This is a genomic window from Streptomyces sp. DF42, assembly GCF_058267695.1.
In genome coordinates this window covers 2164479-2219487 of sequence record NZ_CM177859.1, presented here as the reverse complement: position 1 = coordinate 2219487, position 55009 = coordinate 2164479, and the positions used below count along the sequence as shown (strand labels likewise).

Below are 55009 nucleotides of genomic sequence, written 5' to 3'. Positions count from 1 at the left end.
GAGAGCATCTCGGGGCTGGTCCTGGACTCCCCGGTCCTCAGCTGGGCCACGACACTGCGCGCCCTCGCCTCGGCCCGCCGCACGCCGGGCGCGCTGCTGCCGCTCGCCGTGCGGGCCGCCCAGGGGCGCACGGGCATGGAACGCGATCGCACCGCCGGGGCCGCACAGCTCACCGTCCCGACGCTGATCTTCCACGGCCCCGACGACACACTGGCCCCCTGGGAGCACTCCCGCCGGCTCGCGCACGCCCACCCCAACCTGATCGCCCTGCGCACCGTGGCGAAGGCCGGGCACGGTGCGATGTGGAACGCCGACCCGAAGGCCTACGAAGAGGCGTTGCGCCGCTTCCTGACCCCGCTGATGTGACCCCGCCGAGGTGACCCTCCGCCAGGCCCGGTCGCAGTGGAGCTGAACAACAAGCGCGATTCCGTTTAAGGCCGTACCACTGGCCGGTTCTCGGCCCCGAGCCGCTCGCCGGCCCCGTCCGTTGGCCAGTCCCGTAGCCCGCCGTGACATTCCGTTTGGGTTTTCGGACCGTCAACCGGAAGACTGCACCCGTGACGTCCCGTATCCCGCGCGACTCCAGGCTTCGACTCGTCCGCCCGCGACCCCTGGCCGCCGCCCCCTCAGCTGTGAACCAGCGGCGCCCGCGCCGCGCCGCGCCCCGCCCTCCGGAGGGCACACCGGCGCCCGCGGAGCTGGCCAGAATGGCGCGCTCCGGTCTGGCCGCCGCGGCCCGCGTCGCCCGCTGGGCGGACGCCGCGTTCGGCCCGGGCGGCGACAGCGCGACAGCCGACGGCAAGGCCACCCTCGCCGAGGCGACCGCGGAACGGGCCTCCCGCGACCTGGGCCTGACAGCGGCTCAGGTCCGTGCCGACTGGGACACCGCCCGTCTCGCAGGCCTCGTCGAGGTGCACGGCGACAGCGCCCGCCCCGGTTGGCGGCTGCGTGCCTGGGACCGCGACGACAGCGCCGTACTGCGCGGCTGGGTCGCCCTGTTCGACGCCTGGTCGCTTGCTCACGCCGAGCCGGCGGAGCACGAGCCCGCGGCCGTCGCCGAGGTCGTCTCGGCCATGCCTCAGGTGCTCTCCTTCCTCCAGCTGTCCGCCGGGCCCGTCCCGGTCGACCAGCTTCTGGACCTGCTGGAGCAGCGGGTCACCGAACTGCGCACCGAGCGCTGCGAGATCCCCTACGGGCCGCAGCCCGACTCCCTGCAGCAGCCGCAGGCCCTCGACACCCCGCTCGCGCCCCTCCTCGACTGGGCCCTGCACGCCCTCGGCTCCGTCGGCGCCCTCACCTACGGCGACGGACAGGCCACGCTCACCCCGCTCGGCAGCTGGGCGGTCTGGGTCAAGCTGGAGCAGATCTGCGTCGCCGCGCAGAGCCCCGCCGGGAACATCGAGCAGGCCGCCGAGGACATGCTCCGCGGCTGCGCCCAGCTCCGCCCCAACGCGGCCCGCGCCGAGTACCGCGCCTGGCTCGCCGCCCGGCCCGTCGGCAGCGCCGTCAGCGAACTCATCGACGCGGCCCGCGGCGACGACGCCCTGCTGCGCGGCCTCGCCTTCGAGGCACTGCGCGTGGTCGGCGCCCCCGCCGAGCCCGACGTCAGAGCCGTGGCCGACGAGCCCACGCTGCGGCCCTACGCCTTGCTGTGGCTCGCCGAGCACGACGGCGTCGACCCCGAGGACGCCCACGAGGTCCTCACCCGGCAGGAGGCCACCTGGCTGTGGGTCGACACCGCGGCCGCCGTCGCCGACCACGGCGAGTCCCCGATGCTCGTACGGCACCTGGAGTCCGCCGTGCAGCCGACGGTCCCCATGCTCCTGGACGAGGTGCGCGCCGTCGGCCACCCCCGCACCGTGCAGGTCCTGGTCGCACTCGCCGCGGCGCACCCGGACCCCGCCCTGGCGAAGGCCGTGCGCCGCGCCGCCTTCCAGGTGCACACCGGCGGCAATTAGGAGCCGTCGGCGGGCATCCGGGGCGCGTACGCGCCAAAGCTCCGGATGGTGCCCTCGGCGTCCCGGGCCAGGCAGCTCCGCGAGCCGTGGCCCTGGCCCGTCGGGGGCGTCAGGGTCTCCACGGACGCCGACCCGCTCCACCCAGCCGTCGACGAGCGCGTCCTCCTGACGCGCTTCGAGCAGGCGCCGGCCCGTGGGGAGCCGGGACAGCAGGCGCAGGGCGAGGTTCTCGGCCCCGCTGAACTCTCCGCCGACGCCGCGCGCCGGGGGAGTGTGCGTCGACGGCGTCCACGACGACGTACACCCCGCTCGGGCCCGCGCCCTTCCTCGCCGAGCGAGTCGAAGACGCCGCCGCGGCCCTTGGAACCGACCGTCACCGCGCCGCTGCCCTGTGCCGGCTCGGCGCGCGTCACCGAGCCGTCCTCGCCCTCGGACACCGAGATACGGAGATCTCGGCCCGCGGCCGCCCACCGGCGCCGGCGAAGAGCCGAACGGGGGACGCGCCCGCCCACCCCGCCGTGTCATGTCGCCACACCCCGGCCGCCGCCCCCGCGCATGGCTACGCTCTGCGCCGGATCCGAGGGTGATGGGCGCGGAAGGGGGCACGGTGGGCGATCTGCCGGTCAAGACGACGAGGGCGCGCCGCGCCACCCCGGAGACCGGTGAACTCCCGGGCGCCCGCCGCGTGACCCGCCGCCTCGTCGCCACCCTGGTCCTCCTCCTGGCGGTGCCCGTCCTGGCCGCCGTCCACGAGTCCCGCCCCGCCCCCTACGGAGACCACTTCACCGCCGACGCGCGCTACACACGCGACGGCCGCCGTCCGCTCGCCGTGCTCCTCGCGCGCGGGGACACCATCACGCTCTGGGACGACGGACTGGTCACCGCCGCCGACGGCGCCACCGTCCGCTGGCACCGAGCCCTCCCCGCGAGCGCCGACTGGCTGCCCGCCCAGGGCGGCACCGGCGTCCTGCGCCCCCTCGGCCGTGGAATCCTCGCCGTCGTCACCCCGCCCCGCATCGCCGCCTACCGCATCGCCGACGGCGACCTGCGCTGGGTCGTGCCCGCGCGCGGTGGGTGCGCCTTCGCACCCGAGCGTGCCGTACGTCACGCCGCCGGAGCGCTGCTCGTCGCCCAGCCCTGCCCGGAATCGGCGTGGACGTCCCAGCTCATCGCCGTGGACGACCTGGGCCGGATCACCCCGCACCGTGCGCCTCTCGGCAACGGCCTCCCGGACGGGCGGCCCGAACACCCGAGCACAGAAAAAGTGGTTGCACAGCCCCGTTAGACTTGGCCCATGGCCATTCTCCTCGCGCATTAGACGGCGGGAACGTCCTCAGTCGCCCACCCGTCACCCCAGTCTGCCCTGGAGCCTGTCCGTGATCTCCGCCTCCGGTATCGAGCTGCGCGCCGGTGCCCGCGTCCTCATCGAGTCCGCCTCTTTCCGTATCGCCAAGGGCGACCGCATCGGACTCGTCGGCCGTAACGGCGCCGGCAAGACCACCCTCACCAAGGTCCTCGCCGGCGACGGCATCCCCGCCGGAGGCACGGTCACCCGCTCCGGCGAGGTCGGCTACCTCCCGCAGGACCCGCGCACCGGCGACCTCGACATCCTCGCCCGCGACCGCGTCCTGTCCGCGCGCGGTCTCGACGTACTGCTTCGCAAGATGCGCGAGAACGAACAGCGGATCGCCAACGGCCAGGGCGCCACCCGCGAGAAGGCGCTCAAGCAGTACGAGCGCAACGAGACCGAGTTCCTCACCAAGGGCGGGTACGCCGCCGAGGCCGAGGCCGCCACCATCGCCGCCGCCCTCAACCTGCCCGACCGGGTGCTCGGCCAGCCGCTGCACACGCTCTCCGGCGGTCAGCGCCGCCGTATCGAACTGGCCCGCATCCTCTTCTCGGACGCGGACACCCTGCTGCTCGACGAGCCGACCAACCACCTCGACGCGGACTCGATCGTCTGGCTGCGCGACTACCTGAAGACCTACCGCGGCGGATTCATCGTCATCTCCCACGACGTCGACCTGGTCGAGACGGTCGTCAACAAGGTGTTCTACCTGGACGCCAACCGCGCCCAGATCGACATCTACAACATGGGCTGGAAGCTCTACCAGCAGCAGCGCGAGGCCGACGAGAAGCGCCGCAAGCGGGAGCGGGCCAACGCCGAGAAGAAGGCCGCCGCACTCCATTCGCAGGCCGACAAGATGCGCGCCAAGGCCACCAAGACGGTCGCCGCGCAGAACATGGCCCGGCGCGCGGACAAGCTGCTCTCCGGCCTGGAGGCGGTGCGCCAGAGCGACAAGGTCGCCAAGCTGCGCTTCCCCGAGCCCGCGCCGTGCGGAAAGACGCCCCTGACCGCCGAGGGCCTGTCGAAGTCGTACGGCTCGCTGGAGATCTTCACCGACGTCGACCTGGCCATCGACAAGGGTTCCCGCGTCGTCATCCTCGGCCTGAACGGCGCCGGCAAGACCACCCTGCTCAGGCTCCTCGGCGGCGTCGAGACACCCGACACCGGCGAGGTCGTCGAGGGCCACGGCCTCAAGCTCGGCTACTACGCGCAGGAGCACGAGACCCTCGACCCGGAGCGCACGGTCCTGGAGAACATGCGGTCCGCCGCCCCCGACCTGGACCTCGTCGAGGTGCGCAAGACGCTCGGCTCGTTCCTGTTCTCCGGCGACGACGTCGACAAGCCGGCCGGTGTCCTCTCCGGCGGCGAGAAGACCCGCCTGGCCCTGGCGACCCTGGTGGTCTCCTCCGCGAACGTCCTGCTGCTGGACGAGCCGACCAACAACCTCGACCCCGCCAGCCGCGAGGAGATCCTCGGCGCCCTGCGCACCTACAAGGGCGCGGTCGTCCTCGTCACCCACGACGAGGGCGCCGTCGAGGCGCTGCAGCCGGAGCGGATCATCCTGCTGCCGGACGGTGTCGAGGACCTGTGGGGCGCCGACTACGCGGACCTCGTCGCCCTCGCCTGAGAGCCGGCACTGCGTGATCGACAGCGTGATCCACGGCGTATGGATCATTCGGCCGATCCGTGATCCATCATCTGTGTGAGATCTCCTCGTACCGAGGTGTGTCCTACATCGAATTCCCGGCCGAGCCCTTTATCGACAAGGGCTCGGCCGTTGTACGTCTCTGACCTGCTGCTTCGCGAAATAACCCGTTCGGCGGTACGAACGCCCATGGGGAGAATCACAGATTCCGCTTGTGGGGATGCGCTCCTGTCGTCAAAACCCTGTCTCACGGACCTTGCCGAATGGGTGGCCATGAACGCCCGGAGGGGTGATCATGAGGGGACCAGAGCGCACTTCCCACGAGGAGGCACGGGTGGCCGAGACTCTGAAGAAGGGCAGCCGGGTAACCGGCGCCGCGCGCGACAAGCTCGCGGCAGACCTGAAGAAGAAGTACGACTCCGGTGCGAGCATTCGGGCGCTGGCCGAGGAAACCGGCCGCTCGTATGGCTTCGTGCACCGGATGCTCAGCGAGTCGGGCGTCACGCTCCGTGGGCGTGGCGGGGCGACGCGGGGCAAGAAGGCCGCCTCGTCCTGATCTCGGGAGGCTCATCGGCTTCGATGGTGGCCACCCGGTCGGTCGGCAGATCGGCCGGGTGGTTACTGTGCAGTCACTTAGCTTCGCTCTGCTGACCGCACTCATCGGAGGCATTCCATGGCTTCGCCTGCCCAGGACCTCGGTCCGCTGCTCGACAAGGACGGCGTACGGCTCACCGTCGACGACGCGATCGCCACGGTGACGCTGGACAACCCGACCAAGCGCAACGCGCAGAGCCCCGGCATGTGGCGTGCGCTCGCCGAAGCCGGGCGGGTCCTGCCGGGGTCGGTCCGTGTCGTCGTGCTGCGCGCCGAGGGGCAGTCGTTCTCCGCCGGGCTCGACCGGCGCATGTTCACGCCCGAGGGAATCGAGGGCGAGCCGACGTTCGTCGACATCGCGCGCAGCAGCGACGGCGAACTCGACGCGATCATCGCCGAGTTCCAGGCCGGATTCACCTGGTGGCGGCGCAGTGACCTCGTGTCCATCGCCGCCGTGCAGGGGCATGCCATCGGCGCCGGCTTCCAGCTGGCACTCGCCTGCGACCTGCGCGTGGTCGCCGACGACGTGCAGTTCGCCATGCGCGAGACCAGCCTCGGACTCGTACCCGACCTGACCGGCACGCATCCGCTCGTCGGACTGGTGGGCTACGCCCGCGCACTGGAGATCTGCGCGACCGGCCGCTTCGTCCTGGCCGAGGAGGCCGTCAGCACCGGCCTCGCCAACCTCGCGGTACCCGCCGAACAGCTTGAGGGCGCCGTGCACGACCTGGTGTCGGCTGTCCTGGCGGCACCCCGGGACGCGGTGATCGAGACCAAGGCACTGCTGCGCGGGGCGCAGGGCCGGGACTACGACGCCCAGCGCGCCGCCGAGCGGGCCGCGCAGGCACGGCGACTGCGGGACCTGGCCGGCCTGGGCGAGTGAGCCGACCCGGCGAGTGGGCCGACCGCACGGACGTCGCCACGACCGCTCGCCCACGGCAGTGAGCAGCGCACGGCTCTGATCAGCCCACGGCTGTGATCAGTACCGCCACCGTCAGGTGATCCGCCGGCGACGCGGAGACCGCCGCGCGCACCTCCCGGGCCACGTCCACGGCCCGGTGGCCCGCGTCCACCGCCAGCTCCACGCGCGCGTGGCGGTGCGGCAGCGCGCCCTCCTCGTGCCGCTCCTCGATGTGCACGGACCGGCCGAGGCCGCCCGTCAGACGGGCGACCCCCGGGACGGCGAGGGCGGCAGCCGCGGCGCGGCCCTCGTCGCCCGTCCCGGACCCGGCGGCGGGCGGTGGCTCCGGCGGCCGCACCGGCACGGCCTCCGGGTCCTCGTCCAGCAGCGCCGTGACCCGCAGGTCCACCTCCGCCACCACCAGGCCGAGCAGCCCGGTCGCCGCGGCCGTCAGCGTTGTACGCAGCAGGGTCGCCGTCGTCGGCAGTGGCTGCGCGGCCGTCGCCGCGAAGTCCGCCGTCAGCCGCAGCGGTCCGGGCGGCAGGGCGCTCGGCGGGGGCGGTACGGCGGGGTCGGCTGCGGAGTCCGGGTCGGCGAGCGCGATCCGTAGCCCGTCCAGCCGTACCCAGCGCAACTCCCCGGCCGCGCGCCTGAGCACCGCCTCGGCCGCCGTCTCCGAGATCCACGCGCCCTCGCGCGGTCCACCCAGGGGCAGGAGTCTGCCCAGGCCCAGTTGATGCCGTACCTGTTGCGCCCACCGTTCCGCCGTCATTCCTCCAGCCTGCCGCATCCCCGGCGCGCGGTGGCGCAACCCCACTTACCGTGGTGAAAGGAGGACGAATCGAAGGGACGTACGGCGATGACCGACATGACGGAGCAGAACCGGACGAGGAGCCCTGGAGAAGCGGGCGAGGCCCCGGACAGCCCAACGCTGCGGAAGTCGGCGCGGCGCGGCGGGGGAGACCCGGCCACCCGGGGACGTACGACGATCGCCGACGGGGTCGTGGAGAAGATCGCCGGACTGGCCGCGCGCGACGTGGTCGGCGTGCACGCCCTCGGCAGCGGGATCAGCCGCACCTTCGGCGCCGTGCGCGACCGGGTGCCGGGCGGGTCGAAGTCCGTGACACGCGGCGTGAAGGCCGAGGTCGGCGAGGTGCAGACGGCGCTCGACCTGGAGATCGTCGTCGACTACGGCGTCTCGATCTCCGACGTCGCCCATGACGTGCGCGAGAACGTCATCGCGGCGGTGGAGCGGATGGCCGGCCTCGAGGTCGTGGAGGTCAACATCGCGGTCAGTGATGTGAAGCTGCCGGAGGAAGAGGACGAGGAGCCGGAGACGCGGCTCCAGTGACATCGACATCCCGGAGACCGGACAACCGCACCGCTGAGGGGAGTGCACGATGAGCATGGCCGTGGTCGGCATGATCGCCGGAATGGCGCTGGGCTTCGCCGGGTACTTCGGCGGCTTCGGGGCCTTTGTGCTGGTGGCCGCCCTGGGTGGCATCGGTTTCGTCGTCGGCCGGTTCCTGGAGGGGGACCTGGAACTCGGCGACTTCTTCCGTACGCGTGACGACCGCCGGCGGTGACACCAGTGAGCGAGGGTGCCGCTGAGCCTCGCAGACGCCCGGCCACCGTCGCGCCGGGCGAACGCGGTGCCACCAGGATCGCCGACCGGGTGGTCTCGAAGGTCGCCGCTCAGGCCGCCCGCGAAATGCTCGCCGGCCAGTCCGGGGACACCACGCCCGCGCAGGCCGCCGTCGTGGTCCACCATGGCGCCGCCCATGTCCGCCTGCACGTCGAGCTCGACTACCCCTGCGACATCGGTGCGCGGTGCGCGGAGGTGCGTCGGCATGTCGCTTCGCGGGTAGGCGCGTTGGTGGGCATGGAGGTGCCGGAGGTCGCCGTTCACGTGGAGCGGCTGCATCTGACCCCGGCACACGGCGCGGCACAGGGGAGGACGCGATGAGCGAGCCCCAGGGCTTTGAGGGCACCACACAACGACTGCCGGTCATCGAGAAGGCGCCCGGAGGCGACCTGGACCACGCACCACCGCCCCCGCCGGCGGCCGACGACGCACGCGAGGGACGCTTCTGGTCCGCGCGCCGCATCCCCGCGGGCATCGTCGCGGTCCTGGTCCTGGCGGTCGCGGGCATCTTCCTCTACGACGTCGCAGCCGTGCGCGCCGGCCGGCCCGCGATGAGCTGGCGCCGCGAACTCGCCCGGCAGCTGGCCGAGCGCCCCCTCGACGACACCTGGGTGCTCGTCGGCGCGGGCGTCGCCGCGGTCCTCGGCCTCTGGCTGATCGTGCTCGCCGCCACGCCGGGCCTGCGCGGCGTCCTGCCGATGCGGCGCCCCGACACCGACGTACACGCCGGTCTGTACCGGGAGGCGGCCGCGCTGGTGCTGCGCGACCGTGCCATGGAGGTCGCCGGTGTGCAGTCGGTACGGGTGCGGGTGCGCCGGTCCCGGGCCGACGTCTTCGCCGTCTCGCACTTCCGCGAACCGGACGACGTGCGCGCCGACCTGGACACCGCGCTCGCGGAGGCGGTCGACGGCCTGGGGCTGTCCCGGCCCCCCGCGCTGTCGGTGCACGTACGGCGTCCCGGACGGAAGAGGTGAGGGCGATGCTCAGGACCGTCAACCGCGTGCTGATCGGGATCGTCGGGCTGGTGCTGCTCCTGCTGGGCGGCTCCGTACTGGCCGTGGGACTCGGCCTGAAGCCCCCCTCCTGGTGGATCCACGACGGGCGGCACGACGTGCTGCTCAGCGACGCCGAGCGCACCCGCTGGCGGGACGCCGGCTGGTGGTGGCCCACCGTCATCGCCGTGCTGGCCGTCCTGGTCCTGCTGGGCCTGTGGTGGCTGACCTCGGTCCTGCGCCGGCGGCGCCTCGCCGAGGTCATGGTCGACACCGGCGACGGCGAGGGGGCGCTGCTGCGGGGCCGGGCCCTGGAGGGCGTACTGGCGGGCGAGGCGGGCGAGCTGGACGGCGTGGCGCACGCCCACGCCCGGCTGACCGGCAACCGCGACGCCCCGAAGGCGCGCGTACAACTCCACCTGGAACCGCACGTGGACCCGGTAGCCGCCCTGCACCACCTCACGGACCAGGCCCTGATGCACGCACGCAATTCGGCGGGCCTCGCGGCCCTTCCCGCGGAGGTGCGGCTGAAGGGCGTCAAGCACCGTGCGGAAAGGGTGAGTTGACCGGGCCGGGCGTCAGAACCCGTGCCGCATGCCGCCGTCGACCGGCACCATGATGCCCGTCAGATAGGAAGCGGCCGGCGACAACAGGAAGGCGGCCGTCCTCCCGAACTCCTCCGGCAGCCCGTAGCGGCGCAGCGGGATACGGGACTCATGGGCCGCCCGTGTGGCCTCGGGGTCGGCGGACAGGCCGTCCAGCTCGCGCACCCGGTCCGTGTCGATACGGGCCGGCAGCAGCCCGACGACCCGGATCCCCCGCGGTCCCAGCTCGTCCGAGATCGATTTGGCGAACCCGGCCAGGCCCGGCCGCAGCCCGTTCGAGATGGTCAGTCCCGGAATCGGCTCGTGCACCGACCCGGACAGCACGAACCCGATCACACCCCCGGCCTCGAGCTCCGCGGCCGCCGCCCGCGCGAGCCGGACCGCTCCAAGGAACACCGACTCGAACGCCGACTGCCACTGCTCGTCCGTGTTGTCCGCGACGAACCCGGGTGCGGGCCCGCCCACGCTGATGAGGATGCCGTCGAAGTCGCCGAACCGCTGCCGCGCCGCCTCGACGAGCCGCGCGGCCGCGTCGGTGTCCGCGTTGTCGACGGCCACTCCGGCCGCGTTCGGTCCCAGCGCGGCCGCCGCGTCGGCGACCCGCTTCTCGTCCCGCCCTGTGATGACCACCTTCGCGCCGTCCGCGACGAGTTCGCGCGCGGCGGCGTGGCCGAGGCCGCGCGTGGCCCCGGTGACGACGTACACCCGGTCCTTCAGTCCAAGATCCATGGCTCTTATCCTGCCTCGTCGTCCCCGTACAGGGCGAGGGCGGTGTGCACCAGACCGACGTGACTGAAGGCCTGCGGGAAGTTGCCGAGCAGACGGTCGTCCACGGGGTCGTACTCCTCGGACAGCAGGCCCACGTCGTTGGCGAGCCCCAGCAGCCGTTCGAACAGGTCCCGCGCCTCCTGCTTCCGGCCCGTCCTGTGCAGTCCGACCGCGAGCCAGAACGAGCAGACCAGGAAGGTGCCCTCCTCGCCGGGCAGCCCGTCGATCGTCGTCTCGTCGGTGCTGTAGCGGCGCAGGAAGCCGCCGTGGCCCAGGTCTTCGCGGATGGCGTCGATGGTGCCGACCACGCGTGGGTCGTCGGGCGGCAGGAAGCCGACGCGCCCGATGAGAAGGAGCGCGGCGTCCAGTTCGCGCGAGCCGTAGTACTGCGTGAAGGTGTTCCGCTCGCGGTCGAAGCCCTTCTCGCACACCTCGCGGTGGACCTCGTCGCGCAGCGCGCGCCAGCCGTCGAGATCCCCCTCAAGGCGCGGATTCTCCTCCAGCGCCCTTACGGCACGGTCCGCGGCCACCCACACCATGACCTTGGAGTGGACGAAGTGACGCCGGCCGCCGCGTACCTCCCACAGCCCCTCGTCGGGCTGCCGCCACTCGGACTGCAGCCACTGCATCAGCGCGGCCTGGATCGACCACATGTGCGGTTTGGTGGACAGGCCCGAACTCCGGGACAGCGACAGCGAGTCCATGACCTCGCCGTACACGTCCAGCTGCAGCTGGTTGACGGCCCCGTTGCCGATGCGTACGGGTGTCGACCCGGCGAAGCCGGACAGCCACGGCAGCTCGAACTCGGGCAGCCGACGCTCGCCCGCCAGGCCGTACATGATCTGCAGGTCGGCCGGATCACCCGCGACCGCGCGCAGCAGCCAGTCCCGCCAGGCCTCGGCCTCCTCGTGGTAACCACAGGTCAGCAGTGCGTCCAGGGTGAACGTGGAGTCGCGCAGCCAGCAGTAGCGGTAGTCCCAGTTGCGCACCCCGCCCAGCGCCTCCGGCAGGGACGTGGTGGTGGCGGCGACGATGCCGCCGGTCGGCCGGTAGGTGAGCGCCTTGAGAGTGATCAGGGAGCGCACCACGGCGTCCCGGTGGGGACCGTGGTAGCGGCACTGGGACGCCCATGCCTGCCAGTCCGCGACGCTGGCGCGCAGCGCCTCGTACGGGTCGATCTGCGGCGGACGCTGCCGGTAGGAGGGGTGCCAGGTGAGGACGAACGCGACCTTCTCGCCCTCCTCGACGGTGAACTCCGAGTGCGTGGCGAGGCCCTCGCCCCAGGTGTGCACCGAGGGGTCGCTGCGCAGCCAGACCGAGTCCGGTCCGGCGACGGCCACGCGGTGCTCGCCGGATCTGCGCACCCACGGCACGATCGACCCGTAGTCGAAGCGCAGGCGCAGCGTGCTGCGGACGGTCACCCTGCCGCGCAGGCCCTCGATGACGCGCACGAGATCGGGGGCGCGTTCGCGCTGCGGCATCAGGTCGGTCACGCGCACCGCGCCCTCGTCCGTCTCCCACTCGGTGTCCAGGACGAGGGTGTCGGGGCGGTAGGCCCGGCGGGTGCAGGGACCGTCGGCGCCCTTGGGGGCGATGCGCCAGTGGCCGTTGTCCTCGTCGCCGAGCAGCCGGGCGAAGCAGGCCGCCGAGTCGAAGCGCGGCAGGCAGAGCCAGTCGACGGAGCCGTCCCGGCCGACCAGGGCCGCGGTCTGTTCGTCGCCGATGAGGGCGTAATCCTCGATGCGTGGGTGCACGGAGTTGCGGGTTCCCGGTGCGGCCGTGGGGCAATCAGGGGTGAGGCCGGGGGAGTGAGGGGTGGCTCACCGCGGTCGTCGAGAAGATCACGCCCGGGTGCGAAGGTGTCTGGTTGAGCACCCACAGGCCGATCAGCGTGGCCAGGGCGAAGACCACGGCGATCAGGACGGCGAGGACGAGCCGGCGCCGGCGTTCGCGGCGCAGCCACTCGCCGCGTGCCGTGCGGTAGGCGTCGGGGGCGGCCTGCACCTCGTCGGCGAGCGCGGCGAGGGCCTCGCTGAGTTCTCGCTCCGTGCGGCTGGGACCGGTGTCGTTCATCGCCGGGCCTCCATCGCCTGGGTCAGAGCGGCGATGCCGCGTGCCGTGTGGGTCTTCACCGAACCGGAGGAGATTCCCATCGCGGCGGCGATCTCGCTCTCCTTCAGCCCGAGCCAGTGTCGCAGCACGAGCGCCTCGCGCTGCCGGGCCGGGAGTTGCTGCAGCGCGTCGATCAGCACCCGCTGGTCGTCGCGGAGCAGCGCCGTGCTCTCGGCGGAGGCGACGGCCTCGTCCGGGAGAACGGGCGGATTCTCCACGTGCTTGCGGGCGACCTGGAGATGTCGTATCCGCATCCGGGTCAGATTGCACACCGTGGAGCGCAGATACGCCTCCGCCGCCTCGACGTCCCGCAACCGCCGCCACTTGCGGTAGATCTGGTAGTACGCCTCGGCCACCACGTTCTCCGGGTCGTCCGCGCCGAGCAGCACCGCCAGGCGCAGCATCGAGGAGTAGTGCAGCTCGAAGAGCCGGGCGAGCGTGGCCTCGCGCTCCAGGTCGGCCGGGTCGGCCGGCGCGGGCGCGAGGGGCTCGCCCGGCAGCTCCACATGGGGCTCCGGTGCGGGGGTCGGATGTCTGCGTCTCACGGTCGGTTCGCTCCGGTCTCCGGGCGCCGCCTGACGGTCAGGCGGGACGGCAGGTCGGTCAGGTCGGCGCCGCGCGGGACGCCGAGACGTTCGAGGACGGCGGTGGCGGCCACCGCGACGGTCAGGTTGAGGAGCAGGGCGGCGAGGCCGGCGTAGATCTCCAGCGGTCCGGAACCGAGCGGCACGATGGACGAGAACCCCTCGCGTACGACCAGGTAGGTCCCGGCCGCCATGCCCGCGCCCCACCCGGCGAGCAGTGCCCGCGGATGCAGCCGTCCGGTGAACAGGCCGATCGCCACGGCCGGGAAGATCTGCAGGATCCAGACCCCGCCGAGCAGTTGGAGGTTGATCGCGTCCTGGTCGCGCAGCCCGAACACGAAGGCCACCGCCCCCACCTTCGCGGTGAGCGAGACGGCCTTGGCGATCCGCACCTGCCGTTTGGGGGTGGCCGTCGGATGCACGTACTCGACGTACACATTGCGTACGAAGCTCGTGGCGGCCGCTATCGACATCACCGCCGCCGGGACCAGCGCCCCCACGGTGATCGCGCCGAACACCAGCCCGGCCAGCGGCCCGGGCATCAGCCGGTCCACCAGCATCGGTACGGCGGCCTCGGCGCCGCCCTTCGGTGCGCGCACGCCCGCCGCGAGGGCCGCGATGCCGAGGAAGCCGAAGAGGGCGAGCAGCCCCGTCCAGGCGGGCAGGGCCACGGACACCTTGCGCAGGGTGCGCGGCCCGTCGGCGGCGAACCCGGCCGTCAGCACGTGCGGGTACATCAGCAGGGCGAGCGCGGAGCCGAGGGCGAGGGTGGCGTAGGCGGGCTGCTGGGCGGGGGAGAGGAGCAGCGCCGGTCCGCCGAGCCGTCGCGCGGCGCCGTCGAAGACGGGCCGCGGGCCGCCGAGCCGCTCCAGGACCAGCCACGTCACCGCGGTGAGCGAGACGAAGACGGCGACCGCCTTGAGCGCGGAGATGACCGTCGGTGCCCGCAGCCCGTGGCGGTACGTGGCCACCGCGAGCCCCGCGAACAGCGCCACCATCACCAGGTCCCCGGTCGCGCCCCGCGGGTACACGCCCCCGGCCGTCAACACCGCCCGTATGCCGAGCAGTTGGAGCGCCAGATACGGCATGGTCGCGAGGATCCCGGTCAGCGCGACCACCAGGGCCAGCGACGGGGAGCCGTAGCGTCCGCGCACGAAGTCGGCGGCGGTGACATAGCCGTGCTCGCGGGCCACGGTCCACAGGCGGCTCAGCAGCACGAAGGCGATCGGGCAGACGATCACCGTGTACGGCACGGCGAAGAAGGCGGGCGCGCCGTTGCCGTACGCGAGTCCCGGTACGGCGGTGAAGGTGTACGCGGTGAAGATCGTGCCGCCGAGCAGGAACCAGGTCCACACCGGTCCCAGACTGCGGTCGGCCAGCGCCCAGCCCTCCAGTGAGGGCAGCCGGTCGCTCGGGTGCAGACGGCGTGCGGTGACGGCGAGCAGCGACGCTCCGCCGATCACGGCGAGGAACGTCGCGGTCATGGCGCCATCGGCCATGGGTCACCGTCCTTGGTGTGTGCCCTCGCGGGAGAGTTGCGCGGGCGACCGGAACGGATGACACGGAACCGGCGGGAAATTTCCCGGAAATTCGCTGTCAACCGGTCTCGGGGGGTGGGCAACTCTTGCACAGACCGACAGCGAGCGGGAGAGGAGCGCAGGTCATGGCACGGACCGGTCATCACCGGCTGCGACGCGTCGCGATCGCCGTACTGCTCCTCGCGCCCGCGGCAGGCCTGCTGTGGGTCCCCTGGTACGCCGGCGCGGAGCCGCGGCTGGCGGGGACGCCGTTCTTCTACTGGTACCAGCTCGCCTGGGTGCCGGGGTGCGGCCTCTGCCTGCTCGCCGCGTACGCGCTGACGGACCGACATCGCCGCAGCTGATCCCAGCGCACTTCCCATCACACCGTCGAGGTGAGGAACCGCCATGCCCGCATCCGCCCTTCAGGCGCCCGAAAAGCGTGAAAAGTCGCGCATATCACCGCGGTCGGTCCTGCTGTGGGCCACCGTCTCCCTGCTCAGCGCGGTCGCCTGGGGCGTCCTCGCCCTGGCCCGGGGCGAGAAGATCTCCGCGGTCTGGCTGGTGGTCGCCGCCCTCGGCTCGTACGCCATCGCCTACCGCTTCTACTCCCGCTTCATCGTCCGCCGCGTACTGAAGCCGGACGACCGCCGGGCCACCCCCGCCGAACGCCTGGAGGACGGCGTCGACTTCCACCCCACCGACCGCCGGGTGCTGCTCGGCCACCACTTCGCCGCGATCGCCGGCGCCGGACCGCTGGTGGGTCCCGTCCTCGCCGCCCAGATGGGATATCTGCCGGGCACGCTCTGGATCGTGGCCGGGGTGATCTTCGCCGGGGCGGTTCAGGACATGGTGGTGCTGTTCCTGTCGATGCGGCGGGACGGCAAGTCGCTCGGGCAGATGGCGCGTGACGAGATCGGCCGGGCGGGCGGGGCGGCGGCGTTGATCGCGGTCTTCGCGATCATGATCATCCTGCTGGGTGTGCTGGCCCTGGTCGTCGTCAACGCCCTCGCGCACTCCCCGTGGGGCACCTTCTCCGTCGCCATGACCATCCCCATCGCCCTGTTCATGGGCTTCTGGCTGCACCGGATCCGCCCGGGCCGGGTCGTCGAGACCAGCTTCATCGGCGTGGCGCTGCTCCTGCTGGCGATCATCGGCGGCAGCTGGATCCAGGACTCCTCACTGGCCTCCGCCTTCACCCTCGGCCCGACGACCCTCGTCTTCTGCCTGATCGGCTACGGCTTCGTCGCCTCCGTGCTCCCGGTGTGGATGCTCCTGGCTCCGCGCGACTACCTCTCGACCTTCATGAAGATCGGCACCATCGCGCTGCTCGCGGTCGGCGTGGTCGTGGCCGCTCCGGTCCTGCACGCGGACGCGGTCAGCAAGTTCGCGAGCTCGGGCGCGGGCCCGGTCTTCGCCGGCTCCCTCTTCCCCTTCCTGTTCATCACCATCGCGTGCGGCGCCCTGTCCGGCTTCCACGCCCTGGTCTCCTCGGGCACGACCCCGAAGCTGATCCAGAAGGAGTCGCAGGTCCGGATGATCGGCTACGGCGCCATGCTGATGGAGTCGTTCGTCGCGATCATGGCGCTGATCGCCGCGGCTGCTCTGGAGCCGGGCCTGTACTACGCGATGAACGCACCCGCCGGACTCCTCGGTACGACGGCGGAGTCGGCGTCCCACGCGGTGGCGGGCCTCGGCTTCACCATCACGCCCGACCAGCTCACCCACGTGGCCGGCGCGGTGGAGGAGCAGACCCTGATCGCCCGCTCCGGCGGCGCCCCGACCCTCGCGGTCGGCATGTCGGAGATCTTCTCCGGCATCTTCGGCGGCACCGCGATGAAGGCCTTCTGGTACCACTTCGCGATCATGTTCGAGGCACTGTTCATCCTGACCACCGTCGACGCGGGCACCCGGGTCGGGCGCTTCATGCTCCAGGACATGCTCGGCAACGTGTGGAAGCCGATGGGCCGGGTCAACTGGAAGCCGGGCATCTGGCTGTGCAGCGGCCTGGTCGTCGCGGCCTGGGGCTACTTCCTCTACAGCGGCGCCACCGACCCACTGGGCGGAATCAACCAGCTCTTCCCGCTCTTCGGCATCGCGAACCAGCTCCTGGCCGCCGTCGCCCTCACGGTCTGCACGACGGTCCTGATCAAGTCCGGGCGGCTGCGCTGGGCCTGGGTCACCGGGATCCCGCTCGCCTGGGTCACCGCGGTCACCTTCACCGCGGGCTGGCAGAAGATCTTCTCCGACGACCCCAAGATCGGTTTCTTCGCCCAGCGCACCAAGTACGCCGACGGCATCGACGCGAAGGAGGTCCTGCCGCCCGCCAAGACGCTCGACGACATGCACACCGTGGTCACCAACTCCACCGTCGACGGTGTGCTGATCGCCCTGTTCCTGCTGCTGGTCGCGGTCGTGATCGTGAACGCGGCGGTGGTGTGCGTACGTGCGGTGCGCAGTCCCGTGGCGCTTCCGACGGCCGAGGCGCCGTACGTCGAATCCCGTATCGACCTGCCCGAGCAGACCGGCGAACCGCTGGTGGGGGCCCGGACGTGAACGCCCGGCAGTGGGTGCGGACGGTGGGCTGGTACCTGCGGGAGCTGACCGGGGAGGCCGAGTACGACCGGTACTGCGAGCGCCACCGGCGCCACCACCCGCTCGCACCGGTCCCGACCCGCCGCGAGTACCAGGTGCTGCGCACGCTGCACCGGGAGAGCCATCCGCAGGGCCGCTGCTGCTGACCCGGCCCGACCCGCCGGACAGATCCCCGGGGCGGGCGCCCGACCGGCGCGCCCGCCCCTCGGGCAAGCGACCCAGGAGTCAGGGAAACAGGACCGATGTTCAGACGCCGCCCAGCCCTGCTGATCCGCCCCGAACTCGACGACGACGCGCTGCGTTCGACCCTGGACGAACTCCGCCCCGGCCGGCAGCTCCACGGTCTCGGCGCGGGGCGCACACGTCCGGTCTGGGAGCCGGTCGCCGACCTGCTGGGGGACACGGGGCGGGACTGGGACCGCCGGGTGCACCGGGTCTCCGTGCTGGCGCGGAACCTGCCGCCCCTGGTCTCCGAGCGGTGGTCCGCCGACCGGCCCGGCGACGGGGACGCCCTGGTGCTGGGGGCGTGGGCGCGGTCGGTCCGGGCCGTGACCGAGGGACGGGGCGCCGCCCGGGAGGCCGAGCGGGCGTGTCTGCGGGCGGCCGAGTGCTGCCCCGAGGACCCGACTCCCTGGCTGGCGCTGCTGGAGTTGATGTACGCCTTCGCCGTCCCGGTCCGTGACGCGGTCCCGGTATGGAGCGAGGCCGTCACCCGCGCCCCCTGGCACCGGACCGCCTACCACCAGCTGCTGCGCTATCTGTCCCCGCGTGGTCACGGCACGGTCGTCGACATGCTGGACTTCGCCCGGCAGGGCGCGGCCCGCGCACCGCACGGATCACCGCTCGCCCTGCTCCCCGTCGCGGCTCGCGTGGAACTCGTCGCGCACCGGGAGCGGCAGATGTCGCTCGGGGCCGGCGGCCACTGGCACGAACCGCGGGCGGCAGACGAGGTGGCCGCGGCCCTGACCGGCTGGTTCGGCACCGCAGCCGGGCCTCATGCCGAGGTCGTCGCCGACCTCAACGTCCTCGCCTTCGCCCTGATCCGGATCCACCGCCCGGCCGAGGCCGCCGCCGTCTTCGGGCGCATCGGTCGCTACATGACACCCCATCCGTGGGACCTGCTGCCGGAGCCGGAGCGCACGTTCCTGTACTGGCGCGACCGTCTCGCAGGGTGAGGGACACGGCGCGAGAGGCACACGACGAACGGTACGGCGCGAAGCTCACACCGCGGCCGGCTCCGCTTGCTCCGCGGCCTCCTTGGCCGCCGCCTCCGCCCGGTCGCGGCGCTCCCGCCGTACCAGGACCCACCAGCCGTACGGGACACCCGCGGCGAACAGCCACCACTGGATCATGTACGCGTAGTTCAGCGGGGCGTCTTCCTTGCCCGGGTCGGAGATCTGCTCCGGGGCGCTGCCCTTCGGCTCGGGCGCCGTCTGCTGGATGTAGCCGCCGAGGACCTCGGCGTGCAGGCGCCGGGCCTGCTCCTCGCTGTTGATCAGCATGATCTGCCGGTCCGGCAGCCCCTTGAGATCCTTGATGCCGCTCGCCGCGGTCGTCTCGTCGGGCATCAGCCGGCCCTCGATGGTGACCTGGCCGCTCGGCGGCGCGGGCACCTCGGGGAACGCGGTCTGGCTCGGCCCGTTCGAGGGGATCCAGCCCCGGTTGACCAGCAGCACCTTGCCGTCCGCCAGGAGGAACGGGGTCAGCACGTGGTACCCGACCTCGTCGTCGGAGTTGGTGCGGCGGCGGACGACGACCTCGTCCTCGGTGTCGAAGCGGCCCTTCGCGGTCACGGTGCGGTACCGGTCGTGCGTGGTGACGGTGTGTCCGGCCGAGGTCAGCCGCTCCACGGGCGCCGGCTTCGCGCCCAGTGCGTCGGAGACCAGCTGGTTGCGGGCGCTGCGCTCCTCGTAGCGGTGCATCTGCCAGATGCCCAGCCTGATCATCGTGGGGATGAGGAGGAGGGCGACCAGCGTGAGGATCACCCACTGCCGGGACAACAGGAAGCGGTACACCCCACGACCGTACAACTCGGGCCGCGGGGTGCTGTCGGAGGGGTGTGTTCAGGCTCGGTCGACGATGCCCACCTTTCCCTCCTCGCGGGCGCAGTGCGCGCCGCAGAACCACTGGCCCTCGACTTCGACGCCCTGTCCGATGATCTGCACGCGACAGTGCTCGCAGATCGGTGCCATGCGGTGGATCGCGCAGGAGAAGCAGTCGAAGACGTGCACCGCGCCCTGCGCGTGCACTTCGAAGGTCATTCCGTAGTCATTGCCGCATACTTCACATCTCGCCATGCGCCACAGGGTGAGCCGTCACCGCCGCGCGGGCGAGTGAGCGCCGGGCGAGTCGTACGACAATCACCCGTCCGTACGGGTCATTCGCCCGCGGGTTCGACGTCCCGGAGCAGCTGCCCGAACGCCGCCTCGTCCACCACCGGCGTCCCGTACTGGCGGGCCTTGACCACCTTCGAGGTGCCCGAGTCCGGGTCGTTCGTGACGAGCAGGCTGGTCAGCCGGGACAGACTCGTCGCGACGTGCAGCCCGGCCTCGACCGCGCGGTCCTCCAGCAGGTCGCGCTCGACCGAGGTGTCTCCGGAGAAGGCGATCCGCATGCCCTGCGTGAGCGGTTTGCCGTCCTCGTAGCGGCCCGGGTTGGGGTAGGGGCACACGGGCCTCTTGCGGGCCGGGCGCCAACTGGTCGGCCGGTAGCTGCCGTAGCCGCCGGACTGGCGCGGCACCGGCCGGTCGCTCCACTCCGTCAGCGGCCGGCACTCCAGCAGCGGCAGCCGTACGCCGCCCGCGGCAGCGGCCCGCAGGCTCGGCCGGAACGCCTCCGCCAGCACGCGCGCGTCGTCCAGCGCGTGGTGCGCCCGCTGTTGTACGACGCCGAAGTGGGCGGCCAGCGACTCCAGCTTGTGGTTGGGCAGCGGCAGGCCCAGCTCCTTGGAGAGCGCGATGGTGCACAGCCGCTGCCGTACCGGCGCCTCCCGCTCCGCGCGCGCGTACTCCCGGGCGATCATCTGCCAGTCGAAGACCGCGTTGTGCGCGACGAGCACACGGTCCTCCAGCCGGGCCGCGAACTCCTCGGCGACGTCCCTGAAGAGGGGCGCGCCCTCGAGCACCTCGCTCGTCAGACCGTGGATCCAGACCGGGCCCGGGTCCCGCTCCGGGTTGACCATCGTGTACCAGTGGTCCTCGACCTCGCCGCGCGCGTCCAGCCGGTAGACGGCCGCGGAGATTATCCGGTCGTCCCGGGCCAGGCCGGTGGTCTCCACGTCAACGACCGCGTATCCCTGCGGATACGCGGCCGGCCACGCTGTGGGGCGGGACGCTGCGGTCGGAAGGTCTTCGAGCATGGTCCCTGAGGATACGGGCCGGCACTGACAGTCCTGTCCGTCAGGTCGCCTGTCGCGGCGGCCCGTTCGAATGTCCCGAATGCCCTTGCGTGTGGCTGTGGACCTTTTCACCGCCCGGTGCGAGCGTGCTGCCCGCCCGGCGTGTGACGGTCGACGGAAGGGCGGTACGGCGTATGGCACGCGTACGGTACGGCGCACGGACCGAGGCGGAGATCGCCGCCGCGCGCACAGCGAGCGCAAAGCTTCCCGACATCTGGTCCACCGGCGTGGTGGCCCTGTGGGAGACCGACCCGGACGCACTCGCCGCGGTCCTGCCACCGCCCCTGAAACGTCCATGTGGGTCGACAAGGAGCCGTACCACGACCGCCGTTACGACCCGGTGTGGGCTGCGGCGGCCGAGTGCGGAATACCGGTGGTGACGCACTCGGGCGCGGCGCCGCGGCACGAGTACGGCGACCACCTCGGGATCTTCGTCTCCGAGGTCACCTGGTGGCCCGCCCGGCCGCTGTGGTTCCTTCTGTGGTCCGGCGTCTTCTAGCGCCATCCGGGGCTGAAGTTCGGTGTGGCGGAGTCGGGTTGCCGGTGGCTGCCGAACCTCCTGTGGTTCATGGACCGCCTCTTCCTGGGCGCGCACGGCGGCAAGGAGCTGTCCCCGTTCCAGGAGGTGAAACGCCCGCCGCACGAGTACCTGGACCGCCAGGTGTTCATCTGCGCGACCAACACCAAGCGCCGTGAACTGGCCCGGCGTTACGAGATCGGCCTCGACAACATCCTCTGGGGCAGCGACTTCCCGCACCCCGAGGGCACCTGGCCCGACGCGCGCGCGTGGCTGCGCCGCACCTTCCGCGACATCGCGGTGACCGAGACCCGCCGCATGCTGGGCCTGGCGGCCGCGGAGGTGTTCGGCTTCGACGTCGGCGAACTGACCCCGCCGGCCCGCCGCATCGGCTCCACACCGGCCGATCTCGGCCAGCCGGACGACCAGGCGTCCGTGGCGGCGTCCTGGGCGCGTTCGCGCGAGGTGGGCCGGCACTGGCTGACCGACCACGACTTCCCGGCCCTGGGAGTGGACCGATGACCGCGGACGACCGCTACACCGTCATTTCCGCCGACTGCCACGCGGGAGCCGACCTTCTGGACTAGAAGCCGTACCTCGAACGGCGCCACCACGACGAGTTCGACGTGTGGGCGGCGACCTACGTCAAGCCGCGACGAAGGCGACCACCGCCGAGTCCAAATTCGGCGCGGGCCTGGCCGCCCGCATGGGCAAACCCCCCTCCGAGTGGTGGCACGACAACTGCTTCGTCGGCGCCGGCTTCATGCGCCCCCACGAGGTGCCCCTGCGGGACCGCATCGGCGTCGACAAGATCACGTGGGGCAGCGACCACCCGCACGACGAGGGGACGTACCCGTACTCCAGGGAGGGCCTGCGCATCGCGTACGCGGGCGTGCCGCGCGACGAGGTCGCGGCCATGAACGGCGGCAACGCGGCCCGCGTGTACGGCTTCGACCTGGACCTGCTGGACCCGATCGCGGCGAAGGTGGGGCCGGCCGTGGCGGAACCGGCCGAACCGCTGGCGAACCCGTCGGCCGACGCGACGAGCCCGGCGTTCGCGAAGGGGGCGTCGGTGCGGGTGTGGTGAGACCCGGGGTGGGATCCTCCACGGGTGACGGAACCAACGCACGACGAGGCGCACGGGGGCTCGCTGGGCACGCGGCTGAACTGGCTGCGGGCTGCCGTCCTGGGCGCGAATGACGGCATCGTGTCCACCGCGGGTCTCGTCGTCGGCGTGGCCGGCGCGACCGACGACCGCTCGGCGCTGCTCACCGCGGGGCTCGCCGGCCTGCTCGCCGGGTCGATGTCGATGGCCGCGGGCGAGTACGTGTCCGTCTCCACCCAGCGGGACTCGGAGATGGCGGCCCTCGCCCTGGAGCGGCGGGAGCTGCGCGAGCAGCCGGAGGCCGAGCTGGAGGAACTGACCCAGCTGCTCCAGGAGCGCGGGATGTCGCGCGAGGTGGCCAGGGAGGCGGCCGAGCAGCTGACGGAACGCGACGCGCTCAGGGCGCACGCGCGCGTGGAGCTCGGCATCGACCCCGACGAGCTGACCAATCCGTGGCACGCGGCGTGGGCGAGCTTCCTGGCGTTCACCGTGGGGGCACTGCTGCCGCTGCTGGCGATCGTGCTGCCGCCGTCGGACTGGCGGCTGTGGGTCACGGTCGTGTCGGTGCTGGCCGCCCTCGCCGTCACCGGCTGGTCCAGCGCACGGCTCGGCTCCGCGGCGCCCGGGCGGGCGATCCTGCGGAACGCGGTGGGCGGAGCCCTGGCGATGGGGGTCACCTACGCGGCGGGGACGCTGCTGGGGGTGGCCGGGGTCTGACCACCCCCCCCGACGGACCTCGATGCGCGGCCGCCCCCGGTCGCGACGTACGGCGAAGTGCGCTCGCCACCCCTGTGCGCAGCCACGCCACCGCACGAGAAGGATCCTCGCCATGCGCGCCACCACCATCCACGCCCCACTGACGTTCACCTTCCGGGCGTCGGACCGGCATCCATCGTCCGGGCATCCGCCGGCGTTCACCATCTGATGGGCAGTGGCAGCGCCGTCAGCAGCCCCGACACCACGACCACCACCCCCAGGGCGACGACCTCGGCGCGCGCGGGGCCGCAGGCGGCCAGTGGATCGGGGGCACGGCGCAGCCGGACCCGCGCCCACAGAGCGAGCACGGCGACGGCGGCCACGAGGATCACCTTGGCGAGCAGGGTGCGCCCGTACGCCGTCGTCGTCAGCTGGTCGAGGATCGTGTGGGGCGGCATGCGGCGCAGCGAACTCCACACCCCGGTCGCGGTGATGAGGGCGAGCAGAACGGCCGCCACGCGCGCGTAGAGCCCCAGCAGGGCAGGGCCCGCCGCCGAAGGCCCCCACCGGCGCAGCGTGCGCAGGACGTGCAGCAGACCGCCCGCCCACAGCGTCGCGCACGTCAGGTGAACCAGCGTCAGCCCCGCCCCGGGCAACGGTCCGTGCTCGGTCGCGGGATGCGCCCGCAGCGCCTCCGCCACGACCACCGCGGCCAGCGGCCACGCCTGGGTCGCCGGCCGGCCCGAGAGGGCACACAGGCCGGCCGCGAGGAAGCCGTTGACCTCGACGAGCGCGAGCCTGCCGTCCCGTGAGTCGGACAGGCCGCCCACGTCGATCTCGGAGAGGCCGTGCGGCACCAGGTTGCCCGTGGCCACCACCGAGGCCAGCCCCAGGGCGGCGACGAAACCGGCGGCGGCCGTGTACGGCGCCCAGCTGCGGGGCGCGTCCGCGGGGGCGCCGGGCAGCGAACGGGCCAGACGGTTCACGAAGAGCTCGCCCACCGGGACGCACAGCGCGGCGAACAGCACCGCCCGCAGCAGCGCGATGCCGCCGGCGCCGGGTGCCGCGGCCTCCCCGGTGCCGTGCAGCGTGGCGGACCGGCCGAGCAGCGGTATCAGCGTCGCCAGCGCCACCAGGACGAGCACGGCGAAGGCCCGGCCGACACCGGGACGCCGTACCGGCCCGCTCGCGTCGGCCGCCCCGGCCTGTCGTCTCATCAAGGTCACCTCAAGATCTTCACCAGCCGTCACAGAACCGGGCAAGTGAAGGCGAACAACTGGCGGTGCGGCATTCCGCCCATGGGTACGTTTTCGGTCGCCCCCGGACTCAGAGCCACCGCGCGGGATCCGTACCCCAGCGCACCGGCGGCCGCGCCCAGTCGACGGGCCCGCCCGCGAAGGACACCGGCGGCAGCGCGTACCGCAGCCGGCCCAGCGCGCTGTCCGTCCCGGCGAGCCAGGGCCCGGGCCCGTCGTACGCCTCGTCCCCGGCGGCACCGGCCCCGATGCCGTGCACGAGCCACTGAGCCGTCCGCGCCAGCGCCAGCCGGACGAACCGGCTCCCGCCCTCGTACGACTGCTCGGTCAGCGCTCGCAGCACCGCGGCCGCGAGCAGATAACCCGTGCCGTGGTCGAGAGCCTGCGCGGGCAGCGCACCCGGCTGCTCCCCGGAGCCTTCGGTGGCGGCGATCCCCGAGGCCACCTGCACCAGGCTGTCGAAACCACGCCGGTCGCCCCACGGCCCGTACGCGCCCCAGGCGGACACCTGCGCGACGACGATCCCCGGGCGCCGCTCGGCCAGCGCCTGCGCCGACAGCCCGAACCGGTCGAGGGCGCCCGGCCGGTACCCGGTGACGACGACGTCGGCCTTGGCGAGCAGATCCTCGAAGATGCCCCGGTCCGCCGCCAGGTCGAGGGTCGCCGACCGCTTCCCGAACCCGGTGTCGGCGTGCTGGTCGGGCAGTTCGGGCAGCTGCGGCGCATCGAGGCGCAGTACGTCCGCGCCCAGCAGGGCGAGTGTGCGGGTGGCGACCGGGCCCGCGAGGACCCGGGTCAGGTCCAGGACGCGCAGCCCGGCGGCGGGCAGCAGGGGAGAACCGTCGACGGGCGTGAGCACGCGCGCGGGCGCGGAGTCGAGCCGCTCGCGCTCCACCAGCGGTCGCGCGGACACGGCGGCCGCCTGCTCGTGCGCGGCCCACTCCTTGGGCGTCCGCAGGGCCACGGCCAGACCTCCGGCGGCGTACACGGCCTCCTCGACGTCGACCGCGGACCGCTCGGAGAGGGCCGCCCCGACGGCGCCCACGTCCTCGGACGACACCCCCACCACGTCCAGCAGCCGGGCCCGGTGGTGCGGATAGTTCGCGTGCGTCCGCACCCACCCGTCCGCCGTCCGCCAGAACCGCGACAACGGCGAAGCTGACCGGCGCCCGCCCGTCGACCAGCAGGATCCGCTCACTGTGGAAGGCCGCGGCGGCGGCCCCGTCGTCCACCACCACCCCCGGCACCTCCGCAGGCCCGCCCCGCCGCGCCCCCAGCTCCGCAGCAGCCAACGCACACGCTCCGACACACCCCCGCGCCAGCTCCCGCACCGGAAGCCGCGCTTCGAGCGCTCCCCGGCGCACGACGACGGCGACTCGTGAGGCGAGGACGGGATCTCCGCCCAGCGCCGACCACGCCGACTTGATGCTGTTGATGTCAGTCATGACAACACTACGCAGTATTGATTTGATCAATATGATGGCCGACGGCACCGGGCCCGACCCCGGCCGACGCCGACCGTTGTCACGTGGAAGGGCCGGACGGGGTGGGCGGCCCTTCACCTCGTTCGCGCAGGTCCTACTTCACCGCGCGCAGCGCGTTGACGATGCCGAAGCCGTAGAAGCCGTTGACCCGCTCGCCGCCCACGCAGGTGGCGTCGACGACACCGTCGCCGTTGCCGTCGTACGGGCCGGTCGGGCAGCCCGGGTTGTCGGCCTGCGCCTTGAGGAGCGCCTGCAGGCGGGCCGGTGACGCGTGCGGGTGCGTCGACTTGAGCAGCGCGGCCACAGCCGCGACGTGCGGCGAGGCCATCGACGTGCCCTGGAGGTATCCGTACTGGTTGTTCGGCAGAGTCGACAGGATGCGGCCGTTCTTCGACGGGGTGTCCGCCGCCTTGTACTTGTCACCGCCCGGCGCCGCGACGTCGATGACGCCGTCACCGTAGCTGGAGTAGTACGACTTGGCGCTGGTGACGCCCGTCGCGCTCACCGTGACGACACCCGGCAGCTGCGTCGGCACGTCGAAGCACTCGTGCGGGTCGACCGTGCGGGTCGCCGGGGTCGAGTCGTCGGGGCTGGAGGCGTCGGTGAGGGCGTTCGAATCGAGGTCGTCATTGGAGTTGCCCGCCGAGGCGACATTGAGCGTTCCCTTGCGCTGCGCGTACAGCTGGGCCCTGTTGACCGAATCAACGATGGCACGTTGATCGGGGTCGTCCATGCAGTTGTACAGCCACGGGTCAACGTAATAGCTGTTGTTGGTGACTTCGACGCCGTGATCGGCGGCGAACACGAAGGCGCACACGACGCTCTCCGGGAAGAACAGCGAGTTCGCGTCCGGCTGCGCCACGGTGATGCTCGCGACCTTCACGCCGGGTGCGACACCCGCGACGCCTATGCCGTTGCGGGCCGCGGCGATCTCGCCGGCCACGTGCGTGCCGTGGTAGTGGTTGCCGTCGTTCACCGGCCGCCAGGAGCCGTACGTGGTGTCCGCCTTGCCGCTCGCACAGTTCGCGGACTGCGAGGCGGAGAAGTTGGGCGCGATGTCCGGGTGGGTGTCGTCCACACCGGTGTCGATGACGGCAACGGTCACCTTCTCGCTGCCCGGGTCGATCAGGGCGGCCTTGTCGGCGCCGATCGCCCTGAGGTCCCACTGGTCGGCCTCGAGCGGTTCCTGGCCGGTCGCCGAACTCCTGGCGACCGTCGCGGCCTCGGCCCCGGAGAGGTACTGGACCGCTCCCTCGTCCGTCGTCCCCGCGGCGGTCACCGGCGACGTACGCGAGGCACCCGCCGACTGGACGCCTCGCACCGTGCGTATCCGGCGTGCGAAGTCGGGGTTCGTGGAATGGGCGACGAGCACGCCGATCCTGTCGTACGCCGCGACGACGCTGCCACCGGCGGCGGTGATCGCCTTCTTGACCGACTCGATCGTGTGACGGTCCGTCCTGGTGTTGACGAGATACGCGAAATTCTCCGCGTCGGCCGACGGGGCCGTGGACTGCGCGCGCGGGGCGGTCTGCGCGGCCGCCGGCAGGAAGCCGAGCGAGGCGGTCAGCGACAGCACGACCGGCACCGCGAGGGCGAGCCGACGTCTGGAACGCAGATGAGCCATGGGATCTCCACATCATCCGGAAACGAAACCGCCCGAGACACGGTGGCGCTCGGGCAGGTGCATGACGGGTCGTGCAGGCAGAAGTTATCCCCGGAAGCCGCTGGTCAGCAATGAGTTCCCCAAGGCGAGTTCGGAAACTGGTCAAGCGAGTTGAACCCGCCCACGCGTGGCGCCGTGACCTTGGACAGGGAGCACTAGGACACTCGCCCCCGATCCCCGTAACACACCGCATCCGCAACTCGAGGAGACTCCGTGGCCACCGAGACACCTCCCCCCTCGAAAACCCAAGCCCGGCTCCCGTCCAGCGAGGAGTTCGTCGCGGAGCAGGAGAGTGCGGAGTTCGGTGAACTGCGCCGCTCCCACCGCTCCTTCGCCTTCCCGCTGACCGTCGCCTTCATCGCCTGGTACCTGCTCTACGTCCTGCTGTCGAACTACGCGGACGATTTCATGGGCACCCAGCTGTTCGGCAACATCAACGTCGCCCTGGTGCTCGGCCTCGCCCAGTTCCTCACCACGTTCCTCATCGCCTGGTGGTACGCGCGGTACTCCGCCGCGAAGCTCGACCCCAAGGCCGAGGCCATCAAGTCCCGTATGGAGGGCGACGCATGACCATCGCACAGCAGACCGTGCTCGCCGCCGGTGAGGCGAGCGAGCACCGGCCGCTGATCATCGGCCTGTTCTCGGTCTTCGTCCTCGCGACCCTCGTCATCACCGTGTGGGCGGGCCGCCAGACCAAGGACGCCGCCGACTTCTACGCCGGCGGACGGCAGTTCACCGCCTTCCAGAACGGCCTCGCGGTCTCCGGCGACTACATGTCCGCCGCGTCCTTCCTGGGCATCGCGGGCGCCATCGCCCTCTTCGGGTACGACGGCTTCCTGTACTCCATCGGCTTCCTGGTCGCCTGGCTGGTCGCCCTGCTCCTGGTCGCCGAACCGCTGCGCAACTCCGGCCGGTACACGATGGGCGACGTCCTCGCGTACCGGATGCGACAGCGCCCGGTCCGTACGGCGGCCGGCACCTCCACGATCGTCGTGTCGATCTTCTACCTGCTGGCCCAGATGGCGGGCGCCGGCGTTCTCGTCTCGTTGCTGCTCGGCATCACCAGCGACGCGGGCAAGATCGGCATCGTCGCCCTGGTCGGCGTCCTGATGATCGTGTACGTCACCATCGGCGGCATGAAGGGCACCACCTGGGTGCAGATGGTCAAGGCCGTCCTGCTGATCGCGGGCGCCCTGCTGCTCACCTTCCTGGTGCTGCTGAAGTTCAACTTCAACATCTCCGACCTGCTCGGCTCGGCCGCATCCAACAGCGGCAAGGGCACACCCTTCCTGGAGCCGGGCCTCAAGTACGGCGCGACCTCCACGACCAAGCTCGACTTCATCTCCCTGGGCATCGCCCTGGTCCTCGGCACCGCGGGCCTGCCGCACATCCTGATCCGCTTCTACACGGTGCCCACGGCCAAGGCCGCCCGTAAGTCCGTGAACTGGGCGATCGGCCTGATCGGCGCCTTCTACCTGATGACGCTCGCGCTGGGCTTCGGAGCCGCGGCCCTCATCAAGCCGGACGAGATCATCGCCTCCAACAAGGCGGGCAACACGGCCGCGCCCCTGCTGGCTCTCCATCTGGGCGGCGTCGACTCCAACTGGGGCGCCATCCTGCTCGCCTCCATCTCCGCGGTCGCCTTCGCCACGATCCTCGCGGTCGTCGCCGGCCTGACCCTGGCCTCGTCCTCGTCGTTCGCCCACGACATCTACGCGAACGTCATCAAGAAGGGCCAGGCCACCGAGAAGCAGGAACTGCGCTCGGCCCGCTGGGCGACGGTCGCCATCGGCGCCGTCTCGATCTGCCTCGGGGCCCTGGCCCGCGACCTGAACGTGGCGGGCCTCGTCGCCCTCGCCTTCGCGGTCGCCGCCTCCGCCAACCTGCCGACCATCCTCTACAGCCTCTTCTGGAAGCGGTTCACCACCTCCGGAGCCCTGTGGTCGATCTACGGCGGCCTGATCACAGCGGTCGGCCTCGTGCTGTTCTCGCCGGTGGTCTCCGGCAAGGAGACGTCGATGTTCCCCGACATCGACTTCCACTGGTTCCCGCTGGAGAACCCGGGCCTCATCTCGATCCCGGTCGGCTTCCTGCTGGGCGTCATCGGCACCTACCTGTCCAAGGAGCAGCCGAACACCGACAAGTACGCCGAACTGGAGGTCCGGTCCCTGACCGGCACGGGCGCCCACTGACAGCCCGCGCAGTCCGTCCCCCGAGCGACCGCGTCGTAGATCCCTACGACGCGGCCGCGTCGTACCTCGTGGGATCGGGCCGATGTCGTTGTCAGCGGTGTCACGTAGGCTCGCAGGTGACGGAAGACAACTGATCCGCGATCCACACTGATTCGCTACGAGGGAGGGGGCCCACGTGCTCATCGACACCTACGGCCGAGTGGCCACCGACCTGCGGGTCTCGCTGACCGACCGGTGCAATCTGCGATGTACGTACTGCATGCCCGAAGAGGGCCTGCAGTGGCTGGCCAAGCCCGATCTGCTCACCGACGACGAGATCGTCCGCCTGATCGACATCGCCGTGACCTCACTGGGCATCGAGGAGGTCCGCTTCACCGGCGGCGAACCCCTGCTGCGCCCGGGTCTGGTCGGCATCGTCGAGCGGGTCGCCGCTCTGCGCCCCCGCCCCCAGATGTCCCTGACGACGAACGGCATCGGCCTCAGGCGCACCGCGACCGCCCTGAAGGCGGCGGGCCTGGACCGGGTGAACGTCTCCCTCGACACCCTGCGCCCCGACGTCTTCAAGACCCTCACCCGCCGGGACCGGCACAAGGACGTCATCGACGGCCTGGAGGCCGCCCGCGCCGCGGGCCTGACCCCGGTCAAGGTCAACACCGTTCTGATGCCCGGCCTGAACGAGGACGAGGCCCCGGACCTGCTCGCCTGGGCGGTCGAGCACGACTACGAACTGCGCTTCATCGAGCAGATGCCCCTGGACGCCCAACACGGCTGGAAGCGCGAGGGCATGGTGACCGCGGGCGACATCCTCGCCTCGCTGCGCACCCGCTTCGAGTTGGCCCCCGAAGGCTCCCAGGAGCGCGGCTCGGCCCCCGCCGAGCGCTGGATCGTCGACGGCGGCCCGCACCGCGTCGGCGTCATCGCCTCCGTCACCCGCCCGTTCTGCGCGGCCTGCGACCGCACCCGCCTCACCGCCGACGGCCAGATACGCACCTGCCTGTTCGCGCAGGAGGAGACGGACCTGCGCGCCGCCCTGCGCTCCGACGCCCCGGACGAGGAGATCGCCCGCATCTGGCGACTGGCCATGTGGGGCAAGAAGGCGGGCGCGGGCCTGGACGACCCGTCCTTCGTCCAGCCGGACCGCCCGATGTCGGCGATCGGCGGTTAGCGCCCCGACAGGCAACGTTCGCCCCGTCGCGACGCCCGGCACGCCCCACTGCCTCAAGGGCGTGGGGACGTGCCCGACTCGCGGCACCGGGCACAGATCCAAGTACGTCAAGTACGAGGGCCCGCAACCGGTTTTCCCCCAGCCTCCGGCCCGGGGGCCCAGAGCACGCACCAACGCCGCTCCTCAATGGGCGAACGTCGCCTGCCGGGGCCTAGGAACCCTCGGGCGCTTCCCAGTCGTCGAGCTTCACGACGTCCTTCAGGAGGCCCCGCACTCCGAGGAACTGCGACAGATGTTCCCGGTGCCCCTCACACGCCAGCCAGGTCTTGCGCCGCTCCGGAGTATGGATCTTCGGGTTGTTCCACGCGAGCACCCACACGGCGTCGGTACGGCAGCCCTTGGCGGAGCAGATCGGGGTCTCGTCACTCACGGATTCGTCTCACAGGCGGGCCGGAAGGGCGCTGAACAAGGCGACGCCGAGCAGCCACGGGGGGAGCTGCCCGGCGTCGGTCTGTCGCTCCGACGGGGGATGCGGAGCGCGTACGAAGTATGTCACGGGGAACCTGCCGCCCGGCACTGGAACAGCATGATTGATCTGAGCTTTCTTGAGCTTGGCGCGGAGTCGACTGCCGTCCGCGACGCTGCCGCAGCGCTCACGCGCGATCGTGCGGTTCGCTTCGTGCACCCGGTGCGGGCTCGGCCGCGACATCTTCCGGGTTCGGTTCCGCGAAACCGTCGTTCGTCCCCTGCGGCGCGATCATCGGACGCATCGGGGCGCTCACGAACGTCGACGGAAGCGATGGCGCGTTCTCCCGCCCCGCGTTCGCGATCACGACGGCGATGTAGGGAAGAGCCGCCCCGAGCACCAACGCCACGATCGCGACGTGCCGTTCGACGTTCCACAGCGTGGCCGCGAGGATCACCGCCACCGTTCGGATCGACATCGAGATGATGTAGCGGCGCTGCCGCCCGCGAACGTCCTCGTCCAGGCTCGTCCGTGCGCCGGTGATCCGGAACACCTGGCCGTTGGCACCGCCATGCAGCTTCCGCATCACATTCCACCATCCGCCCGCATCGGACACTCCCCGTCCCCGTGCCCGGTGCATCCCCGTCGGGAGACGACACCCGGACATCTCCACGGTACGCCGCGCCTGCGCCGCCTACGAGACCGGGTCACCTCCCGCCTAGGCGGACGACCTCAGCCCTGGCACGTACGGCCGTGGCCGACATGCGTCGTACGGCGCACGGCCCGACACTGGGAGTAATGCTCACGTCGAGCCGTACGAGGAGGCAGCCATGGGCTGGTTGTGGGCGATCATCGTGGGATTCGTGCTGGGCCTGATCGCCAAGGCGATCATCCCCGGCAAGCAGCACAGCCCCCTCTGGCTGACCACCATCTGCGGCATGCTCGGCGCCATCGCCGGCAACGCCATCGCACGTGCGTTCGGCGTCGAATCGACCCGGGGCATCGACTGGAGCCGGCACGCGTTCCAGCTCGTCGCCGCGATCATCATCGTCTTCCTCGTCGACATGGCGTACATGGCGACGATCGGCAAGAGAAAGCAGACGGCCTGAGGGCAGGCACGACGAAGGGGACGGACATCCCATGCGAGAAAGTCCGCCCCCTTCGTGTGTGCCTAGGCTCCGGTGACCTCGACCGCGGCCAGGTTCTTCTTGCCCCGGCGCAGCACCAGCCACCGCCCGTGCAACAGATCCTCCTTGGCCGGCACGGCGTCCTCCGCGGCGACCTTCACGTTGTTCACGTAGGCGCCGCCCTCCTTCACGGTCCGGCGCGCGGCGGACTTGCTGGCCACCAGGCCGACCTCGGCCAGGAGGTCCACGACGAGCCCCAGCTCGGCGACCTGGATGTGCGGCACCTCGGAGAGGGACGCGGTCAGGGTCTTCTCGTCGAGGTCCGCCAGCTCGCCCTGCCCGAACAGGGCCCTGGACGCGGCGGTCACGGCGGCCGTCTGGCCGGCGCCGTGCACCAGCGTCGTCAGCTCCTCGGCCAGCGCACGCTGAGCGGCGCGGGCCTGCGGACGCTCCTGGGTCTGCTTCTCCAGCTCCTCGATCTCCTCGCGGGAGCGGAAGCTGAAGATACGCAGGAACTTGGAGACGTCCCGGTCGTCCGCGTTCAGCCAGAACTGGTAGAAGGCGTACGGCGTGGTCATCTCGGGGTCGAGCCAGACCGTGCCGGACTCCGTCTTGCCGAACTTGGTGCCGTCGGCCTTGGTGATCAGCGGCGTGCCCAGCGCGTGCACCACCGCCTCCGGCTCGACCTTGTGGATCAGGTCGGTGCCCGAGGTGAGGTTGCCCCACTGGTCGCTGCCGCCGGTCTGCAGCGTGCAGCCGTACCGCCGGTACAGCTCCAGGTAGTCCATGCCCTGCAGGATCTGGTAGCTGAACTCCGTGTAGCTGATGCCCTCCTGGGACTCCAGGCGCCGGGCGACGGCCTCCTTCGCGATCATCTTGTTCACGCGGAAGTGCTTGCCGACGTCCCGCAGGAACTCGATGGCCGACATGCCCTGGGTCCAGTCCAGGTTGTTGACCATGACCGCCGCGTTCGGGCCCTCGAAGTCCAGCAGCGGGGCGATCTGGCCACGCAGCCGCTCGACCCACTGGGCGACGACCTCGGGGGCGTTGAGCGTGCGCTCGGAGTTCGGCTTCGGGTCACCGATCAGGCCGGTGGCACCCCCGACCAGGCCCAGCGGAGGGTTTCCCGCCTGCTGGATCCGGCGCATCGTCAGGATCTGCACGAGATTGCCGAGGTGCAGGCTGGGCGCGGTCGGGTCGAAGCCGCAATAGAACGTGACAGGACCGTCCGCGAACGCCTTGCGCAATGCGTCCTCGTCAGTGGAGAGGGCGATCAGCCCACGCCACTTCAGTTCGTCGACGATGTCCGTCACGGTTCTCGTATCTCCTTGTTGATCATCGGGCAGCCGGGCGACTACCGGCTACGAGGTTATACGCCCTGACTGACAGAGCTCATATTGAAGTCCGGCACCCGCAGCGCGGGCATCGCAGCCCTAGTGAACCAGTCGCTCCACTCCCTCGGCAGCGTCTTTTCCGTGCGTCCCGCCTCCGTGGCCCGCCCCAGCACGTCGATCGGCGACTCGTTGAACCGGAAGTTGTTCACCTCGCCCGTCACCTCGCCGTTCTCGACGAGGTACACGCCGTCCCTGGTCAGGCCGGTCAGCAGCAGCGTCGCCGGATCCACCTCGCGGATGTACCACAGGCACGTCAGCAGCAGACCGCGCTCGGTCCCCGCGAGCATCTCGTCCAGGGAGCGGTCGTCGCCCCCGGTCAGGACGAGGTTGTCGATGGCCGGGGCGACGGGCAGCCCGGTCAGGCCCGCGCTGTGCCGGGTGGTCGTCAGGTGCCGGAGCTCGCCCTCGCGGACCCAGTCGGTCGCCGCGAGCGGCAGGCCGTTGTCGAAGACCGACTGGTCGCCGCCGGAGGAGTGCGCGATCACGAAGGGAGCCGACTCCAGTCCCGGCTCGTTCGGGTCGCTGCGCAGGGTCAGCGGCAGCTCGCTGAGCCTGTCGCCCACGCGCGTGCCGCCACCCGGCCTGGAGAACACCGTGCGGCCCTCGACCGCGTCCCGGCCCGAGGCCGACCACAGCTGATAGATCAGCAGGTCCGCGACGGCGGTCGGCGGCAGCAGCGTCTCGTAGCGCCCCGCCGGCAGCTCGACACGTCGCTCGGCCCAGCCCAGGCGCACGGCGAGCTCCGCGTCCAGCGCCGCCGGGTCGACGTCCTTGAAGTCCCGCGTGGAGCGGCCCGCCCACGCCGAGCGCGTACGGTCCGGCGACTTGGCGTTCAGCTCCAGCGTCCCGTTGGGCTGGTCGTGACGCAGGCGCAGACCCGTCGACGTACCGACGTAGCTCGACACGAGCTCGTGGTTGGCGAAGCCGTACAGCTCCCGACCGCCCGCACGCGCGCGTGCGAAGGCCTCGCCGAGCGCCGGGGCGAAGTCGGCGAACACGGCGGAGGTCGTCTCCGCGGGCGCGTCCGTGAAGTCCGGCGCCTGCGTCACGCCCGTGACCAGCGGCTGCGCGTCCTCCGCGGGCCCGGCGGCGCGCGCGGCGGCCTCGGCGGCCCGGACCAGCGGCTCCAGCTCGTCCACGGTCACGGCCGAGCGCGAGACGACACCCGAGGCGGTGCCCTCCTTGCCGTCGACGGTCGCGATGACGGTGAGCGTGCGCCCGCGCGTGACACCGTTCGTCGTGAGCGTGTTGCCCGCCCAGCGCAGGTTGGCGGTCGAGCGCTCGTCGGCGATCACGACGCAGCCATCGGCGGCGGACAGCTCCAGGGCCCGCTCGACGATGTCGTGCGGCTTGTTGGTGCGGGCACTCATCGACCGGCCTCCTGTGTGGTGTTGAGACTGTGCTTTCCCGGGGGGTAACCCCCGGACCCCCGGCCGATCCTGGACTCGACGCTCATCGACCGGCCTCCTGCGTGGTGTTGAGGAGGTTGACGCCCTTGAAGAGCGCGGAGGGGCAGCCGTGCGACACGGCGGCGACCTGGCCCGGCTGGGCCTTGCCGCAGTTGAAGGCGCCGCCGAGGACGTAGGTCTGCGGGCCGCCCACCGCGGCCATCGAGCCCCAGAAGTCGGTGGTCGTCGCCTGGTACGCGACGTCCCGCAGCTGCCCGGTGATCCGCCCGTTCTCGACCCTGAAGAACCGCTGCCCCGTGAACTGGAAGTTCTCCGCAGGGTCAGGGGGCATACCCCTCTGATCGGCGTTTGTGCAGGTCAGGCGGTTATTCACGGTCTACCCTCAATCCCTGTTCATGCGGGTTGAAACCGGACGTTACGGGGGTCTGGTGATGACTTGGTGTCGACCTTCGGGTCCGCCTGGGGAAGCGCCGAGATGGACCACTGGAAGCGGCACTGCGGATCAATGCAGAGACTACCCATCGGGTGCTTGGCGTGGCGCAGTGTTTCTCGCCAGAGCGAGAGCGAGGCTTGCCCTGACCAGGGAAGTTCGACCGGTCATGCTCGGATCTGCGAGTACCGTGTAGCTACACGAACCCGCTCCAGAGTGACCTGAGTGCGGTATATTTCTTCCTGTCGAATCGGGGTGGGTCCGATTGCAGCCATCCCGTACAACACTGAAGGGCCCGATCCGGGCAGCACCCCGAATCAAGCCCTCCAGCGCAGTTCACAAGCCCGGTCGCCTAGGTGTCGACCGGGCTTTGTGCGTTGCAGCCCTGGTCGCGACCGTACTCGTGTGTGGGGCTGCTAGCGCACAAATTGCCCCACAGTGGCGATGACCGCCACGACGAGTCCTGCTACGGCTAGGTAAACCTGCCACTTATCGGCATTGCTCCACCTTCCCGTGCGGGACTTCGCATCGCCTTCATCACTCACTGTTCCTCCTCGTTCCTCAGGAGCCCCGTTGACGATCCGTCAGCGAGGTTCCCGCGGGACGCGGAGCGCGCCCCCCCGCGGACCCCACCGACGGACCGTCAGCGGCGTCCTCGGGGGATGCGGAGCGCGTACGAAGTATGTCACGGGTAGCTCATCGCCCGGCACCGGAACAACATGATTGATCTGAGCTTTTCTTGAGCTAGCGCGGCAGGTGACCTGCGATTTCGGCGGGTCCTCTGGTCAAGTGAGGCCTCTGCGCGAGCCCGTCCGAGAGGGCTGCTGGGGTGTCATGAAGGCGGTGAATTCGACGTGTGGACACACCTTCGGCGCTGCCTATTTGCGCACGTCGTTGATGCCGTTGCCTGGGGATGCGCGACCGTGCAAGACGGTGGGCGGCGGGAGGCGTGTGGCTGCGCCAACCCCGCGGTAGCGGAGCCACTTTCAGTCGCCGCCGACCTCTTCACTGCCCCACGCAGGGACAGCTTCCACGTTACGCCGCGCCTGCGACGTGCCGTTCGACGTTCCACAGTGAGGCCGCGACAATCACAGACGCCGTGCGGATCGACATCGAGATGACGTACCGGCGCTGGCGGCCGCGCACGTCCTCGTCGGGGCTCGCCCGAGCCCCGGTGATCCGGAACACGTGGTTGTTGCCGCCGTCATGCTGCTTCCGCATCACATTCCACCGTCGCCTGCATGGATGCGTGTCTCTCGCCGTACGCTCGAATCATGAGTGCCGACATTGGCAAACGGCTTCAGGAAGTACGAAAGCGGCGTGGCCTGACGCAACGTCAGCTAGCGAGTGAGTCCGGCGTATCCCTGTCCTTGATCAGGAAGCTGGAGCAGGGAGAGCGGGCCGACACGCGACTGGAGACCGCTCGCCAGCTGGCACAGGCGCTCCGGGTACCGACTACGAACCTCATCGCCGGCGGCGCCAGGGGCTGGTGATCGCTGGGAGGCTGTCCGGAGTGCGCTCGTGGCTCCTGTGCGGGCGGATGGGGTGGCCGAAGAGCCGACCGTGACAGGCGTGCAAGAAGCCCTGGAGTCGGCGCTCCCGCTCTTTTCTGGTGATCGTTTCGCAGAGTTGAGTGTGATCCTTCCGTCCTTGCTGCGGGATGCTGATCTCATCGCCGAGAGCGGTCCCGAGGGGCGTGCAGTGCGTGTGCGGCTGTCGCAGCTAACGGGCTGGCTGCTCACCCAGACGAGACAGTTCGATGCGGCGGACGTCGCCTTGTCCCGGTCCCTGGAGGAGTCCTCGGACCGGCTTCAGGCGGCGGCGACAATTAGCACACAGTGCTGGCTTCTGCTGAGGCGTGGTCGGCCGGCTGAGGCGCGGGAACTGGCGACCCGGTGGGCGGATGAGGTGGAGCCGCGCATCTGGCGTGCGACTCCAGCGGAGCTGAGCGCATGGGGCTGGTTGCTGCTGCGGGCCTCCGCTGCGGCGATCCGGGACAACCGGCCCGGAGAGGCCGAGGATGCCTTGCGCCACGCCAACTCGGCAGCGGTGGCGATGGGGCGGGAGTTCGCTCCGCGTGACGACTTCTTGCAGGCGTTCGGCCCGGTCACGGTGACCTTGAAGCGCGCCGAGAACGCAATGATCGTCGACAAGCCGGACTTGGTACTCAAGCTCTCGGCGCGCATCCCGACCGGCGGTATGCGGCCCACGTCCAACAACTCTTCGAGATCGCAGCGTGGGTGGGGCACCGGACCACGAGGACGACGGAGCTGGTCTACGGGCACCTCGTCCGCCGGGCCATGGACCGGGGCGCCCGCACCATGCACAACCGTCTGGGGCTGAAGCTGGAGCCCTTCAAGGGCCTGATCGTCCCGCCCTCGCTGACTCCCTCCGAGGACGATGTTGAGGACTGGGACGACGTGGCGTAGGGGGTTCGCTGTGATCGCGTGTCGACCTGGTGCAGACTTCGAGCCGGAACGACGGCCCTGTCAGGGGCGGCCTGACTCGTTCGCAGTGTTCAGGATGTTCACACTCCGAAACAGTGCAGACGGGCATCCGTGCGACACGGCAGCGACCTGCCCCGGTTGGGCCTTTCCGCAGTTGAAAGCCCCTCCGAGCACGTAAGTCTGGGGGCCTCCGACAGCTTCCATGGAGCCCCAGAACTGGGGGGTGACCCCCTGATATGCAAAGTCCCGGAGCTGCCCCTCAAGGCGGCCGTTCCGGATCATGTATGCCCTCTGTCCCGTGAACTGGAAGTTGTAGCGCTGCATGTCGATGGACCAGGACCGGTCCCCGACGACGTAGATCCCGCGGTCGACCCCGCCGATCAGGTCCTCGGTCGACATCCCGGCCGGATCCGGCTGCAGTGACACGTTGGCCATGCGCTGCACGGGCACATGCCCGGGGGAGTCGGCGAACGCACAGCCGTTGGAGCGCTCGAAGCCGGTCAGCTTCGCGATCCGCCGGTCCAGCTGGTAGCCGACCAGCGTGCCGTCCTTCACCAGGTCCCAGGACTGGCCCACCACGCCCTCGTCGTCGTAGCCGATGGTCGCGAGGCCGTGCTCGGCGGTGCGGTCACCGGTGACGTTCATCAGCTCGGAGCCGTAGCGCAGCTTGCCGAGCTGGTCGAAGGTGGCGAAGGAGGTGCCGGCGTAGGCGGCCTCGTAGCCGAGCGCGCGGTCCAGTTCGGTGGCGTGGCCGATGGACTCGTGGATGGTCAGCCACAGGTTGGACGGGTCGACGACCAGGTCGTACAGGCCCGCCTCGACGCTCGGCGCGCGCATCTTCTCGGCGAGCAGCTCCGGGATCTGCTCGAGTTCGCTCTCCCAGTCCCAACCGGTGCCGGTGAGGTACTCCCAGCCGCGTCCGACCGGCGGCGCGATCGTCCGCATCGAGTCGAACTCGCCGCTCGACTCGTCGACCGCCACCGCCGTCAGCTGCGGATGCAGCCGCACGCGCTGCTGCGTCGTCACGGTCCCCGCCGTGTCGGCGTAGAACTTGTTCTCGTGCACGGTGAGGAGCGAGGCGTCGACGTGGTTGACGCCGTTGGCGGCGAGCAGCCGTGAACTCCAGTCCGCCAGCAGCGCCGACTTCTCCTCGTCGGGCACGGAGAAGGGATCGATCTCGTACGACGAGATCCAGGTCCGGTCGGTGTGCACGGGCTCGTCGGCCAGCTCCACGCGCTCGTCCGAGCCGGCCGCCTTGATCACCTGGGCGGACAGTTTCGCCATCGCCACCGCCTGCGAGGCGACCTTGGCGGCCGCGTCGAGGCTCAGATCCACCCCCGAGGCGAAGCCCCAGGCACCGCCGTGCACGACGCGCACCGCGTACCCCAGATCGGTGGTGTCCGACGACCCGGCGAGCTTGGTGTCCCTGAGCCGCCAGGACGCGCTGCGCACCCGCTCGAACCGGAAGTCCGCGTGCTCGGCGCCCAGCGCACGCGCGCGTGCGAGCGCGGCGTCGGCGAGGGCGCGTAGGGGAAGTGCCCTGAAGGCTTCGTCGATGGTATGAGGCACCTGCGTCTCTTCCTGTTGGCATGACAGTGACCAGCGGTTGCTCCGATCATGTCGTGGCGACCGGTCGGCGGACCACACGTTTGCCGGTGCGGTCGGCACCTTTCTGTAGGGATCCGACAGCGAGTCCCCTAAGCCACTGTCGGTGCCCGATTGTCCGCGGGCGGCCCGGGCCCGATAGGTTTCCGAGGAAGCCGCCTGTCATCCAGGTGTTCGGGCGGGGGTATTCAGACCGCAATCGAAAGGGTGATCCGTTGAGCCGCTCGGTTCTCGTCACCGGAGGCAACCGGGGCATCGGCCTCGCCATCGCCCGCGCATTCGCCGACGCCGGCGACAAGGTCGCGATCACGTACCGCTCGGGTGAGCCGCCGGCGGGCTTCCTGGCCGTCAAGTGCGACATCACCGACACCGAGCAGGTGGAGCAGGCCTACAAGGAGATCGAGGCCGAGCACGGCCCCGTCGAGGTCCTCGTGGCCAATGCCGGCATCACCAAGGACCAGCTCCTGATGCGCATGTCCGAGGAGGACTTCACCTCGGTCATCGACACCAACCTCACCGGCACCTTCCGTGTGGTCAAGCGCGCCAACCGCGGCATGCTGCGCGCCAAGAAGGGCCGCGTCGTCCTCATCTCCTCGGTCGTCGGGCTGTTCGGCGGCCCCGGCCAGGCCAACTACGCCGCCTCCAAGGCCGCGCTCGTCGGCTTCGCGCGCTCCCTCGCCCGTGAACTCGGCTCACGCAACATCACGTTCAACGTCGTCGCGCCCGGCTTCGTCGACACCGACATGACCAAGGTGCTCACCGACGAGCAGCGTGAGGGCATCGTGAAGCAGGTGCCGCTCGGCCGCTACGCGCAGCCGGAGGAGGTGGCCGCGGCGGTGCGGTTCCTCGCCTCCGACGACGCCTCGTACATCACTGGAGCCGTCATCCCTGTTGACGGCGGACTGGGAATGGGTCACTGATCACCATGAGCGGAATTCTCGAGGGCAAGCGCGTCCTGATCAGCGGTGTGCTGATGGAGTCCTCCATCGCCTTCCACGCCGCCAAGCAGGCCCAGGAGCAGGGCGCCGAGATCATCCTGACCGCGTTCCCGCGGCCCACGCTGACCGAGCGCATCGCCAAGAAGCTGCCGAAGCCCACCAAGGTCATCGAGCTCGACGTGACGAACGACGAGCACCTCGGCCGTCTGGCCGACGTCGTCGGTGAGGAGCTGGGCGGCCTCGACGGCGTCGTCCACTCCATCGGCTTCGCGCCGCAGGACGCGCTCGGCGGCAACTTCCTGAACACGCCGTTCGAGTCGGTCGCCACCGCCATGCACGTCTCGGCGTACTCCCTGAAGTCGCTGACCATGGCCTGCCTGCCGCTGATGCAGAACGGCGGCTCGGTCGTCGGCCTCACCTTCGACGCGCAGTACGCCTGGCCCCAGTACGACTGGATGGGCCCGGCCAAGGCCGCCCTGGAGGCCACCAGCCGCTACATCGCGCGCGACCTGGGCAAGCAGAACATCCGCTGCAACCTCATCTCCGCGGGCCCGCTCGGCTCCATGGCGGCCAAGTCCATCCCGGGCTTCAGCGACCTGGCCGCCGTCTGGGACGAGCGTTCCCCGCTGGAGTGGGACCTCAAGGACCCGGAGCCGGCCGGCAAGGGCATCGTCGCCCTGCTGAGCGACTGGTTCCCGAAGACCACGGGCGAGATCATCCACGTGGACGGCGGTCTGCACGCCATCGGCGCGTGATCGCTGCCGCTGCGGCTGCCGTTACGGTCTGACCTGCGATCCAGGGCGCGCGTCCTGCCGGGCGCGCGCCCTGGGCGTATCACCCGTTCGGCCTATCCGGCCGGGCGGGTCCGGGCTCAACTGCGCACTCTGGATTACGTGTTCAGCACGTGATTCCCTCCCCAGCACGGCCGAGGAGGTCTCCTTGTGCGCCTGTTCCGCAGTCTGGCCTCAGTGACCGTCGCCGTCGCTCTCGTGATGTTCCTGCCGTGCGAGGCTCTTCCCCACGCGCGCGTGCAGCCCGGGAAACCCCCCTCCCCGCAGCCCTTCGGCGCGGCGTGCCGCACCAGGATCACCGGCTCCCATGTGACCGTGTACTGCCACAACCCGTATCCGCAGACCGACGGCGTCAGCCTGCATGTCGAGTGCGCCCGGTGGTGGGACCTCGACACCGACGGCGCCCGGGTCGACACCGGGCCGGCCATGACCGTACGGCTCACCGGACGGTGCTGGGAGGAAGTCCGCTCGGTGTGGATCAGTCACCAGAAACGGTGAACCGTCCGGGACGGCACAGGAACGGATAACTCGCCGCCTCGACGCCGGCCGCCTCGGCGTCGCCCGCGCGGATCGCGTCGACCAGCCGGGTGTGGTCCATGTACGTCTCCGGTGTCAGCTTCGCGCCGACGTCCTCGCGCAGCCAGTCCCGCAGCACCTCGCCGAGGTCCGCGTACATCGCGCTCATCACGTCGTTGTGGGACGCCGCCACCACCGCCAGGTGGAAGGTCGCGTCCGCCGTCACGAACGCCTCCGTCTCCCCGGATTCCCAGGCCTCCTCGCGCCGCAGGAGCAGCGTGTCGAGCTGCTTGAGGTCCTTCTCCGTGCGCCGCCCGGCGGCCAGCCTCGCGGCCGCCGACTCCAGCGTGGAGCGCAGCTCGGCGATGTGCCGCGGGTCCGCGTCGGCGAAGCGGCGGTGCATCACACCCGCCAGCTCACTGGTCGCCGCGACATAGGTGCCGGAGCCCTGGCGGATGTCCAGCAGGCCGTTGTGCGCGAGCGCGCGGACGGCCTCACGGACCGTGTTCCGTGCGACGCCGAGCTGCTCGACCAGCTCCGGCTCCGTCGGGATGCGTGAGCCGACCGGCCACTCGCCCGAGGTGATCTGGTGCCGCAGCGCCGCGATGACCTGCTCGGACAGTGCGGAACGGCGGGGGTGACTCAGGGGCATGGCACACCTTCGCACGCGATGGCCGGGAGCGGCCGACCCGGAAGTGGACAACCAATCATCCCATGATTCTATGATGGGTGTCATGGCAAGCCAGGAAACCAGGACGACGACATCCGAGGCCGTGCGCAGTGCGGCCGCGGACGAGCTCCAGCGACCCGCCACGCGCGCGTGGACGATGCGACTGCTCGTGATCGGCATCGTCCTGTCGGCGCTCAACCTCCGCCCCGCCATCACCAGCCTCGGCGCGCTCCTCGAAGAGGTTCGCGACGGGCTCGGTATGAGCGGCAGCGTGGCCGGACTGCTCACCTCCGTGCCCCCGCTCTGTTTCGCCGTCTTCGGCGTGATGGCCGCGCGCCTCGCCCGCCGTTTCGGACCCGGTGCGGTGGTGTGCGCGGGCATGGTCGCCATCACCGCGGGCCTGCTCATACGGCCGTACACGGGCAGCACGGCCGGCTTCCTGGCCGCGAGCGCACTCGCCCTCATGGGCATCGCGGTCAGCAACGTCCTGATGCCGGTCATCGTCAAGCGCTGGTTCCCGGACCGGGTCGGCTCCATGACCGGCCTCTACTCCATGGCCCTCGCCCTGGGCACGGCGGCCGCGGCGGCGGTGACCGTGCCCCTGACGAACGCGCTGGGCGGAAGCTGGAAGTCGGGGCTCGCGGTGTGGGCGGCTCTCGCCATGACGGCGGTGGTGCCGTGGATCCCGTTCGTACGGCAGCGAGGAGCGGAGCCCGCCGAGCAGCCGGCCGGACCGCAGGAGCACGCGCGCGTGGAGGCACCCGCGCTGCGGATCACCCGGAGCCGCACCGCCTGGGCGCTGGCCGTCTTCTTCGGGCTCCAGGCCACCGCCGCCTACATCACGATGGGCTGGATGGCGCAGATCTTCCGGGACGCGGGCGTGCCCGCGGGCACGGCGGGGCTGCTGCTCGCCGTCACCATGGTGATGGGCGTGCCGCTGGCCTTCGTCATCCCGCGGGTCGCCGCCAGGCTGCCGCACCAGGGGCCGATCGTGATCGCGCTGGGCGCCTGCGGACTCGCCGGCTACGTCGGCCTGTATCTCGCACCGGCCGCCGGGGCCTGGGCCTGGGCGCTGCTGCTCGGCATCGCCAACTGCGCCTTCCCGCTCGCCCTCACGATGGTCGGCATGCGGGCCAGGACCGGCGCGGGCGTCGCCCGGCTGTCGGCCTTCGCGCAGAGCACCGGCTATCTGATCTCCATCCCCGGCCCCCTCCTGGTGGGCGTGCTCTACCAGCACAGCGGCGGCTGGGGTCTGCCGATCGCGCTCATGGCCGCGCTGATGATCCCGCAGATGCTGGTCGGCGTCCTGGCGGGGCGCAATCGCACCGTGGAGGACGAGGCGGCCCGCTGACCCCGATGCCCCCCGCGCGAACCGTGGCGGGCGCGTGGTGCGAGACTTGCCGTATGCCAGTGCTCGACCCGAATCCCCAGAACGGCCAGAAGAAGATGCTGCTCGTCTTCGGCTCGTTCCTCGCCATCTTCGTGATCATCGCCGTCATCGCGACGATCGCCTCGCCGTGACGATCGCCTCGCCGTGACGATCGCCTCGCAGTGACGCCCCGGGAAGGGAACCGGTAGCGGGACCCGGTAGCGGGACCCCATGGTGGTGCTAGCCCCACCATCCCCTAGGGGGCGAGTGTCAGGGTCAACTGGGTGGATCTCCGGATGGGTTGAGGACCGCGGAGTCCGTAACTTCGAAGTGTGGCCGCGAGAGGCGGGCCACCGACCACTCGAAGACCTGCGGAGGCATCCATGTCGGCCCATACGCACACGCGGCCCCACCCGGCGTCCACGGGTGGCGTGGACATCCGGCTGCCCTGGTGGGCCCTCGTTCTGCCGACGCTCGCCTTCATCGTGCTCCTGGCGCTGATGCTGAACCCGACGGACGCGCAGGCGGCGGCGAGCGACCCGGCGATCACCCACCTGTTTGAGCGGGCGCAGCAGCTCGTGGCGCGTTGAGCACCGGCTGGACCGCTGGTCAACTACCCGAGCCCCATGGCCTGTTTCATGCGAAGCTGGATCCCATGAGCGTCGCAGAACCCCGCAGGATCGTCCTTTTCCGGCATGCGAAAGCCGACTGGCCACAGGTCGCGGACCACGAGCGCCCCCTCGCGGAACGGGGCCGCTCGGACGCCGCAGTCTCCGGACGCAAGCTGGTCGACACCGGCATCCCCTTCGACCTGGCCCTTTGCTCCACCTCGGTCCGGACCCGCGAGACCTGGAAGCTCGCCGTCCACGAGTTTCCGCACCGGCCGAAGACCGTCTACGAGGAGCGGATCTACGAGGCCTCGCCCGGCGAGCTGATCGCGCTGCTCAACGAAGTCCCGGACGACGCGCAGAACGCCGTACTGATCGGTCACAATCCGGGCGTGCAGGGCCTCGCCGAGGTCCTGGCCGGTTCGTCGGACGGCGACGCCCGCGAGCGGATGAACCGCCGGGGCTTCCCGGCCGCCGCCTTCGCCGTCCTGTCCTTCGAGGGCTCCTGGAAGAGCCTGGAGCCGGCCGTGGCCACGCTGCTCGACTACTGGGCGCCGACCGAGTAGCCGACACGACGACCGAGGGGCCCGGCACCACCACGGTGCCGGGCCCCTCCACGTACGGGACGCCTACTCCTCGTCGTGGGTGTCCGCCGCCTCGACCTCTTCGCGGGTGACGCCCAGCAGGTACAGGACCGTGTCGAGGAAGGGCACGTTCACCGCGGTGTGCGCCGCCTCCCGTACGACCGGCTTGGCGTTGAAGGCGACACCGAGACCGGCCGCGTTCAGCATGTCCAGGTCGTTGGCTCCGTCGCCGATCGCCACGGTCTGGGCGAGCGGTACGCCCGCCTCGGCGGCGAACCGGCGCAGCAGCCGTGCCTTGCCCGCGCGGTCGACGATCTCACCGGTGACCTTGCCGGTCAGCTTCCCGTCGACGATCTCCAGGGTGTTGGCCTGGGCGAAGTCGAGCCCCAGCCGCTCCTTGAGGTCGTCGGTGACCTGGGTGAAGCCACCGGACACCACACCCACTTGGTACCCGAGCCGCTTCAGCGTGCGGATCAGCGTGCGGGCACCGGGTGTCAGCCGTACTTCACTGCGCACCTTGTCCACCACGGAGGCGTCGAGCCCCTCCAGGAGCGCCACGCGCGCGTGCAGTGACTGCTCGAAGTCCAGCTCGCCGCGCATCGCCGCGGCGGTCACGTCGGCGACCTTGTCCTCGCAGCCCGCGTGGGCGGCGAAGAGCTCGATCACCTCGTCCTGGATGAGCGTGGAGTCGACGTCCATGACGACCAGCCGCTGCGCCCGCCGGTGCAGCCCCGCCGCGACGACCGCCACGTCGACACCGAGTGCCGCCGCGTCCGTCACCAGCGCGGTGCGCAGGGGTTCGGTCTCGACACCGGAGACCGCGAACTCGACCGCCGTCACGGGGTACTTCGCGAGGCGGAAGATGCGGTCGATGTTGCCGCCGGCCTTGGTGATCTTGGCGGCGATCCGGGCTGTCGCCTCCGACGTGAGCGGATGCCCGAGCACGGTGACCAGTGAGCGTCCGTGGCCTCGTGGCCGGTTGTCACCATGCCCGGAGATGATCTCGGCCTGCATCTTCATCGACTCGGCCCAGCTGTGGACGGTCGCCCGCAGATCCCCCTCGAGTCCGTCCGCCGGAGGGGTCACGAGTGCGCACAGCACGATCCGGCCACGGGTGACGACCTGCTCGATGTCGACCACGTCGACGGAGTAGGCGGCGAGGGTGTCGAAGAGACCGGCCGTGATTCCCGGCCTGTCCTTGCCGAAGATCTTGACGAGGAGAGTGGGAACGTCAGAGGTCGAGGTCTGAGATGCGCTCATGGTGTACCCACCGTATCCGGCACGCAGTGCCTACCGCCGCCGCGGTCCGCCTGGCGGACACGGAACAGTGGGTGTCGGTCGGATGACGGCGGACTGAAGAGGCGGCCACGTCCGCACCGACTGCCGCGGTCGACGACGGGTGACCAGGGAATCACCCCGGCACCACCGACGTATACGGCTCACGGGCGGCCCTTGGGCCTTCCCGGCGGAGGAGGCGGAGGCGGAGGCGGGGGCGGCCCCTCGTCCGGTGAGGAAGGCGACCGGTTTCCGGGCCGGGGCCGGGACGGACGGCGCGGCGATCGAGGAGGCGGGCCCCCGAACGGCCGCGCCACCGTGGGCGCGCCGTACACGCCGCTGTCGCCGGCGTCGGGCGGCGGCTTGCCCGGTCCCTGCCTCTCGCCGGACCGCGGCCGTACGTCCTCCGGTTCCGGTTCCCGCAACTCGTCCGGCAGCTGCAGATACGGATTGGTGGCGGGGTTCGGAGCGCGGTACGACGCACTGGGCGTGTAAGGCCCCGACGCGTCTCCCGGCGTCCCCGCCTCGCCGGCAGGCACCCCAGACCCAGCACCGGCCCCGGCCTCGCGCGCGTACTGCGGACGATCGGCGCCCCCGGCCGGCGCCGCCCCTGTCGCGCCGCTCAGCGCAAGTGGCGCCGCCCGCCTCCCCGCAGCACCGGACGCCCAGGCCAGCAGCGCTCCGACGGCCCCGGCGCCCGCACCCCACAGAGCGCCCAGGAGCAGCGCCATGCCGAGGTGCCCCTGCAGCTCGATCCCGGCGCCGAACGCATCGAAGCCCAGCACCGACAGCGAGGCGTCCACCGACACCTCCGTGAGCCACGCGAGCAACGGCAGGGTCAACGCGGTGACGACGCCCAGCCGCACCGCACACCGCCCCGCGTAGCCGAGGGCGCCCGGCCCCCGTACGCCCGCAGGGCCCGCACCCGCCGGGGCACCCCCGACGGAGACCGGCGTCCGTACCGCGGTCAGCACCCCGGCCAGGAGCATCAGCACGGCCGCCGCCACCGCCAGCAGCCACACGCGTCCGTCCAGGTCCGCCAGCCGCCCCAGCGTCACCGACTGGTCGGTCTTCGCGGTGAGCAGGTCGTCGAGCGGGTGGGGCAGGACCTTGGTCAGCGCGCCCGTCGCGTTGCCGTCGTACGGAACGAACAGGCCGATCGGGATGCCGAGCCAGGTGCCGTTGGGTGCGCCCAGCAGTGCGGCGCCGAAGATCCGTTTGGGATGGTCGTCACTGATCGCCGCGTACACCGCCGCCGCGCAGCCCGCCGCCACCGCCACCAGCATCACCGCGACGATCGCCGACACCGCCGGCCGGACGACCCTGTGCACGGCCTCCCAGCCGCGCGGCAGAGGGGTGCGGCGCGAGGCCAGCAGGGCGATCAGCAGGATGCCGGCCGACCAGCCGAGCCCGCCGAGCAGCGTGGGCGCCGTGTCGACGGTGAAGCCGACCGCCGCCTTCGCGTGGATGAGGTTGCCGATGTTGTCCGGCAGCAGCCCACCGATGTCACCGATGTCGCCCAGACCCGGGATGTCGACGCCGCCACCGCCACCGCCACCGGGCAGCTTGTCCAGGCCCAGCGAGCCCCCGTCGATCGTGATGACGTCGTGACCCGCCCAGGCAAGTCCCCCGAGCGTCGCCACGAACAGCGCCACCACCGCGCCTGCGCGCGCCAGGAGTTCGGCCGGCGCGATCACAACTCCGGCCGCGCGCAGGGACCGTAGGAAGAACCAGGACAGCAACAGCGCGCCGACGAGGCTGACACCCAATGGCGTGATCGTGACGGCCGTGTGGGCCTCCGCACCTTTCAGTCCGAACGCGGACACATCGCCCGACGGGGTGACCGAACCGCCGGCCCCAAGTGCCACGACCGCCGCGGTCATCGGGCCGAGCGAACCCGACGCGTCCGCCTGCAGCAGATGCAGGCCGAGCGCCGCCGTGCCCGCCATCCCTATCAACGCCCAGCTCACGGAGGCGATCGAGGACAGCACAACATCTCCCCACGGCACTTGTGTGCCGCGCGTGCCGTTCTTCGCGGTCCCGAACCTCGACGACGCGCTCATGGCAGACCCCCCGATCCGCAGCACGGCACGGCGGCCGCGCATGTCCCCCTCGCGTGGATTACCACTCTCCGGGTCGGTTTCAACCCCGTCAACGGAACCGGCCGATGCGTACGTGCGTGGTCTTCACGAGGCCCGACTTTCGGTCAGGGGGGCGAGCCTGAAATAGTTCCCGACGATGTTCGACATCCCTAGACTCCCTGTGATGGGGGTAACTCGGGGGACTACTCAGTGGGGCTGGAGTGCCGGAACTCGTACTGGAATTGAATGGACGCACCTGGACGCTCGATCCGTCCAGGCCGTACACCCTCGGACGCGATCCGCAGGGCGACATCGTGCTCGACGACGCCAGGGTGTCCTGGCGTCACGCCACGATCAGCTGGGGCGGCCGTAGTTGGGTCATCGAGGACCACGGCTCCACCAACGGCACGTTCGTGCAGGGGCAGCGGATCCATCAGATGGAAATCGTGCCCGGCTCGGCGGTGCACCTCGGCAACGCGACCGACGGCCCGCTCGTGAGCGTCGGCGGCGCGGCGGCCGGCGTGGCCTCACCGCAGGCTCAGCCTCAGCAGCAGCCGTACGCCGCCCAGGGCGCGAGCCCCGGCTGGGCGCAGCAGGCACCACCGCAGCAACAGGCACCGCAGGCCGGCTGGCAGCAGCCGCAACAGGCCGTGCCGATCCCCCAGCAGCAGGGCCCCGGTGGTGGCGCGGGGGCGCCGCCGGTCTACGGCGACCGCAGCCCGACCACGTTCCACCAGTTCTCGCTGGGCCGTGTGATGCGCATCGGCCGTGCGCTGGAGAACGAGCTGGTCGTCTCCGACCTGCAGGTCTCCCGCCACCACGCCGAGTTCCACGCCACGCCCGACGGCCGCTTCGAGATCCGCGACCTGGGCTCGCACAACGGCACGTACGTCAACGGCCAGCCGATCACCAAGGGCGGCTCCCAGCTGCTCGGCCCGAACGACATCGTCGGCGTCGGCCACTCCACGTTCCGGCTGGTCGGCGACCGCCTCGAGGAGTTCGTCGACACCGGTGAGGTCTCCTTCTCGGCCCGCCACCTGACCGTCACGGTCGACGGCGGCAAGCAGATCCTCAAGGACGTCTCCTTCGGCGTCCCGGAGAAGTCGCTGATCGCGGTCATCGGCCCGTCCGGCTCCGGCAAGTCGACCCTGCTCAAGGCGCTCACCGGCTACCGGCCCGCCAACCAGGGCGACGTCCTCTACGACAACCGGAACCTGTACAAGCAGTTTGCCGAGCTGCGCCAGCGCATCGGTCTGGTTCCGCAGGACGACATCCTGCACAAGGAACTGACCGTCAAGAAGGCACTCAAGTACGCGGCCAAGCTCCGCTTCCCGGCCGACACCACGACCGCCGAGCGCGAGGCCCGCATCGACGAGGTGCTGCGCGAGCTGAAGCTGGACATCCACAAGGAGAAGAAGGTCACCTCCCTCTCCGGTGGCCAGCGCAAGCGCGTCTCGGTGGCCCTGGAGCTGCTCACCAAGCCGTCGCTGATCTTCCTGGACGAGCCGACCTCCGGTCTCGACCCGGGCATGGACCGCGATGTCATGCAGTTGCTGCGCGGCCTCGCCGACGACGGCCGCACCGTCCTCGTCGTCACCCACTCGGTGGCCGAGCTGGCGATCTGCGACAAGCTTCTGGTGATGGCGCCGGGCGGCTCGGTCGCCTACTTCGGCCCGCCGGAGGAGGCACTGAACTTCTTCGGCTACGACACCTGGGCCGACGTCTTCTCCGCCTTCGAGAACTACCGCGACTACGACTGGGCGGGCCGCTGGAAGGGCTCGCAGCACTACCAGATGTACGCCGCGGACATCGACGCCGTTGCGCCGCAGTCCGTACAGATGCCGCCGATGCAGGCGATGAAGCCGCCCAAGCCGCAGGGCTGGATGTCGCAGTTCGTCACGCTGGTTCGCCGCTATACCTCGGTCATCGCCTCCGACAAGGGCTTCCTGGCCCTGACGGTGATCCTGCCGCTCGTCCTCGGCTCGGTGAGCCTGCTCATCGACTCGGGGAAGGGCCTGCTGCCCAACCCGATGATCAACCAGACCACCGGACAGCCCGTTCCGAACGGCACGGCCACCACGGTCCTGCTGATCCTCGCGGTCGGCGCCTGCTTCGCCGGCGCCGCGAACTCCGTCCGTGAGCTGATCAAGGAACGGGTCATCTACGAGCGGGAGCGCGCCACCGGCCTGTCCCGCTCGGCCTACCTGATGTCCAAGGTCTTCGTGCTCGGCGTGGTCACCGTGCTGCAGGGCCTGATGGTCGGCGTCATCGGCTTCGCCAGCCGCGAGATCCCCAAGGAGGGTCTGGTCTTCGGCAGCGCCACACTGATCGAGCTCTCCGTGCCGATCATGGCGCTGGGCTTCAGCTCGATGATGTTCGGCCTGATCATCTCGTCGCTGGTGAAGACGGCCGAGAAGACCATGCCGCTGCTGGTCATGTTCGCGATCATCCAGGTCGTGTTCACCGGCTGCCTGTTCACCCTGAACGGCTCGATCGGCGCCAACCAGATCTCGTACCTGATGCCGTCCCGCTGGGCGGTCGCCGCGGCCGGCGCCACGCTCGACTTCAACAAGATCAGCCCGCCCGGCAAGGACAAGAGCAACGACCCGCTGTGGCAGCACACCGTCGGAGCCTGGGGCATGGACATGGCCGCCCTGATCATCCTCGGCGTCATCTGCGGCTTCTTCGTGGCCCGCTTCCTGCGCCGCCACGAGCCGGAGGTCATGCGCAAGTAGTTCCGACTCCGACAACAGGTCGTGCGCAAGAAGTTCTGATACGACGGCGAAGGGCGGCACCCGTCAGGGGGTGCCGCCCTTCGGCGTTCACGTGCAGAGGTCCGCGCTGACCTCAGTACGCGCTGTTGACGTTGTCCATCGAGCCGTACTTGTCGGCCGCGTAGTTGGCGGCGGCGGTGATGTTGGCGACCGGGTCGTAGATGTTCCAGGACGTGCCGGCGACGTGGTACGCGTTGAAGGTCGGCGGGATGACCTGCAGCAGCCCCTTCGACGGGATGCCGTTGATGGCGTTGATGTCCCAGTCGTTGATGGCGTTCGGGTTGCCCGAGGACTCCCGCATGATGTTGCGGTAGAGGCCGTTGTAGGAACCCGGGATGCCCTTGCTCTTCATGATGTCGAGGCTGTGCTTGATCCAGCCGTTGAGGTTGTTGGCGTAGTACTTCGGCGCGGCCTTCCTCAGCGCGGCGCGCTTGGCGGACCGGCTCGCGGCCTCCTTCGCCCTGTGCGCGGCGGCGGCCCTCTTCTTGGCGGCGGCCTTCTTCTTGGCCGCGGCCTCGGCGGCCGCCTTCTTCTTCGCGGCGGCGGCGGCGGTCTTCTTCTTGGCGGCGGCCTTGGCCTCGATGGCCTGGGCCTTCAGGTTGGCACCGGCGAGCTGGTCGGTGACGCTGGCCTTGACGTCCTTCACCTGGCCGGAGCCGTACTCCACCTTGGCCGTGGAAACGGTGGCCTCGTTCGTGGTCGTCTCGGCGTTGCTGGGGACCGCGGAGAACGCGATGGCGGCGGCACCGAGGGTGGCGACACCGGCTATGGCGATCTTGTGGTGGCGGTTCAGCGAGCGACTGAGTCGGCGAAAATCAACGTTCTTGGGCATGGCAGCGGACCTCTTCGAATAGCGCGGAGTCGCTCTCCGTCCGGCGGGGGACACGGGTCCTTCCCGCACAAACGCCGCGGTGGGAACCCGCGGCGCTGAGCGACGACAGCCATTCTTAGCGGCCGCAAAATGCAGTGGCAAAGGTGTGACGTACGATCCCCGATAGTGGATCGGGGAAGGGCAAAACGGGACAGACCAGACCGTCTGTCCCGCTCAAAAGGGGATGGTTTATCTCCTAACGTGCTTCGTACGTGATCTGCGCCCTATGCGCGGGCTCACATCGGCCCCCCAGTAGTCTCACCGGCAGTTGCTGGAGCAATGCTCTGTGTGAGGAGACTCCTCCGGGAGGATCAGGTGGATGTCCCCGAACTCGTGCCACAGGTAGAGCCCGTGCAGTGCCTCCTCGTAGCTGCGGTCGACCGCGGCCCGGCCGGCGATCGCCTCCAGCATCAGCAGATGCGAGGCCTCCGGCTCGTGCAGCCCGGTCAGTAGTCCGTCCACCACCCGCACCCCGCGCTCCGGGGTGACGACGAGGTCCGTCCACCCTGCACCCGCGCGTACGACCCCGTCGGTCCCGGCCGCCGACTCCACGGCCCGTACGGCGGTCGTTCCCACGGCGACGACCCTGCCGCCTCCCGCCTTCACGGCGTTGATCAGCCGAGCCGACGCCCCCGGCACCGAGAACCGCTCCGGATACGGGGGCTCATGCACCTCCGCCGAGGCGACTCCGGTGTGCAGGGTGACCGGCGCGAACTGCACACCCCGGCTCACCAGCTCCGTGACCAGCCGCGCCGTGAAGGGCCGGGCCGCACTCGGCATCTCCGCACTGCCCGCGCCGTCGGCGGACGGCAGGGCGAACACCGTCTGGTACGCGGACAGCGGCTGGTCCCGCTCCGTATAGGAGTAGCGAATGGGCCGCCCGTGCTCCCGCAGCATCCCGAGGACCTCCGCCCCCGAAGCCCGCGCCCACCACAAACGCTCGCCCCCCACGCTCAGCGGCCCCTCCAGGACGAGCCGCACGCCGCCGGGCAGACACACCTCCTTCCCCGTGGGCCCGCCCGCACGCGCGCGTGTGGTGCCCTTCCCGTCGGGATCCCGCAGCTCCACCGCCCACCGGCCGTCGTCCCCACGCGTGGAGAAGTGCACCACCACGCGCGCGTGCCCGACCCACCCGTCCGCGGCGGCCGCCAGCGTGGGCGAGGTGTTCACGACCAGCAGATCCCCGGCCCGCAGCAGCCGCGGCAGCTCCGTGAACGCGTGGTGCGACACCTCGGTCCCACGCGACACGAGCAGCCGTACGGCGTCCCGGTCGAGCCCGGACCCACGCTGCTCGACCGGGAGGCGGGCCGACAACTCCTCCGGCACCTCTACCGCCACCGTCATCGCTGCCCCTCCAGCAGCGTCGGAGCCGCGTAGCGGCCGCTCGCCGGACGCTCCTCCAGCAGCCGGAGGAAGGCCGGCACCACACTGGCGGGCGCAGGCCGCGGATCGTGGTCCTCCGGTACGGCCGCCGCGTACAGGTCCGTGGCCATGTCCCCCGGATCGACCGCCCACACCCGCAGCCCGGGCTCCTCCTCGCCCAGCACCGCCGCGAGCTGCTCCAGGGCGGCCTTGGACGACCCGTACCCGCCCCACGTCTCGTAGGCCTCGGAGGCCGCATCCGAGCTGACGGCGATCACTGTGCCCGCCTCGGACGTGCGCAGCAGCGGCAGCGCCTCCTGGACCAGGCCCAGCGCCGCCACCACGTTCACCTCCAGCGCCCGCCGCAGCCCCTCAAGGGCCAGAGCCTCCAGCCGTACGAGCGGCTCGGAGCCCAGCGCACTGGCGTTGCTCACCAGCAGATCCACGCCGCCCAGCTTCCACGCGGCCGCCATCAGCTCGGCCCGGTGACCGGCGTCCGTGACGTCCCCGGGCACGGCGGTCACGCGCGTGCCGTACGCCGACACGGCCCCCGCCGCATCGGTGAGGGCCCCCTCGTTCCTGGCGTCGAGCACCAGATCCCAGCCGCGCGCGGCCAGCGCCTCGGCGAGCGCCCGCCCCAGCCCCTTCGAGGCCCCCGTGATGATCGCTACCGGCATGACACGTCCCCTCGTCCAGCCCGCCTGTCGATCGGCGGTGACATCACCGTAGGAACGGGGCCGCCCGCGCCGCCTCGGACGGGGGCCGCAAACAGCCGGGGCCCTTCGGCCTAAGCCGCGGGCCCCGGACTCGGGGCCTAGGCCGGCGGTCCTAGGTCCACCGGCGCAGGCCGCGCCGTCACAGGTCCGATCCGCGGTGTCACACCCCGCCGGTACCTTGAGGACATGAGTCAAGGCCCCCGGTCCGGCCTCGCAGCGGTGAGTTCCGCGCTGCTGGCCATGAGCAGGCATCTCGAGGTGCGTGACGTCCTCAAGACGATCGTCGCCTCGGCCCGCGAACTGCTCGACGCGCAGTACGCGGCGCTCGGCGTCCCCGACGACCACGGCGGCTTCGCCCAGTTCGTGGTCGACGGCATGAGCGACGCCCAGTGGAAGGCCATCGGCCCGCTCCCGCGCCAGCACGGCATCCTCGCCGCCATGCTGCAGGAGGCGAAGATCGAGCGCCTCGCCGACGTGCGCAAGGACCCCCGCTTCGAGGGCTGGCCGTCCGCCCACCCCGACATGTCCGACTTCCTGGGCCTCCCCATCAAGGACGGCGACGAGGTCATCGGCGCGCTCTTCCTCGCCAACAAGACCTGCCCGAAGCCGGAAGGCGGCTGCGGCTTCACCGAGGAGGACGAGGACCTGCTCGCCATCCTCGCCCAGCACGCCGCGATCGCCCTCACCAACGCCCGCCTGTACGAGCGCAGCCGCGAGCTGACGATCGCCGAGGAGCGCTCCCGCCTCGCGCACGAACTGCACGACGCGGTCAGCCAGAAGCTCTTCTCCCTGCGCCTGACCGCCCAGGCCGCCGCGGCCCTCGTCGACCGTGACCCG

The 55009-nt window shown here is 71.0% G+C and carries 54 protein-coding genes and 5 pseudogenes (2 of these 59 only partly in view); 34 read left to right on the top strand and 25 right to left on the bottom strand.

The annotated features are described in order from the left end of the window. The 6 genes from ACYUED_RS10125 to ACYUED_RS10100 all read left to right on the top strand — a co-directional run. Positions 1 to 366, top strand: the end of a protein-coding gene (locus ACYUED_RS10125) for an alpha/beta hydrolase family protein (RefSeq protein ID WP_491291936.1). It extends 753 nt beyond the left edge of the window; 366 of the gene's 1119 nt are visible here — the last part of the coding sequence; its start codon lies off the left edge, out of view; its stop codon occupies positions 364 to 366. Positions 367 to 707: 341 nt separating this feature from the next. After that, on the top strand, positions 708 to 1958 hold the full coding sequence (locus ACYUED_RS10120; protein WP_491291935.1) for a hypothetical protein: 1251 nt from the start codon (positions 708 to 710) through the stop codon (positions 1956 to 1958). Positions 1959 to 2565: 607 nt separating this feature from the next. Continuing rightward, on the top strand, positions 2566 to 3243 hold the full coding sequence (locus ACYUED_RS10115) for a hypothetical protein (protein WP_491291934.1): 678 nt from the start codon (positions 2566 to 2568) through the stop codon (positions 3241 to 3243). Between the two features lie 91 nt (positions 3244 to 3334). Continuing rightward, complete coding sequence (locus tag ACYUED_RS10110; protein WP_491291933.1) at positions 3335 to 4933, top strand: ABC-F family ATP-binding cassette domain-containing protein; 1599 nt, start codon at positions 3335 to 3337, stop codon at positions 4931 to 4933. 352 nt (positions 4934 to 5285) lie between these two features. Then, positions 5286 to 5507, top strand: a complete 222-nt coding sequence (locus tag ACYUED_RS10105; protein WP_004002281.1) for a helix-turn-helix domain-containing protein — start codon at positions 5286 to 5288, stop codon at positions 5505 to 5507. Positions 5508 to 5624: 117 nt separating this feature from the next. After that, the gene (locus ACYUED_RS10100; protein WP_491291932.1) at positions 5625 to 6428 is read left to right on the top strand and encodes an enoyl-CoA hydratase/isomerase family protein; all 804 of its coding nucleotides are present in this window, start codon (positions 5625 to 5627) and stop codon (positions 6426 to 6428) included. Positions 6429 to 6507: 79 nt separating this feature from the next. Here ACYUED_RS10100 and ACYUED_RS10095 read toward each other — a convergent pair whose 3' ends face one another. Beyond that, a complete protein-coding gene (locus tag ACYUED_RS10095) occupies positions 6508 to 7218 on the bottom strand; it encodes a nucleopolyhedrovirus P10 family protein (protein WP_491291931.1) in 711 nt (236 codons plus the stop codon). An 87-nt stretch (positions 7219 to 7305) separates the two neighbouring features. Between ACYUED_RS10095 and ACYUED_RS10090 the strand changes: the two genes are divergently transcribed. The 5 genes from ACYUED_RS10090 to amaP are packed head-to-tail and all read left to right on the top strand — an operon-like array spanning position 7306 to position 9649. Continuing rightward, complete coding sequence (locus ACYUED_RS10090) at positions 7306 to 7797, top strand: Asp23/Gls24 family envelope stress response protein (RefSeq protein WP_491291930.1); 492 nt, start codon at positions 7306 to 7308, stop codon at positions 7795 to 7797. A 49-nt stretch (positions 7798 to 7846) separates the two neighbouring features. Continuing rightward, positions 7847 to 8032 carry a hypothetical protein gene (locus ACYUED_RS10085; protein WP_491291929.1) on the top strand — a complete coding sequence of 62 codons (186 nt, stop codon included), beginning with the start codon at positions 7847 to 7849 and terminating at the stop codon, positions 8030 to 8032. Next, the gene (locus ACYUED_RS10080; RefSeq protein WP_491291928.1) at positions 8029 to 8412 is read left to right on the top strand and encodes an Asp23/Gls24 family envelope stress response protein; all 384 of its coding nucleotides are present in this window, start codon (positions 8029 to 8031) and stop codon (positions 8410 to 8412) included. Before ACYUED_RS10085 ends, ACYUED_RS10080 begins: the two co-directional genes overlap by 4 nt. Beyond that, positions 8409 to 9065: a DUF6286 domain-containing protein gene (locus ACYUED_RS10075; RefSeq protein ID WP_491291927.1), complete on the top strand. Its 657-nt coding sequence runs from the start codon at positions 8409 to 8411 to the stop codon at positions 9063 to 9065. Before ACYUED_RS10080 ends, ACYUED_RS10075 begins: the two co-directional genes overlap by 4 nt. A gap of 5 nt (positions 9066 to 9070) precedes the next feature. Next, positions 9071 to 9649, top strand: coding sequence for an alkaline shock response membrane anchor protein AmaP (gene amaP, locus ACYUED_RS10070; RefSeq protein WP_491291926.1), 579 nt, complete (start codon positions 9071 to 9073; stop codon positions 9647 to 9649). 12 nt (positions 9650 to 9661) lie between these two features. Here the strand turns inward: amaP and ACYUED_RS10065 are convergent, their stop codons facing one another. Genes ACYUED_RS10065 through ACYUED_RS10045 form a run of 5 tightly spaced genes read right to left on the bottom strand, consistent with a single transcriptional unit; the run spans position 9662 to position 14651 of the window. Then, positions 9662 to 10417: an SDR family oxidoreductase gene (locus ACYUED_RS10065; protein ID WP_491291925.1), complete on the bottom strand. Its 756-nt coding sequence runs from the start codon at positions 10415 to 10417 to the stop codon at positions 9662 to 9664. Positions 10418 to 10422: 5 nt separating this feature from the next. After that, the gene (locus ACYUED_RS10060; RefSeq protein WP_491291924.1) at positions 10423 to 12210 is read right to left on the bottom strand and encodes a glycoside hydrolase family 15 protein; all 1788 of its coding nucleotides are present in this window, start codon (positions 12208 to 12210) and stop codon (positions 10423 to 10425) included. Positions 12211 to 12244: 34 nt separating this feature from the next. Then, entirely contained in the window at positions 12245 to 12529 is a 285-nt protein-coding gene (locus ACYUED_RS10055) for a hypothetical protein (protein WP_491291923.1), read from the bottom strand. Continuing rightward, positions 12526 to 13113, bottom strand: coding sequence for a sigma-70 family RNA polymerase sigma factor (locus ACYUED_RS10050; RefSeq protein WP_491291922.1), 588 nt, complete (start codon positions 13111 to 13113; stop codon positions 12526 to 12528). The genes ACYUED_RS10055 and ACYUED_RS10050 overlap by 4 nt, the downstream gene beginning before the upstream one ends. Next, positions 13110 to 14651 carry a sodium:solute symporter family protein gene (locus ACYUED_RS10045; protein ID WP_491291921.1) on the bottom strand — a complete coding sequence of 514 codons (1542 nt, stop codon included), beginning with the start codon at positions 14649 to 14651 and terminating at the stop codon, positions 13110 to 13112. Before ACYUED_RS10045 ends, ACYUED_RS10050 begins: the two co-directional genes overlap by 4 nt. 164 nt (positions 14652 to 14815) lie before the next feature. Between ACYUED_RS10045 and ACYUED_RS10040 the strand changes: the two genes are divergently transcribed. The 4 genes from ACYUED_RS10040 to ACYUED_RS10025 all read left to right on the top strand — a co-directional run bounded on the left by ACYUED_RS10040 (position 14816) and on the right by ACYUED_RS10025 (position 18439). Further along, the gene (locus ACYUED_RS10040; RefSeq protein WP_491291920.1) at positions 14816 to 15034 is read left to right on the top strand and encodes a DUF3311 domain-containing protein; all 219 of its coding nucleotides are present in this window, start codon (positions 14816 to 14818) and stop codon (positions 15032 to 15034) included. Between the two features lie 43 nt (positions 15035 to 15077). Further along, the gene (locus tag ACYUED_RS10035; protein ID WP_491291919.1) at positions 15078 to 17225 is read left to right on the top strand and encodes a carbon starvation CstA family protein; all 2148 of its coding nucleotides are present in this window, start codon (positions 15078 to 15080) and stop codon (positions 17223 to 17225) included. Next, the gene (locus ACYUED_RS10030) at positions 17222 to 17410 is read left to right on the top strand and encodes a YbdD/YjiX family protein (RefSeq protein ID WP_491291918.1); all 189 of its coding nucleotides are present in this window, start codon (positions 17222 to 17224) and stop codon (positions 17408 to 17410) included. The genes ACYUED_RS10035 and ACYUED_RS10030 overlap by 4 nt, the downstream gene beginning before the upstream one ends. A 96-nt stretch (positions 17411 to 17506) precedes the next feature. Continuing rightward, positions 17507 to 18439, top strand: a complete 933-nt coding sequence (locus ACYUED_RS10025) for a hypothetical protein (protein WP_491291917.1) — start codon at positions 17507 to 17509, stop codon at positions 18437 to 18439. Positions 18440 to 18484: 45 nt separating this feature from the next. Here ACYUED_RS10025 and ACYUED_RS10020 read toward each other — a convergent pair whose 3' ends face one another. The 3 genes from ACYUED_RS10020 to ACYUED_RS10010 all read right to left on the bottom strand — a co-directional run bounded on the left by ACYUED_RS10020 (position 18485) and on the right by ACYUED_RS10010 (position 20622). Further along, positions 18485 to 19279 carry an SURF1 family cytochrome oxidase biogenesis protein gene (locus tag ACYUED_RS10020; protein ID WP_491291916.1) on the bottom strand — a complete coding sequence of 265 codons (795 nt, stop codon included), beginning with the start codon at positions 19277 to 19279 and terminating at the stop codon, positions 18485 to 18487. 48 nt (positions 19280 to 19327) lie between these two features. After that, positions 19328 to 19561: a hypothetical protein gene (locus ACYUED_RS10015; RefSeq protein ID WP_491291915.1), complete on the bottom strand. Its 234-nt coding sequence runs from the start codon at positions 19559 to 19561 to the stop codon at positions 19328 to 19330. An 80-nt stretch (positions 19562 to 19641) separates the two neighbouring features. Next, entirely contained in the window at positions 19642 to 20622 is a 981-nt protein-coding gene (locus tag ACYUED_RS10010; RefSeq protein ID WP_491291914.1) for a DEDDh family exonuclease, read from the bottom strand. A 173-nt stretch (positions 20623 to 20795) separates the two neighbouring features. Between ACYUED_RS10010 and ACYUED_RS10005 the strand changes: the two are divergent. The 4 genes and pseudogenes from ACYUED_RS10005 to ACYUED_RS09990 form a co-directional block, all read left to right on the top strand. Next, a pseudogene (locus ACYUED_RS10005) lies at positions 20796 to 20951 on the top strand (acetoacetate decarboxylase family protein); the annotation flags it as partial. A 2-nt stretch (positions 20952 to 20953) separates the two neighbouring features. Further along, positions 20954 to 21700: pseudogene (locus ACYUED_RS10000) on the top strand (amidohydrolase family protein); the annotation flags it as partial. A gap of 112 nt (positions 21701 to 21812) precedes the next feature. Beyond that, a pseudogene (locus ACYUED_RS09995) lies at positions 21813 to 22265 on the top strand (amidohydrolase family protein); the annotation flags it as partial. Positions 22266 to 22289: 24 nt separating this feature from the next. Further along, the gene (locus tag ACYUED_RS09990) at positions 22290 to 23000 is read left to right on the top strand and encodes a VIT1/CCC1 transporter family protein (RefSeq protein WP_491291913.1); all 711 of its coding nucleotides are present in this window, start codon (positions 22290 to 22292) and stop codon (positions 22998 to 23000) included. A gap of 197 nt (positions 23001 to 23197) precedes the next feature. On the opposite strand, the gene ACYUED_RS09985 is transcribed toward ACYUED_RS09990, so the two are convergent. The 3 genes and pseudogenes from ACYUED_RS09985 to ACYUED_RS09975 all read right to left on the bottom strand — a co-directional run bounded on the left by ACYUED_RS09985 (position 23198) and on the right by ACYUED_RS09975 (position 27343). Next, positions 23198 to 24196: a CopD family protein gene (locus tag ACYUED_RS09985; protein WP_491291912.1), complete on the bottom strand. Its 999-nt coding sequence runs from the start codon at positions 24194 to 24196 to the stop codon at positions 23198 to 23200. A 109-nt stretch (positions 24197 to 24305) separates the two neighbouring features. Beyond that, a pseudogene (locus ACYUED_RS09980) lies at positions 24306 to 25680 on the bottom strand (CoA transferase). Between the two features lie 133 nt (positions 25681 to 25813). Next, positions 25814 to 27343 (bottom strand): S8 family serine peptidase, encoded by a 1530-nt coding sequence (locus ACYUED_RS09975; RefSeq protein WP_491291911.1) that lies wholly within the window; start codon positions 27341 to 27343, stop codon positions 25814 to 25816. Positions 27344 to 27595: 252 nt separating this feature from the next. Here ACYUED_RS09975 and ACYUED_RS09970 point away from each other — a divergent pair, with 252 nt between their 5' ends. The 3 genes from ACYUED_RS09970 to moaA all read left to right on the top strand — a co-directional run bounded on the left by ACYUED_RS09970 (position 27596) and on the right by moaA (position 30739). Then, positions 27596 to 27952, top strand: coding sequence for a DUF485 domain-containing protein (locus ACYUED_RS09970; RefSeq protein ID WP_491291910.1), 357 nt, complete (start codon positions 27596 to 27598; stop codon positions 27950 to 27952). Further along, on the top strand, positions 27949 to 29574 hold the full coding sequence (locus ACYUED_RS09965; RefSeq protein ID WP_491291909.1) for a monocarboxylic acid transporter: 1626 nt from the start codon (positions 27949 to 27951) through the stop codon (positions 29572 to 29574). The genes ACYUED_RS09970 and ACYUED_RS09965 overlap by 4 nt, the downstream gene beginning before the upstream one ends. Before the next feature lie 175 nt (positions 29575 to 29749). Then, on the top strand, positions 29750 to 30739 hold the full coding sequence (gene moaA / locus ACYUED_RS09960) for a GTP 3',8-cyclase MoaA (RefSeq protein WP_491291908.1): 990 nt from the start codon (positions 29750 to 29752) through the stop codon (positions 30737 to 30739). 211 nt (positions 30740 to 30950) lie between these two features. Here the strand turns inward: moaA and ACYUED_RS09955 are convergent, their stop codons facing one another. Then, positions 30951 to 31169 (bottom strand): hypothetical protein, encoded by a 219-nt coding sequence (locus tag ACYUED_RS09955; protein ID WP_491291907.1) that lies wholly within the window; start codon positions 31167 to 31169, stop codon positions 30951 to 30953. 223 nt (positions 31170 to 31392) lie between these two features. Beyond that, complete coding sequence (locus tag ACYUED_RS09950) at positions 31393 to 31791, bottom strand: DUF3099 domain-containing protein (protein ID WP_491294199.1); 399 nt, start codon at positions 31789 to 31791, stop codon at positions 31393 to 31395. A gap of 244 nt (positions 31792 to 32035) precedes the next feature. Here ACYUED_RS09950 and ACYUED_RS09945 point away from each other — a divergent pair, with 244 nt between their 5' ends. Next, positions 32036 to 32314 carry a GlsB/YeaQ/YmgE family stress response membrane protein gene (locus tag ACYUED_RS09945; RefSeq protein WP_491291906.1) on the top strand — a complete coding sequence of 93 codons (279 nt, stop codon included), beginning with the start codon at positions 32036 to 32038 and terminating at the stop codon, positions 32312 to 32314. A 62-nt stretch (positions 32315 to 32376) separates the two neighbouring features. Here the strand turns inward: ACYUED_RS09945 and tyrS are convergent, their stop codons facing one another. The 4 genes and pseudogenes from tyrS to ACYUED_RS09925 form a co-directional block, all read right to left on the bottom strand. After that, on the bottom strand, positions 32377 to 33645 hold the full coding sequence (tyrS, locus tag ACYUED_RS09940; protein WP_491291905.1) for a tyrosine--tRNA ligase: 1269 nt from the start codon (positions 33643 to 33645) through the stop codon (positions 32377 to 32379). 56 nt (positions 33646 to 33701) lie between these two features. Further along, complete coding sequence (locus tag ACYUED_RS09935; protein WP_491291904.1) at positions 33702 to 35096, bottom strand: metallopeptidase TldD-related protein; 1395 nt, start codon at positions 35094 to 35096, stop codon at positions 33702 to 33704. Positions 35097 to 35178: 82 nt separating this feature from the next. Further along, a pseudogene (locus tag ACYUED_RS09930) lies at positions 35179 to 35445 on the bottom strand (metallopeptidase TldD-related protein); the annotation flags it as partial. A gap of 1155 nt (positions 35446 to 36600) precedes the next feature. After that, a complete protein-coding gene (locus ACYUED_RS09925; RefSeq protein ID WP_491291903.1) occupies positions 36601 to 36786 on the bottom strand; it encodes a DUF3099 domain-containing protein in 186 nt (61 codons plus the stop codon). Between the two features lie 20 nt (positions 36787 to 36806). On the opposite strand from ACYUED_RS09925, the gene ACYUED_RS09920 reads away from it, so the two are divergent. Continuing rightward, entirely contained in the window at positions 36807 to 37058 is a 252-nt protein-coding gene (locus ACYUED_RS09920) for a helix-turn-helix transcriptional regulator (RefSeq protein WP_491291902.1), read from the top strand. Positions 37059 to 37137: 79 nt separating this feature from the next. Beyond that, a complete protein-coding gene (locus ACYUED_RS09915) occupies positions 37138 to 37908 on the top strand; it encodes a hypothetical protein (protein ID WP_491291901.1) in 771 nt (256 codons plus the stop codon). Between the two features lie 146 nt (positions 37909 to 38054). Here the strand turns inward: ACYUED_RS09915 and ACYUED_RS09910 are convergent, their stop codons facing one another. Continuing rightward, positions 38055 to 39581 (bottom strand): TldD/PmbA family protein, encoded by a 1527-nt coding sequence (locus ACYUED_RS09910; protein WP_491291900.1) that lies wholly within the window; start codon positions 39579 to 39581, stop codon positions 38055 to 38057. A 251-nt stretch (positions 39582 to 39832) separates the two neighbouring features. On the opposite strand from ACYUED_RS09910, the gene fabG reads away from it, so the two are divergent. The 3 genes from fabG (at position 39833) to ACYUED_RS09895 (ending at position 41844) form a co-directional block, all read left to right on the top strand. Further along, complete coding sequence (gene fabG / locus ACYUED_RS09905) at positions 39833 to 40537, top strand: 3-oxoacyl-[acyl-carrier-protein] reductase (RefSeq protein ID WP_491291899.1); 705 nt, start codon at positions 39833 to 39835, stop codon at positions 40535 to 40537. 5 nt (positions 40538 to 40542) lie between these two features. Next, positions 40543 to 41310 (top strand): enoyl-ACP reductase FabI, encoded by a 768-nt coding sequence (gene fabI / locus ACYUED_RS09900; protein WP_266678621.1) that lies wholly within the window; start codon positions 40543 to 40545, stop codon positions 41308 to 41310. A 186-nt stretch (positions 41311 to 41496) separates the two neighbouring features. Continuing rightward, positions 41497 to 41844 (top strand): hypothetical protein, encoded by a 348-nt coding sequence (locus ACYUED_RS09895; RefSeq protein ID WP_491291898.1) that lies wholly within the window; start codon positions 41497 to 41499, stop codon positions 41842 to 41844. Here ACYUED_RS09895 and ACYUED_RS09890 read toward each other — a convergent pair. After that, the gene (locus ACYUED_RS09890) at positions 41825 to 42514 is read right to left on the bottom strand and encodes a FadR/GntR family transcriptional regulator (RefSeq protein ID WP_491291897.1); all 690 of its coding nucleotides are present in this window, start codon (positions 42512 to 42514) and stop codon (positions 41825 to 41827) included. The genes ACYUED_RS09895 and ACYUED_RS09890 overlap by 20 nt on opposite strands. An 82-nt stretch (positions 42515 to 42596) precedes the next feature. Here ACYUED_RS09890 and ACYUED_RS09885 point away from each other — a divergent pair, with 82 nt between their 5' ends. From ACYUED_RS09885 to ACYUED_RS09870, 4 genes are all read left to right on the top strand, one after another. Continuing rightward, positions 42597 to 43883, top strand: a complete 1287-nt coding sequence (locus ACYUED_RS09885) for a CynX/NimT family MFS transporter (RefSeq protein WP_491291896.1) — start codon at positions 42597 to 42599, stop codon at positions 43881 to 43883. 53 nt (positions 43884 to 43936) lie between these two features. After that, positions 43937 to 44053: an SGM_5486 family transporter-associated protein gene (locus ACYUED_RS09880; RefSeq protein ID WP_097262240.1), complete on the top strand. Its 117-nt coding sequence runs from the start codon at positions 43937 to 43939 to the stop codon at positions 44051 to 44053. 231 nt (positions 44054 to 44284) lie between these two features. Beyond that, positions 44285 to 44491, top strand: coding sequence for a hypothetical protein (locus tag ACYUED_RS09875; RefSeq protein ID WP_491291895.1), 207 nt, complete (start codon positions 44285 to 44287; stop codon positions 44489 to 44491). Between the two features lie 65 nt (positions 44492 to 44556). Continuing rightward, positions 44557 to 45075, top strand: coding sequence for a SixA phosphatase family protein (locus tag ACYUED_RS09870; protein ID WP_491291894.1), 519 nt, complete (start codon positions 44557 to 44559; stop codon positions 45073 to 45075). Positions 45076 to 45138: 63 nt separating this feature from the next. On the opposite strand, the gene serB is transcribed toward ACYUED_RS09870, so the two are convergent. Beyond that, on the bottom strand, positions 45139 to 46353 hold the full coding sequence (serB, locus tag ACYUED_RS09865) for a phosphoserine phosphatase SerB (RefSeq protein WP_491291893.1): 1215 nt from the start codon (positions 46351 to 46353) through the stop codon (positions 45139 to 45141). Positions 46354 to 46532: 179 nt separating this feature from the next. Continuing rightward, positions 46533 to 48431, bottom strand: a complete 1899-nt coding sequence (locus ACYUED_RS09860) for a streptophobe family protein (RefSeq protein ID WP_491291892.1) — start codon at positions 48429 to 48431, stop codon at positions 46533 to 46535. A gap of 239 nt (positions 48432 to 48670) precedes the next feature. Here ACYUED_RS09860 and ACYUED_RS09855 point away from each other — a divergent pair, with 239 nt between their 5' ends. Then, the gene (locus ACYUED_RS09855; protein WP_491291891.1) at positions 48671 to 51184 is read left to right on the top strand and encodes an ABC transporter ATP-binding protein/permease; all 2514 of its coding nucleotides are present in this window, start codon (positions 48671 to 48673) and stop codon (positions 51182 to 51184) included. A gap of 112 nt (positions 51185 to 51296) precedes the next feature. Here the strand turns inward: ACYUED_RS09855 and ACYUED_RS09850 are convergent, their stop codons facing one another. The 3 genes from ACYUED_RS09850 to ACYUED_RS09840 all read right to left on the bottom strand — a co-directional run bounded on the left by ACYUED_RS09850 (position 51297) and on the right by ACYUED_RS09840 (position 54133). Then, the gene (locus tag ACYUED_RS09850; protein ID WP_491291890.1) at positions 51297 to 52055 is read right to left on the bottom strand and encodes a transglycosylase SLT domain-containing protein; all 759 of its coding nucleotides are present in this window, start codon (positions 52053 to 52055) and stop codon (positions 51297 to 51299) included. 297 nt (positions 52056 to 52352) lie between these two features. Beyond that, positions 52353 to 53438 carry an S-adenosylmethionine:tRNA ribosyltransferase-isomerase gene (locus ACYUED_RS09845; RefSeq protein WP_491291889.1) on the bottom strand — a complete coding sequence of 362 codons (1086 nt, stop codon included), beginning with the start codon at positions 53436 to 53438 and terminating at the stop codon, positions 52353 to 52355. Next, positions 53435 to 54133, bottom strand: coding sequence for an SDR family NAD(P)-dependent oxidoreductase (locus tag ACYUED_RS09840; protein ID WP_491291888.1), 699 nt, complete (start codon positions 54131 to 54133; stop codon positions 53435 to 53437). Before ACYUED_RS09840 ends, ACYUED_RS09845 begins: the two co-directional genes overlap by 4 nt. Positions 54134 to 54358: 225 nt before the next feature. On the opposite strand from ACYUED_RS09840, the gene ACYUED_RS09835 reads away from it, so the two are divergent. Continuing rightward, positions 54359 to 55009, top strand: the 5' portion of a protein-coding gene (locus tag ACYUED_RS09835) for a GAF domain-containing sensor histidine kinase (RefSeq protein ID WP_491291887.1). The gene runs 495 nt beyond the window's last position; the window shows 651 of its 1146 coding nt (coding positions 1–651); the start codon lies at positions 54359 to 54361; the stop codon falls past the right edge of the window.

Excerpts from the sequence above, each read along its gene's own strand:
- ACYUED_RS10045 (WP_491291921.1), bottom strand. The coding sequence starts at position 14,651 with ATGGCCGATGGCGCCATGACCGCGACGTTCCTCGCCGTGATCGGCGGA.
- ACYUED_RS09850 (WP_491291890.1), bottom strand. The coding sequence starts at position 52,055 with ATGCCCAAGAACGTTGATTTTCGCCGACTCAGTCGCTCGCTGAACCGC.
- ACYUED_RS09935 (WP_491291904.1), bottom strand. The coding sequence starts at position 35,096 with ATGAGTGCCCGCACCAACAAGCCGCACGACATCGTCGAGCGGGCCCTG.
- ACYUED_RS10085 (WP_491291929.1), top strand. The coding sequence starts at position 7,847 with ATGAGCATGGCCGTGGTCGGCATGATCGCCGGAATGGCGCTGGGCTTC.
- ACYUED_RS09890 (WP_491291897.1), bottom strand. The coding sequence starts at position 42,514 with ATGCCCCTGAGTCACCCCCGCCGTTCCGCACTGTCCGAGCAGGTCATC.
- ACYUED_RS09925 (WP_491291903.1), bottom strand. The coding sequence starts at position 36,786 with ATGCGGAAGCAGCATGACGGCGGCAACAACCACGTGTTCCGGATCACC.
- ACYUED_RS09975 (WP_491291911.1), bottom strand. The coding sequence starts at position 27,343 with ATGGCTCATCTGCGTTCCAGACGTCGGCTCGCCCTCGCGGTGCCGGTC.
- ACYUED_RS09885 (WP_491291896.1), top strand. The coding sequence starts at position 42,597 with ATGGCAAGCCAGGAAACCAGGACGACGACATCCGAGGCCGTGCGCAGT.
- ACYUED_RS09965 (WP_491291909.1), top strand. The coding sequence starts at position 27,949 with ATGACCATCGCACAGCAGACCGTGCTCGCCGCCGGTGAGGCGAGCGAG.
- ACYUED_RS10075 (WP_491291927.1), top strand. The coding sequence starts at position 8,409 with ATGAGCGAGCCCCAGGGCTTTGAGGGCACCACACAACGACTGCCGGTC.
- ACYUED_RS09945 (WP_491291906.1), top strand. The coding sequence starts at position 32,036 with ATGGGCTGGTTGTGGGCGATCATCGTGGGATTCGTGCTGGGCCTGATC.
- serB (WP_491291893.1), bottom strand. The coding sequence starts at position 46,353 with ATGAGCGCATCTCAGACCTCGACCTCTGACGTTCCCACTCTCCTCGTC.
- ACYUED_RS10100 (WP_491291932.1), top strand. The coding sequence starts at position 5,625 with ATGGCTTCGCCTGCCCAGGACCTCGGTCCGCTGCTCGACAAGGACGGC.
- ACYUED_RS09950 (WP_491294199.1), bottom strand. The coding sequence starts at position 31,791 with ATGCGGAAGCTGCATGGCGGTGCCAACGGCCAGGTGTTCCGGATCACC.
- ACYUED_RS10025 (WP_491291917.1), top strand. The coding sequence starts at position 17,507 with ATGTTCAGACGCCGCCCAGCCCTGCTGATCCGCCCCGAACTCGACGAC.
- ACYUED_RS09845 (WP_491291889.1), bottom strand. The coding sequence starts at position 53,438 with ATGACGGTGGCGGTAGAGGTGCCGGAGGAGTTGTCGGCCCGCCTCCCG.
- ACYUED_RS10065 (WP_491291925.1), bottom strand. The coding sequence starts at position 10,417 with ATGGATCTTGGACTGAAGGACCGGGTGTACGTCGTCACCGGGGCCACG.
- ACYUED_RS10090 (WP_491291930.1), top strand. The coding sequence starts at position 7,306 with ATGACCGACATGACGGAGCAGAACCGGACGAGGAGCCCTGGAGAAGCG.
- ACYUED_RS10015 (WP_491291915.1), bottom strand. The coding sequence starts at position 19,561 with ATGGCGAGATGTGAAGTATGCGGCAATGACTACGGAATGACCTTCGAA.
- ACYUED_RS09875 (WP_491291895.1), top strand. The coding sequence starts at position 44,285 with ATGTCGGCCCATACGCACACGCGGCCCCACCCGGCGTCCACGGGTGGC.
- ACYUED_RS10095 (WP_491291931.1), bottom strand. The coding sequence starts at position 7,218 with ATGACGGCGGAACGGTGGGCGCAACAGGTACGGCATCAACTGGGCCTG.
- amaP (WP_491291926.1), top strand. The coding sequence starts at position 9,071 with ATGCTCAGGACCGTCAACCGCGTGCTGATCGGGATCGTCGGGCTGGTG.
- ACYUED_RS09985 (WP_491291912.1), bottom strand. The coding sequence starts at position 24,196 with ATGAGACGACAGGCCGGGGCGGCCGACGCGAGCGGGCCGGTACGGCGT.
- ACYUED_RS09880 (WP_097262240.1), top strand. The coding sequence starts at position 43,937 with ATGCCAGTGCTCGACCCGAATCCCCAGAACGGCCAGAAGAAGATGCTG.
- ACYUED_RS09870 (WP_491291894.1), top strand. The coding sequence starts at position 44,557 with ATGAGCGTCGCAGAACCCCGCAGGATCGTCCTTTTCCGGCATGCGAAA.
- ACYUED_RS10120 (WP_491291935.1), top strand. The coding sequence starts at position 708 with ATGGCGCGCTCCGGTCTGGCCGCCGCGGCCCGCGTCGCCCGCTGGGCG.
- ACYUED_RS10035 (WP_491291919.1), top strand. The coding sequence starts at position 15,078 with ATGCCCGCATCCGCCCTTCAGGCGCCCGAAAAGCGTGAAAAGTCGCGC.
- ACYUED_RS09860 (WP_491291892.1), bottom strand. The coding sequence starts at position 48,431 with ATGAGCGCGTCGTCGAGGTTCGGGACCGCGAAGAACGGCACGCGCGGC.
- ACYUED_RS09840 (WP_491291888.1), bottom strand. The coding sequence starts at position 54,133 with ATGCCGGTAGCGATCATCACGGGGGCCTCGAAGGGGCTGGGGCGGGCG.
- ACYUED_RS10040 (WP_491291920.1), top strand. The coding sequence starts at position 14,816 with ATGGCACGGACCGGTCATCACCGGCTGCGACGCGTCGCGATCGCCGTA.
- ACYUED_RS09920 (WP_491291902.1), top strand. The coding sequence starts at position 36,807 with ATGGATGCGTGTCTCTCGCCGTACGCTCGAATCATGAGTGCCGACATT.
- ACYUED_RS10055 (WP_491291923.1), bottom strand. The coding sequence starts at position 12,529 with ATGAACGACACCGGTCCCAGCCGCACGGAGCGAGAACTCAGCGAGGCC.
- ACYUED_RS10010 (WP_491291914.1), bottom strand. The coding sequence starts at position 20,622 with ATGCTCGAAGACCTTCCGACCGCAGCGTCCCGCCCCACAGCGTGGCCG.
- fabI (WP_266678621.1), top strand. The coding sequence starts at position 40,543 with ATGAGCGGAATTCTCGAGGGCAAGCGCGTCCTGATCAGCGGTGTGCTG.